Origin of the sequence: Burkholderia sp. AU45274 (assembly GCF_030482505.1) — a bacterium.
In the GTDB taxonomy this organism is placed as follows: domain Bacteria; phylum Pseudomonadota; class Gammaproteobacteria; order Burkholderiales; family Burkholderiaceae; genus Burkholderia.
This window is the reverse complement of record NZ_JAUJQE010000024.1, coordinates 1-51,652: the sequence shown is the minus strand read 5'-3', so window position 1 is coordinate 51,652 and position 51,652 is coordinate 1. Positions and strand designations below refer to the sequence as shown.

Genomic DNA, 51,652 nt, shown 5'->3' with positions numbered 1-51,652 from the left:
CTGAATCGGTTCCGCAACCTGGACGAACTGCAAACCGGCTTGGCAAGCTACATCCACTACTACAATCACGACCGCATCAAACTGAAACTAAAAGGGCTGAGTCCCGTGCAATACAGAACTCAGCCCTCTCAGCCCTAGCTGTCATAACCCGTCCAACTTTACGGGGTCAGTTCATTGAAGCGGGGCTTTTTGTTGGCGTCCAGGCTGCGTGTTCAGTGTGCGGCCGATGCCGCGGCACCTGCATCGCCACCACCCGAGCGCTCGGGCTTCGTGATCCAGATCAGCCCGATCAGCAGCACGAAGATCGCCGCGGAGATGTAGAACAGGTCGTTCACGCCGAGCTGCGCGGCCTGCTGCGTGGCCATGTTGTTGATCAGCCCGTGCGCCTGGTCCTGCGTCAGCCCGAGGTTGCCCATCTGCGTGACGGCCTGGTTGAACGTCGGGTTGTAGACGTTCGTCTGCTCGACCAGTTGCGCGTGATGGAAGTTGTTGCGATGGTCCCAGGCCGTCTGGAAGATCGACGTGCCGATGCCGCCGCACATGATCCGCACGAAGTTCGACAGGCCCGATGCCGCGGGAATGCGGTGGCCGGGCAGGCCGGACAGCGTGATCGACACCAGCGGGATGAAGAAGCCGGCCATCGCGATGCCCTGCACGAGCGTCGGCAGCGTCAGCGACCATTCGTCGACGCCCGTCGTGTAGCGCGAGCGCATCCAGAAGCACAGCGCAAACGTCAGGAACGACGCCGTCGAGATGAAGCGCGGATCGGTGCGCGGCAGATACTTCCCGGTGAGCGGAGACAGCAGGATCGCAAACAGCCCGACCGGCGCCATCACGAGACCGGCGTCGGTCGCGGTGTAGCCGATCTGCGTCTGCAGCCACAGCGGCAACAGTACGAGGTTGCCGAAGTACAGACCGTACCCGATCGACAGCGCAACCGTGCCGCCGGTGAAGTTCCGCATGCGGAACAGCGACAGGTCGACGACCGGATGCTCGGCAGTCAATTCCCAGATGACGAAGAACGCGAACGCAATGACGGCGGTCAGCGCGAGCACGATGATGGTCGTCGACGCGAACCAGTCGAGATCCTTGCCCTTGTCGAGCATGATCTGCAGCGAGCCGACCCAGACGACCAGCAGCGCGAGGCCTACGCCATCGATCGGCGCGCGGCGCACGGCCGACTCCCGGTTGCGATAGATCATCCACGTCGCGGCGGCGGCGGCGATGCCGACCGGGATGTTGACGTAGAAGATCCACGGCCACGAGTAGTTGTCCGAGATCCAGCCGCCGAGGATCGGGCCGGCGACGGGCGCGATCAGCGTCGTCATCGCCCATAGCGCGAGCGCCATCGGTGCCTTGGCGCGTGGATAGCTCGACAGCAGGAGCGCTTGCGACAGCGGAATCATCGGGCCTGCCACCGCGCCTTGCAGCACGCGCGACCCCAGCAGGAACGGCAGGTTGGGCGAGAGACCGCACATCCACGACGAAATCACGAACAGGATGATCGACGCGAGGAACAGGCGCACCTGCCCGAAGCGGTCGGTCAGCCAGCCGGTCAGCGGCACCGAGATCGCGTTCGCGACCGCGAACGACGTGATGACCCACGTGCCCTGGTCGGACGACACGCCGAGGTCGCCCGAGATGGTCGGGATCGCGACGTTCGCGATGGACGTGTCGAGCACGTTCATGAACACCGCGAGCGATACCGCGATCGTCCCGATCACGAGTTGCCCGCCCTGCAAGGGCGGGTGAGAGACAGGAGCCTGTGCCATGTCGGTTGATTTTCCGGAGTCGGAACGGTTACATCATCTTCGCGACGGCATTCGACTTCGACGCGGCCGGCGCCGATGCGTTGCCGCCTGCGTTCTCGGCGATGACGCGGGCGATTTCGGCATCGGCTTCGTCGCCGTACTTCGCGAACACGTTGGTCTCGTAGACGGTGTTCGGCGCGTTCACGAGCTGGTCGCCGCGTTCGTCCTTGATGTCCACGTCGACCTGCATCGACAGGCCGATGCGCAGCGGGTGCTTGTCGAGATCCTTCGGATCGAGTTCGATCCGCACCGGCAGGCGCTGCACGACCTTGATCCAGTTACCCGTCGCGTTCTGCGCCGGCAGCAGCGAGAACGCCGAGCCCGTACCGGCAGAGAAGCCGACCACCTTGCCGTGGTAGACCGCCGACGAGCCGTAGATGTCGGCCGTCAGTTCGACCGGCTGGCCGATGCGCATGTGCTTGAGCTGGACTTCCTTGAAGTTCGCGTCGACCCACACGGCATTGAGCGGCACCACCGACATCAGCGGGTTGCCGGGCGACACGCGCTGGCCGACCTGCACCGAGCGCTTCGCGACGTAACCAGTGACCGGCGCGGGCAGCACGTTACGCGCGTTCGCGAGGTACGCGTCGCGCACCTTCGCGGCGGCGGCCATCACGTTCGGGTGCGATGCGATCGTGGTGTTCGCGGTCAATGCGCGATTCGATGCGAGCTGCTGCTGCGCGGCGTCGACCGACGCCTGCGCGGCCTTCACCGCGTCGCGAGCATGCGAGATTTCTTCCTGCGACACGGCGCCCGTCTGCGCGACGGCGAGGCGGCGACGCAGGTCGTCCTGCGCCTTCGACAGGTCGGACTGGCGCAGCGCGACTTGCGCGCGGTACTGGTCGTCGTTGACGAACAGGCCGCGCACCTGGCGCACCGTTTGCGCGAGATTGGCTTCGGCCTGCTGCAGCGCGACTTGCGAGTCGGCCGGGTCGAGCACGACGAGCGGATCGCCGGCCTTGACGGTCTGCGTATCGTCGGCCTTCACCGCGATCACGGTACCGGTGACTTGCGGCGTGATCTGCACGACGTTGCCGTTCACGTACGCGTCGTCGGTCCCTTCATGGAAGCGGGCGACGAGGAAGTAATACAGGCCGTACGCGATGGCCGCGATCACGATGACCGCGACGAGCAGCGTCATCATTCGCTTGCGCTTGCCATTGTTCTGCGGCTGCGCGCTGGCGGCGTTTTGTTGGTCGCTCATGGCGATTTTCTCCGTCCGTTATTTCGAGTGTCTGCGTAGTGGTGGCGCCGGATCAGTTGGCGGCCTGTTTTGTCGGCTTGTCGGCATCGGGTGCGGCGAGCGGCGTGCCGGTCGCGTCGAACCCGCCGCCCAGCGCCTTGATCAGCGCGAGCTGCATGTCGCGGCGGCGCATCTTCAGGTTGGTCACCGTCTGCTCCGATGCGAGGCGGTTGCTGTCCGCGGTCAGCACCTGCAGCTGCGGCGACAGGCCGGCCTTGTAGCGGATGACCGCGAGGTCATAGGCGCGCGTCGATGCGTCGAGTGCGCGTTGCGCATCGCCCATCTGTCGATCGACCGCGCGGATCGATGCGACCTGCGTCGCGACGTCGTTCAGCGCACTGATCAGCGTCTGGTTGTAGTTCGCCACCGACAGGTCGAAGTCCGCGTAGCGGCCCTTGAGCTGCGCGCGCAGCGCGCCGGCGTCGAAAATCGGCAGGTGGATCGCCGGGCCGAACTGCGCCTGACGGCTCGCGAAGTTCAGGAATTTGCCCCAGCCGAATGCATCGAAGCCGAAGCCGGCCGCGAGGTTCACGTCGGGATAGAACTCGGCCTTCGCTTCCTTCACGTCGTGCATCGCGGCTTCGACCTGCCAGCGCGCGGCGACGATGTCGGGGCGGCGCGACACGAGATCGGCCGGCAGGTTGCCGGGCAGCGCGACTTCGCCGCTCGGGTTCACCACGGGCGCGGCGATCTGCAGCCCCCGATCCGGGCCCTTGCCGAGCAGCGCGGCGAGCTGGTAGCGCACCGTCGTGATCTGGCCGTCGAGATCGGACAGCGAAGCCTGGGTCGTTGCGATATTGCCGCGCGCCGTCTGGCGTTCGACGTTGGTGTCGAGACCGGCCGACACGCGGCCGTCGGTGATCTTGCCGACCGTCTCGCGGTTGGTGATCTCGCGCTGCGCGATATCACGCAGCGCATAGAGTTGCGCGAGCGAGTTGTACGTGCGTGCGACCGACGACGCGAGCGTGATGCGTGCCTGCTGCATGTCGGCTTCGGCCGCCTTTTCCTGCGATACCGCGGTGTGCAGGCGTTCGCGATTCTTGCCCCACAGGTCGAGCTCCCACGATGCGCTCGCGAGCGCGTTGTTCTCGCTGTACCACTGGCCGCCGTACGGGGGCGGGAACAGCGCGTTCGACGAATACAGCTCGCGCGTCCACGAATAGCTGGCTTCCGCCTTCGGCATCAGGTTCGAGCGCGACGATTCGATGTATGACGACGCCTTTGCGATGCGCGCCTGCGCCTGCGCGATCGACGGATTGCCCTGCAGGGCTTCGTCGATCAGCTTCGGCAGCTGCGGATCGCCGAACTGGCTGGCCCAGTCGAGCGCCGGCCACTGGCCGCCCTGGGCCGGCAGGCTCTGGGCGGATTCGAATTGCGACGCGGGGGCGATCTGCTTGTCGCTCTTGATGCCGATGTAGTTCGCGCAGCCCGCCAGCGCCAGTGCGGCGACCGCGGCGGCGACGGCGGCGCGGCACGACCCGGCGCGCACGGACAACGGGGAGGATTTCATCGCGCTGATCCCTGACTCGGAATGAATGATGGACACTGCAAGGATTTCCTTACATTAATCTGTCAAAAGTAATTGTTATGGCAACTATTACGTGATGCTGCCGCCGGCGGTCTCGCAGTAGTTGCTGAGAATGCGGCGCAGCATGCTCTTCAGGAACCCGACTTCTTCCGGCGTAAACCCGTCCAGCACCTGGTCGAGCACGCTGCGGAAAATCGGCGGCAGCCGTTCGGCGAGCGCACGGCCTTCGTCGGTCAGCTCGAGGCGCACGACACGCCGATCCTCGATGCTGCGCACGCGGGAGAGCAGGCCGCGTTTCTCGACCCGGTCGAGCAGGCGCGTGACCGCGCTCGCGTCGATCCCGTACTCGCGCGCGAGTTCGGCGGCCGTCGAGCATTTGCCGACCGCGATCATGAACAGCATGCTCGCCTGCGTACCCGTGATGCCGAGCTCTTCCTGCGTGCGTTGCGTGACGAGGTTGGTCATCACCGACTTCACGCGCGACATCAGATAGCCGACGCTGTCGTTCATCTGATATGAAGACAGCTGCGAGACGGGTGGTTGGGTAGAAGAATCCGGCATAAAACCCTGAAGCTGCAATAGTTGACTAGGCAGCAGTATAGGCACAGTTGCTTGCCGCGGCAAATGTTAATCGAACGGCAAAGGGCGCGCTTTGTGTCCCATAAATCCACTATCCCGATAAGGTTTTTTGGGCTTGCCGATGATGCGGGCTTCGGCCGACCGGCGGGTTCGAGGGGAGGGCGTGCCGGCCGTCTGGTGTCGCGTCGCAACGTGCCTGTCAGCTCGCGACATCCGCACGTGCTATAATTTGTGGCTTTCCAAGCTGCAATGCGCGCGCCCGTGAAAAACGAGCGGGCGCTTTTGCGCGTTCAAACGATTTCCAGGTTTCTATGACCCGCGCCCTTCGCAATATCGCCATCATCGCCCACGTCGACCACGGCAAGACCACGCTCGTCGACCAACTGCTTCGCCAGTCCGGCACCTTCCGCGAGAACCAGCAGATTGCCGAACGGGTGATGGACTCGAACGACATCGAAAAAGAGCGCGGGATCACGATTCTCGCGAAGAACTGCGCGGTCGAGTACGAAGGCACGCACATCAACATCGTCGACACGCCGGGGCACGCGGACTTCGGTGGCGAGGTGGAGCGCGTGCTGTCGATGGTCGACTCGGTGCTGCTGCTCGTCGACGCGGTCGAGGGCCCGATGCCGCAGACCCGCTTCGTCACGAAGAAGGCGCTCGCGCTCGGCCTGAAGCCGATCGTCATCGTCAACAAGATCGACCGTCCGGGTGCGCGGATCGACTGGGTCATCAACCAGACCTTCGACCTGTTCGACAAGCTGGGTGCAACCGAAGAGCAGCTCGACTTCCCGATCGTCTACGCATCGGGCCTGAACGGCTATGCGTCGCTCGACCCGGCCGCGCGCGAAGGCGACATGCGCCCGCTGTTCGAGGCAGTCCTCGAGCACGTGCCGGTTCGCCCGGCGGATCCGGACGCGCCGCTGCAGCTGCAGATCACGTCGCTCGACTATTCGACGTACGTCGGCCGGATCGGCGTCGGCCGCATCACGCGCGGTCGCATCAAGCCGGGCCAGCCGGTCGCGATGCGCTTCGGCCCGGAAGGCGACGTGCTGAACCGCAAGATCAACCAGGTGCTGTCGTTCACGGGTCTCGAGCGCGTGCAGGTCGAATCGGCCGAAGCGGGCGACATCGTGCTGATCAACGGTATTGAAGACGTCGGCATCGGCGCAACGATCTGCGCGGTGGATACGCCGGAAGCGCTGCCGATGATCACCGTCGACGAGCCGACGCTGACGATGAACTTCCTCGTCAACTCGTCGCCGCTCGCCGGCCGCGAAGGCAAGTTCGTCACGAGCCGCCAGATCCGCGACCGCCTGATGAAGGAACTGAACCACAACGTCGCGCTGCGCGTGAAGGACACCGGCGACGAAACGGTGTTCGAAGTGTCGGGCCGTGGCGAGCTGCACCTGACGATTCTCGTCGAGAACATGCGTCGTGAAGGCTACGAGCTGGCCGTGTCGCGTCCGCGCGTCGTGATGCAGGAAATCGACGGTGTGCGTCACGAGCCGTACGAACTGCTGACCGTCGACGTCGAGGACGAACATCAGGGTGGCGTGATGGAAGAGCTCGGCCGCCGCAAGGGCGAGATGCTCGACATGGCGTCGGACGGCCGCGGCCGCACGCGTCTGGAGTACAAGATCTCGGCACGTGGCCTGATCGGCTTCCAGAGCGAATTCCTGACGCTCACGCGCGGCACGGGCCTGATGAGCCACATCTTCGACTCGTACGCACCGGTCAAGGACGGCTCGGTATTCGAGCGCCGCAACGGCGTGCTGATCTCGCAGGACGACGGCGCTGCCGTGGCCTATGCACTGTGGAAGCTGCAGGATCGCGGCCGCATGTTCGTGAAGCCGGGTGACGCGCTCTATGAGGGCATGATCATCGGTATCCACAGCCGCGACAACGACCTCGTCGTGAACCCGATCAAGGGCAAGCAGCTGACCAACGTGCGCGCGTCGGGTACCGACGAAGCCGTGCGCCTGGTGCCGCCGGTCCAGATGTCGCTGGAATACGCGGTCGAATTCATCGACGACGACGAACTCGTCGAAGTGACGCCGCAATCGATCCGCCTGCGCAAGCGCTTCCTGAAGGAGCACGAGCGTCGCCGCGCGAGCCGCGAAGGCGCGGTCGACTAAGCGTTCCGGCCGTTTGCTGCATCACGGAAAAGGCTGCCTGCGGGCAGCCTTTTTTGCATCTGCGCGATGCGCAATCGGGCTGTCTGCAAAACACTGTTCCCGCGGGTCGTGGCAATCCGGCAAAACCCCGTCGCGCGGTGCTTTCGGGCACATTTCGCCGTGAACTCCGGTATCGGTTCTGTGATATGCTGCGCGCACGCAAGTTTTAGGTCCTTCCAAGCAAGACTTGATTCGCAATCCGCTAAACGGTCAGGCCGTGTCGCGGAAGGTTGAGTAACCCGCTATTTCTCGAGAAGCTCGAAGAAAGGTGAGCGTAAAATGTCAGATGTAATGAAGCAGTTTCAGCTGAACTCCTATCTGTTCGGCGGCAATGCTTCGTACGTTGAAGAACTGTACGATGCATACCTCAACAATCCGGCATCGGTGCCGGAGAACTGGCGAGAGTATTTCGACGCGCTGCAGAATGTGCCTGCAACGGACGGTTCGAATGCCAATGACGTCGCCCATTTTCCGATCGTCGAATCGTTCGCCGAGCGCGCGAAGGCCAATGCCTTCATCCCGCGCGAAAGCACGACCAACCTGGCTGCGGCACGCAAGCAGGTGCACGTCCAGTCCCTCATCAGCGCGTATCGCTTCCTTGGCTCGCAATGGGCCAATCTGGATCCCCTGAAGCGTCGCGAACGTCCCGCCATTCCCGAGCTCGAACCCGCGTTCTACGATTTCTCCGAAGGCGACCTCGACCAGACGTACAGCGCAAGCAACCTGTACTTCGGTTTCGACCAGGCTTCGCTGCGTGACATCGTCAAGGGTCTGCGCGACACGTACTGCGGCACGATCGGCGCCGAGTACATGTACATCAGCGACCCGGAACAGAAGCGCTGGTGGCAGGAGCGCCTGGAGTCGACCCGCGCGACGCCGAACTTCTCGGCAGACGAGAAGAAGCACATCCTGAATCGCCTGACGGCCGCTGAAGGCCTCGAGCGTTACCTGCATACCAAGTACGTCGGCCAGAAGCGCTTCTCGCTCGAAGGCGGCGAAAGCTTCATCGCGGCGATGGACGAAGTCGTCCAGCACGCGGGCAAGCGCGGCGTGCAGGAAATCATCATCGGCATGGCCCACCGTGGCCGTCTGAACGTGCTGGTCAACACGCTGGGCAAGATGCCGGCCGACCTGTTCGCCGAATTCGAAGGCAAGCACGTCGACGACCTGCCGGCCGGTGACGTGAAGTACCACAAGGGCTTCTCGTCGGACGTGTCGACGGAAGGCGGCCCGGTCCACCTGTCGCTCGCGTTCAACCCGTCGCACCTCGAAATCGTGAACCCGGTGGTCGAAGGATCCGCTAAGGCGCGGATGGACCGTCGCGGCGACGAAGACGGCCTGCAAGTGCTGCCGGTGCAGATCCACGGTGACGCGGCCTTCGCTGGCCAGGGCGTCGTGATGGAAACGCTGAACCTCGCGCAGACGCGCGGCTACGGCACGCACGGCACGCTGCACATCGTCATCAACAACCAGATCGGCTTCACGACGTCCGACCCGCGCGATGCGCGCTCGACGCTGTACTGTACCGACGTCGTCAAGATGATCGAAGCGCCGGTGCTGCACGTGAACGGCGACGATCCGGAAGCGGTCGTGCTCGCGATCCAGATCGCGATCGACTACCGGATGCAGTTCCACAAGGATGTCGTGATCGACATCGTCTGCTTCCGCAAGCTGGGCCACAACGAGCAGGACACGCCGGCGGTCACGCAGCCGCTGATGTACAAGAAGATCGCGCAGCACCCGGGCACCCGTGCGCTGTACGCCGAGAAGCTCGTGCAGCAAGGCGTGATCACCGCGGAAGACGCCGACAACTTCGTGAAGGCGTACCGCAAGGCGATGGACGACGGTCACCACACGGTCGACCCGGTCCTGTCGAACTACAAGAGCAAGTACGCGGTCGACTGGGTTCCGTTCCTGAACCGCAAGTGGACGGATGCAGCCGACACGGCCGTGCCGCTCGCGGAACTGAAGCGCCTCGGCGAACGCATCACGACGGTCCCGGAAAACTTCAAGGTCCACCCGCTCGTCGAGCGCGTGATCAACGACCGTCGCAACATGGCGCGTGGCGACCAGCCGCTCGACTGGGGCATGGGCGAACACCTCGCGTTCGCGTCGCTCGTCGCATCGGGTTACTCGGTGCGCCTGACCGGCCAGGACTCGGGTCGCGGCACGTTCACGCACCGTCACGCGGTGCTGCACGACCAGAACCGCGAGCGCTGGAACGACGGCACGTACGTGCCGCTGCAGAACATCGCCGAAGGCCAGGCGAAGTTCACGGTGATCGACTCGGTGCTGTCGGAAGAAGCGGTGCTGGGCTTCGAATACGGTTACTCGACCGCCGAGCCGAACACGCTCGTGCTGTGGGAAGCGCAGTTCGGCGACTTCGTCAACGGCGCACAGGTCGTGATCGACCAGTTCATCTCGTCGGGCGAAGTGAAGTGGGGCCGCGTGTCGGGTCTGACGATGCTGCTGCCGCACGGCTACGAAGGCCAGGGTCCGGAGCACTCGTCGACGCGTATCGAGCGTTTCCTGCAACTGTGCGCGGATCACAACATGCAGGTCGTTCAGCCGACGACGCCGGCGCAGATTTTCCACCTGCTGCGTCGCCAGATGATCCGCCTGTTCCGCAAGCCGCTGATCGTCGCGACGCCGAAGTCGCTGCTGCGTCACAAGGAAGCGGTGTCGGACCTGTCGGAACTCGCGAAGGGTTCGTTCCAGCCGGTGCTGGGCGAAACCGACGGCGGCATCGACGCGAAGAAGGTCAAGCGCGTGCTGGCATGCTCGGGCCGCGTGTATTGCGACCTCGTCGCGCATCGCCGCGAAGCGAAGGCGAACGACGTCGCGATCATCCGTATCGAGCAGCTGTATCCGTTCGCGCACAAGCAGTTCGAAGCCGAAATGAAGAAGTACGAGAACGCGACTGAAGTGGTCTGGGTGCAGGACGAGCCGCAGAACCAGGGCCCCTGGTTCTACGTCGAGCACCATCTGAAGGAAGGCATGAAGGAAGGGCAGAAGCTGGCATACAGCGGCCGTCCGGCTTCGGCCTCGCCGGCGGTTGGCTACTACGCGAAGCACTACGAGCAGCAGAAGGCCCTGATCGAAGGTGCTTTCGGCCGCCTGAAGAGTGCATCGATCGCGAAATAACCGACGGAAGCGAAACGGGAAGGCGCCATGCGCTTTCCCGTCTCTTTTGGCCCGCCGGGCGCGTTGCGCGCCGCACCGGCCGAAGGAATCGCACGAACCTCGTCATTACCCAGATTAAGCATCCAGGAAAATCACATGGCTATCGTAGAAGTCAAAGTCCCCCAGCTTTCGGAGTCGGTTTCGGAAGCCACCATGCTGCAGTGGAAGAAGAAGCCGGGCGAAGCAGTTGCTCAAGACGAAATCCTGATCGAACTCGAGACCGACAAGGTCGTGCTCGAAGTGCCGGCACCGGCCGCGGGCGTGCTCGCGCAAGTGCTGCAGAACGACGGTGACACCGTTGTTGCCGATCAGCTGATCGCAACGATCGACACCGAAGCGAAGGCAGGTGCAGCCGAAGCCGCGGCAGGCGCCGCCGAAGTCAAGCCGGCAGCAGCGCCTGTTGCAGCCGAACCGGCAGCACAGCCGGTCGCTGCAGCCGCAGCCGCATCGTCGACCACCGCATCGCCGGCCGCATCGAAGCTGCTGGCCGAGAAGGGTCTGTCGGCGGGCGACGTCGCAGGTTCGGGCCGCGACGGCCGCGTCACGAAGGGCGACGCGCTGGCCGCAGGCAGCGCACCGAAGGCCGCGCCGGCTGCCGCACCGGCGAAGACCGCCGCTGCGAAGCCGTCGCTGCCGGAAGTGAAGGTGCCGGCATCGGCCGCGACCTGGCTGAACGACCGTCCGGAACAGCGCGTGCCGATGTCGCGCCTGCGTGCGCGTATCGCCGAGCGTCTGCTCGAGTCTCAGCAGACCAACGCGATCTTGACGACGTTCAACGAAGTGAACATGGCTCCGGTCATGGAGCTGCGCAACAAGTACAAGGACAAGTTCGAGAAGGAACATGGCGTGAAGCTCGGCTTCATGTCGTTCTTCGTGAAGGCGGCCGTCCACGCGCTGAAGAAGTTCCCGCTCGTGAACGCGTCGATCGACGGTAATGACATCGTCTACCACGGCTACTTCGACATCGGTATCGCTGTCGGCTCGCCGCGCGGCCTCGTCGTGCCGATCCTGCGCAACGCGGATCAACTGAGCCTCGCCGAGATCGAGAAGAAGATCGCCGAGTTCGGCCAGAAGGCGAAGGACGGCAAGCTGTCGATCGAGGAAATGACGGGCGGTACGTTCTCGATCTCGAACGGCGGCGTGTTCGGCTCGATGCTGTCGACCCCGATCATCAACCCGCCGCAGTCGGCAATCCTCGGCGTGCACGCGACGAAGGAGCGTCCGGTCGTCGAAAACGGCCAGATCGTGATCCGTCCGATCAACTACCTCGCGCTGTCGTACGACCACCGCATCATCGACGGCCGCGAAGCCGTGCTGTCGCTCGTCGCGATGAAGGATGCGCTGGAAGATCCGGCCCGCCTGCTGCTCGACCTGTAAGCCGAGTTTCACCGCATTGACCCGCACCGCACGGGCGCGCGACACGCGCGGCCCGTGCGGCTGCACAAGAAGAAAGGATTGTCATGTCCAAGGAATTTGACGTCGTCGTGATCGGCGCCGGCCCCGGCGGCTACATCGCCGCGATCCGCGCCGCGCAGCTCGGCAAGACGGTTGCCTGTATCGAGAAGTGGAAGAACCCGGCCGGCGCGCTGAAGCTCGGCGGTACGTGCCTGAACGTCGGCTGCATCCCGTCGAAGGCGCTGCTCGCATCGTCGGAAGAGTTCGAGAACACGTCGCACCACCTGGCCGACCACGGCATCACGGTTGACGGCGTGAAGATCGACGTCGCGAAGATGCTCGGCCGCAAGGACGCGATCGTCGAGAAGATGACGAGCGGGATCGAGTTCCTGTTCAAGAAGAACAAGATCACCTGGCTGAAGGGCCATGGCAAGTTCACCGGCAAGACCGACGCCGGCGTGCAGATCGAAGTGAGCGGCGAAGGTGAAACCGAAGTCGTCACCGCAAAGAACGTGATCATCGCGACGGGCTCGAAGGCGCGTCACCTGCCGGGCATTCCGGTCGACAACAAGATCGTGTCGGACAACGAAGGTGCGCTGACGTTCGACTCGGTGCCGAAGAAGCTCGCCGTGATCGGCGCAGGCGTGATCGGCCTCGAGCTCGGCTCGGTGTGGCGCCGCCTCGGTGCCGAAGTGACGGTGCTCGAAGCGCTGCCGGCCTTCCTCGGCGCAGCTGACGAAGCGCTCGCGAAGGAAGCGGCCAAGCTGTTCAAGAAGCAGGGCCTCGACATCAACCTCGGCGTGAAGATCGGCGAAGTGAAGACGACCGCGAACGGCGTGTCGATCGCTTACACGGACAAGGACGGCAACGCGCAGACGCTCGACGCCGACCGCCTGATCGTGTCGGTCGGCCGCGTGCCGAACACCGACAACCTCGGCCTCGAGGCAATCGGCCTGAAGGCGAACGAGCGCGGCTTCATCGACGTGGACGACCACTGCCGCACGGCGGTGCCGAACGTGTACGCGATCGGCGACGTGGTGCGTGGCCCGATGCTCGCGCACAAGGCGGAAGACGAAGGCGTGCTGGTCGCGGAAGTGATCGACGGCCAGAAGCCGCACATCGACTACAACTGCATTCCGTGGGTGATCTACACGTACCCGGAAATCGCATGGGTCGGCAAGACGGAGCAGCAGCTGAAGGCGGAAGGCCGCGAGATCAAGTCGGGCAAGTTCCCGTTCTCGATCAACGGCCGCGCGCTCGGCATGAACGCGCCGGACGGCTTCGTGAAGATGATCGCGGACGCGAAGACCGACGAACTGCTCGGCGTGCACGTGATCGCGGCGAACGCGTCGGACCTGATCGCGGAGGCCGTGGTGGCGATGGAATTCAAGGCGGCGTCGGAAGACATCGCCCGCATCTGCCATCCGCACCCGTCGATGTCGGAAGTGATGCGCGAAGCGGCGCTCGCCGTCGACAAGCGCTCGCTGAACAGCTGAGCGCGGTATAGCGCCGGCCGGCCATCGGCCGGCGCAGCCGTCTCATGACGAAGGCGGGCGGGGATTCCCGCCCGCCTTCGTTTTTTCCGGTTTGCCCGATGAACGTCACCGAATACTACACGCGCGAACTGACCACGCGCGGCTATCAGTCCGATCCCGCACAGCGCGCGGCCGTCGATCGCCTGCAGCAATGTTTCGACGAGTGGGTCGAGTACAAGGCGCGCCGCTCGAACGCATTCAAGAAGCTCATCAACCATCCCGACCTCCCGCGCGGCGTCTACATGTGGGGCGGCGTCGGTCGCGGCAAGAGCTTCCTGATGGACAGCTTCTACGCGGTCGTGCCCGTGCAGCGCAAGACGCGCCTGCATTTCCACGAATTCATGCGCGAAGTGCACCGCGAGCTCGAGGAGCTGAAAGGGCAGGCCGATCCGCTCGACGAACTCGCACGGCGCATCGCGAAGCGCTACCGGTTGATCTGCTTCGACGAGTTCCACGTGTCGGACATTGCCGATGCGATGATCCTGTACCGTCTGCTCGACCGCCTGTTCAACAACGGCGTGCAGTTCGTGATGACGTCCAACTACGATCCCGACGACCTGTATCCGGACGGCCTGCATCGCGACCGCATGCTGCCGGCGATCGCGCTGATCAAGTCCAGGCTCGACGTGCTCAACGTCGACGCGGGCGTCGATTATCGCCAGCGCACGCTAGCGCAGGTGAAGATGTATCACACGCCGCTCGGCGCGGATGCCGATCGCGAATTGCGGCATGCGTTCCAGAAGCTCGCTGCCGTTCCCGACGAAAGCCCGCTCCTGCATATCGAGAAGCGCGAACTGAAGGCGCTGCGCAAGGCGGACGGCGTCGTATGGTTCGACTTCGCGACGCTGTGCGGTGGCCCCCGCTCGCAGAACGACTATCTCGAGCTGGCGAGCCGCTTCCACGCGATCGTGCTGTCCGAAGTGCCGCAGATGTCGCCGCGGATGGCGTCCGAGGCACGGCGCTTCACGTGGCTCATCGACGTGCTGTACGACCACAAGGTCAAGCTGCTGATGTCCGCGGCGGTGCCGGCGGAGCAGTTGTACATCGAAGGCCCGATGGCCAACGAGTTTGCGCGTACGGTCTCGCGAATCGTCGAGATGCAGTCGAAGGAATACATCGAAACGCCGCGCCGCATCGTCGATACGTCGCTGACCTGAGTGCGATTTCCGGCAATTGACGGGATTCAAACGTCAATTCCGGTCAAATTAAGGCAATCTCAGGGTAATTTCGGATTTGTCTTATATTCATTGTTGAGGTGAGCCGATATCGTTGTGTCATGGTTACTAAGGCTGGAGATATCCATGACACCGTATCGCGATCTGACCGATCAAGAGTGGCGCTGCGTTGCGTCGCTTCTGCCCGAAATGCAGCCGCGCACCGAGTTGCGCGGCCGCCCGTTGGCCAATACGCGTGCCGTCCTGAACGGCGTGCTCTGGGTGATCTACAGCGGCGCAACGTGGTCGGCCATGCCGCGTCGTTACCCTTCGTACCAAACTTGCCATCGTCGCTTCAAGGTCTGGCACGAGACGGGCACGTTGATGAGTGTCATGCGTGAACTCTATGGCGACGCAGGCGTGAATCTGTGCAACGAGTTGTCCACGCGGATGCGCAAGCACACGCAATCGAAGGCTGCGGAAGCACGCAGCAATGCGGCGCCCGCGTATCGCGCACCTGGCAGCTATGCGTCGGACGCGCTGAAGCATGCAGCGTGATGTTCATCAGCTCCCGCCGCGCATGCACCAAAACAAAATCGGCCTGACGACTTCGTCGCAGGCCGATTTTTTCATTGAGCTGCGCATTTAAGCGCGAACCGCATTACTGCTGGCGAACCCAGGTCTGCGAACGACCGAGCAACGACACGCCGATGTAACCGCGCACGACGAGTTTCTGGCCGCCGTCTTCAAGCGTCATCTTGCACTTGTAGACCTTGCCGTTCTCTGGGTCGAGAATGTTGCCGCCGTCCCAGTGGTCGCCTTCCTTCTTCATGGCCTTGATGATCGTCATGCCCTTGATGAGCTGATCCTTGCGTTCGTCCGTGCAGGCGGTGCAGCGGCGATCGGGCGTATCGTTCGCGCCGAGGCCCTTCACGACCTTGCCGGTCAGCGCACCGTCACCGTCCTCGGCGATCTGCACGAGTGCCTTCGGCTGATGCGTGTTGTCGTCGATCGTCTGCCACATGCCGATGGGGCTGTCTGCCTGTGCGAACGTGGGAGCGGCGCAAGCGAGCAATACGCCGGCGACGGCGATGGCACGAAACGGGCGGGTCAGTTGAATCATTGTCGTCCTCCTTGTTTTGCATGTCGTGTTCGATTTGCTCGCACGACCGTCTGCATGGGGCGGGCATGTTGCGAGCTTCGCCAGAATACGTGAAACCGCGTGCCACGTTTGATAGAGGGGACTCTAATCGAAACAGCCCGCGTGGCGCGGGCTGTTGGGTGACCGATCAGTTGAGCTGATATGAGAATGCGGCGTTGATGCGCGGGCTGCGTGACGCGCTTTCGACGGGGGCGTCACCCACCGGCTTCGCGACGTTCAGGTCGAGGCTGTAGAAGCGGCTGTCGGTGAAACGTACGCCGATACCGACCGACGACATGCGGTTCGGCGACGGTGTGCCTGCGTGCAGGTACACACGCGCCATGTCATAGGCGATGTACGGCGTAATGGATTTCATATACGTCCAGCCCGGCGTGAAGCCGCGGTTGACCTCCAGCGACATCCCCCATCCCGAGTCACCCGACGCTTCGCCCGGCTGATAGCCGAGCGCGTAACGCGTCGAGCCGAACGAGATCTGCTCGGACGTCGGCAGCGAGTCGGGGCTGTATTGCCCGGTCAGCGAAACCGACGTGCCGATCCGGAACGGCCACTCGTTGGTTTGCGTGAAGGTCGCGCCGGTACGGACGAAGGTCAGTGAGGTCGGGTCGGCGTACGTGATCGTCGAGCCGTTAACCAGGCCGGTCTGCGATTTCGATGCGCCGAGGATGTCGAACGCCTTTGCGACGTTGACGCTCAGTTTTCGCACCTGCTTCGGTTGTACGCTCGTGTAGTCGAGCTGCAATTGCAGCACGCGTACCTGCGACCTGTTGTCGAGGGTATTGCCGTTGATTTTGTTCTGATAGTTGTCGTCGTTATGCGCTGCATAGCCCGACACCGTGCCGAGCAGGCTGCGCTGGTTGTTGAGAAGTATTGGATAGGATGCCGAAAGGCCTAGCTTCTCGTTCTTTACGGTTCGCTGGACGCTCGACGGCAGCCCCGGATTGTCAGTCGGCTTGCCGCGATAGGTACTCGCGTCGAGGCGCGTGATCAGGCCGCTGCTGCCCACGGGTACCGCGCCGCTGAATGCGAAATAAGTTTGCTTGTCGCGCCCCGGCGGCGCCAGCGCGGAAATGCTCAGTTGCTCGCCGAACGACGTAAGGCCGTTTTCGGTCGCGGTGATGAGTCCCTGGACGCCCGGGTGGTTGAAGTCGATACCGGTGCTGACGTTGAACGGCTTGCGGTCGACCGCGAGTTCGAGCGTCGTGGCACCGTCGGTGGTTTGCGGCGGCGGTACGTTCGCCTTGACCGTGAGGCCGGGCAACAGGCCGAAGGTGTTCACGTAGCGTTCGAACGTCGCGCGGCGCAGCGGGCGATCGGCAGTGATATGCGCGGCGATTGCACGAATCTTCGATTCCATCGCACCGGGCTTGCCGGTGACCTTGACGTCCGACACGTAGCCTTCGACAACCGTGATGCGCACGACGCCGTTCTCGAACGTCTGCGCCGGGACGAACGCGAACGACAGCGCGAAGCCGCGATCCTGGTACAGCTTCGTCACGCCGTTGGCGGTTTCGATCAGTTCGCCGATCGTGATGTCCTTGCCGACGAGCGGGGTGAAGCGACGCGAGATCTCGTCGAACGGAACGGACTTCACGCCTTCGACCTGAAATGTGGTCGGCGTCAGGTGGCGCGACAGCAACTCCTGCAATTGCGGCGCTTGCGGTGCGACCTGCACGGTCACGTTCGGGCCGGTTTTCGGCGCGTTGATCTGGGGCAGGGAGTCGAGCGGGTTACCGCCGACGCGCGTTTGTGCATGTGCCGTGCCTGCTGCCGCGATGGCGAGCAGCATCATCCATCTGTCGAGTCTGGATTTCATTGTTCTTCCTCGTTGGCCTTGCTCTTCGTCTTCTTTGTAATGCCGGCGCGCGACACCAGGGTGCCGCGCGCCGCGTGCCGCAATGCCGGTTGTGTTTGTACGGCCGCGCCATCCGCTCCGGCTGCGAAGGTGCGACCGTCCTCCTTACTTGCCAACGCTACCCAGCGTACCCAGCAACCCCGTTACCGGTGCCAGCAGCCCCGTCGAGCCGCCGCCCGCCGTTGCCGTACCCGTGACGCCGCCAACCAGCGACGTGACCGGTGCGAGCGGGCTCGATCCCCCGGATCCTGCTGCGCCGCCCACTGCTCCGGTGACAGTATTCAGCAAACCGGTGACAGGCGCGAGAGGGTTTGCACTGCCTGCGCCACCCGTTGCGCCACCGAGCGTGCCCGTGACCGTCGACACGAGATTCGTGACGGGGGCGAGCGGGCCGCCGCTGCCGCCCGCCGCACCGCTCAGTGCGCCGGTGACGGTGGAGACGAGGCCGGTGACGGGGGCGAGCGGGCTGCTGCCCGAACCGCCGGTCGCGCCGCCGAGTGCGCCCGTGAGCGAGCCGAGCGGCGTCGAGCCGAGACCCGACAGCAGGCCGCCGAGCGGATTCGTCGAGCCGGAGCCTGACGACGTGCCGTTTTGTACGGTCGCCGTCGAGCCGCCAACGAGGCTCGTGATCAGGCCGGGGATCGGTGCCGCGCCGTTCGGGCCGTTCGGGTTGACGAGGCCACCCGCGTTGGTCACGGTGTTGCCGACCGCCGTGACGAGCTGACCGACGTCGCCGACGAGCGGCTGGCTCGACGTGCCGCCCACCTGCTTGCCGGCCGAGCTGATCGCGCCGCCGACCTGGCCGAGCAGGCCCGAGACGGGTTGGCCGAGGCCGGTCGTCGTGCCGACCTGTTGCGTGACCTGGCCGGCGGTGATCACGAGCGGCGTGATTGCCGAGCTGAGCGGTTGTGTGACCTGCTGCACGGCGCCCGACGACAGCGTCGAGCCGATCGTCGTGCCGGCAGCCGTCAAGCCGTTGGCCACCGTGTCGAGCACGGTGCCGACCGGCGTCGTGACGGGCGCGAGCGGTGCGAGCTGGCCGGTGCCGAGCGCCTTGACCGTCGAGCTCAGGCCGGACACCGTGTTGCTCGTCGCGCCGACCACGTTGCCGAGGCCCGCGACGGTCGTGCCGACCGGATCCTTGGTCGTGCCGATCTGTCCCAGCCCGTTGCTCACCGCATCGGCGGCTGCGCCGACGATCGTGCCGGTGCTGGAGAGCGTGCTGCCGACACCCTTCGTCACGCCGTCGCCGAGGCCCGGCACGCTGATGTTGCCGACCGTGCTGCCGAGGTCGGTGGCCGTCTGGCCGACCGTGCTGACCACGCCCTTGGTGCCGGTGGACGTACCGCTGGTGCCGCTCGTGCCTGGCGTACCGCTCGTGCTCGGATTGTTATTGTCGTTGCTGCTGGTCGGCGGCGAGCTGACGCCACCGCCGCCGCAGGCGGCCAGCAGGCAGGCGGCGGCGAAGGCCGTGAGGGGCGCGCGCCACTGGCGCAGGGCGACTGTCGTGAGAGAACGTTGCTGGGACATGATGGACTCCTCGCTGTCTTGTCGATTGATGGATGTTGGTTTACTTGCCGTGCGTGCCGCCGAGCAGGCCGCCGATCAGCGACGTGACGGGCGCGAGCGGATTCGACGACGAACCCGAGTTCGTGACGGCGCCCGTACCGCCGGTCAATGCCGGTGCGCCGACCGTGCTGGTCACCGTGGACACGACGTTCGTCACCGGAGCGAGCGGGCTGCTGCCGCCTGCACCGCCCGTCGCGCCGCCGAGTGCGCCCGTGACCGCGCCGAGGAGACCCGTGACCGGGGCGAGCGGGCCACCGCTCGTGCCGCCCGTGGCGCCGCCGAGTGCGCCCGTGACCGTCGAGACGAGGCCGGTGACCGGGGCGAGCGGGCCGCCGCTGCCGCCTGCTGCGCCGCCGAGTGCGCCCGTGACCGTGGAGACAAGGCCGGTGACCGGGGCGAGCGGGCCGCCGCTCGTGCCGCCTGCTGCGCCGCCGAGCGCACCCGTGACCGTCGAGACGAGGCCGGTAACCGGGGCGAGCGGGCCGCTGCCGCCGCCTGCTGCGCCGCCGAGCGCACCCGTGACCGTCGAGACGAGGCCGGTAACCGGGGCGAGCGGGCCGCTGCCGCCGCCTGCTGCGCCGCCAAGTGCACCCGTGACCGTCGAGACGAGGCCGGTAACCGGGGCGAGCGGGCTGCTGGCGCCACCCGTTGCGCCGCCGAGCGTACCCGTGACCGTCGTGAGGAGCCCCGTGAGCGGGGCGAGCGGGTTGGTCACGCCGCCGCTGCCGCCCGTGAGCAGGCCGCCGACGGCCTTCACGGTGTTGCCCGTCGACGAGACCGTGTTGCCAAGGCCGGTCGTGACAGGGTTGCCGCCGGCCGACGCGAGCAGGGCGCCGGCCTGGTTCAGGCCGTTGCCGACCGTGCCGAGCAGCGTGTTGACGGGCGCGCCGAGGCCGGTGGCGGTGCCGATCGTCTGGGTCGTCTGGCCGACCATCGTCGTGATCGGCGTGATGGCCGAGCTGACCGTCTGCGTGACTTGCTGGATCGGGCCGGTCGACAGTGCGTTGGTGAGGGTGGTGCCGCCGTTCGATACGGCGCCGCCGAGCGTCGACACGAGGCCGCCGACGGCGCCCGTGACCGGTGCGAGCGGCGTCAGCGGACCGCTGCCGAGGCTCGAGACCAGGTTGCCCGTCTGCGTGACCGCGCCGCCGAGCTGGTTGACCACGCCGCCCGTGCTGGCGAGCGTGGTGCCGAGCGGATCCTTCGTCGCGCCAAGCTGGCCGAGACCGTTGCCAAGGCCGTTGCCGAGTGCGGTCACGGCGCCGCCAACGCTCTGCACGATGCCGCCCGCGGCTTGCGTGGTGGCCGGGTTGACACCTGGCAGCGACTGGTTGGCGATGACGGAGCCGAGGCCCGAGACGGTCCCACCGGCGCTCGTGATGATGTTGCTGCTGCTTGCGAGGACAGTTCCCACTGCGTTCGACGACACCCCCGAGGTGCCGCTCGTGCCCGACGTACCGCTGGTTCCGGAGGTGCCGCTCGTGCCCGAGGTGCCGCTGGTGCCGGAGGTACCGCTCGTACCGGACGTACCGCTGGTGCCCGAGGTGCCGCTCGTGCCCGAGGTACCGCTCGTGCCCGAAGTGCCGCTCGTGCCGGAGGTGGAGATCGTATCGCCGCCGCCCGAGCTCGAGCCGCCGCCGAGACCCTGGCTGATGGAGCCGGAACCGCCGCACGCGGAGAGGGAAAGCATGGCTGAAACGGTGGCCGCGATCAGAGTCGTCCGGAACACGCCATGAGGGATAACCTTAATGTCCATTTCGTCCTCGCATTAAAAATGTGTTGTGAACTTCGTTGTGTTGAGTGGTGCGCGGACTACTCTGCAACTGTCGTGCCATTTTGATGCTCGACGGTTCGACAACAGGTTTTAAACGGGGCAATTCCTTGTCGGAAAAGGAGGTTATGGAAATTGAAAGATTGTTGAATCTGTTTAAGGACAGGCGAATGAGAACGGTTTCGCGCGTTTCGTAACGTAACGTCACAACATTGGCGTTACGCGTGCGGCGTAACGTGGAGGCCGCGCAGGCTTGGTGGACGAGGCAATTGTTTTACTGGTGGATTAGGTGTGCACATCTAACCTATCGTAAATCCTATGTGTAAGTCGTACCGAAACGCCGTACAAATACGTTGTGCTCCTGGTCATTTTTTTCTATCCAAGCCGTTAAAAGAGGTTGGAAGTTAAATAGGATCGGAGATAGAATCCGGAGCAGATGTAAGGAAATGTACGGTTCGGTACACAACGTTCGAGGAGGGTCACTATCGCGAATGTTAACTTGCATCAAATGTTGAGCCATGCCCCTCGGGGCAATCTATAAAGAAAGCGCACCCGGTTGTCGTTACAGCAGATGTGGCGAACAGCGCGGGGCAAGGGCCAGATATGCGGGGACGTATACGTATAAAAGGCCAAAGAACGTAAATACAGGCACGAGGAATAAAATGAAAGCAATCATCAAGCGCTTCCTTAAGGAAAGCAACGGGGTTACCGCGATCGAGTACGGGCTGATTGCGGGTCTTATCGCTGTCGCGATCCTGGCTGGTGCTTCAACGATCGGCACTAATCTTGGCAATATGTTCACGAACCTCGGGACATGTCTGACCACCCCGAGCGGCACGAACTGTACGGCTGCCAGTATCTTTAAGTAACCCACCTGGCGTTAATTGGTACGACCTCGAAACATTGAGTCGTCGTCTTGATGTTGTGGCGGGCGGATTGCCGTTGGCAGTCCGTCCTCCGCGACATTTGTCGCAGGTTGCGGTGCGATGGCACATTTCATTTTCAGCGGGGTGTTCCTGGTCTGGGCTGCGTTCGTCGCAACCAGCGACATCCGTTATCGGCGCGTTTCGAATTCGCTCGTTCTGGCGGGGTTGACCTTTGGCCTGGGCGGAGCGTATTTCAACGCCGGTCCATTCGGCATTCTCCCGGCGCAGGCGATGATCGGCCTGCTGGCCGGGTTGGTCGCCTTTATTCCGCTTTTTTTGCTGCGCGTCATGGGCGCGGCGGACGTCAAGATCTTTGCCGCGATCGGCGTGTGGTGCGGCGCACATGCGCTGCTGTGGATCTGGATTGCCGCCAGTCTTGTCGCCGGTATTCATGCTCTGGCCCTGATGTTGCTGTCGCGCACGTCGATCGGCGCGTTGTGGCAACGGGGCCAGCCGGCAATGGTGCTTGGCAAATACCGGGCAACGCCTTACGCGGCATGTCTCATGGCACCAGCTGCCGCATGGGTTGTCTTTCTTGTCGCAAGGGGGGGCGTGCGATGAAACGACAGATGCGTCCGCGTGGACGCCGTCGGCAGCGTGGCGCGACGGCGGTCGAGTTTGCGATCGTGTTCCCGTTGTTGTTCGTGATTTTCTACGGCGTCGTCAGTTTCGGGATGATCTTCACGATTCAGCAGAGCCTGACATTTGCCGCCAGCGAAGGCGCACGGGCCGGGTTGGTTTACGCCCCCACTCTTGCGGCGCGCATAACGAACGCCACAACGACTGCGCAGAGTGTCGTGGCCTGGCTGAATGTCGGTACGCCGCAAGTCGTGGCACCGCCGTGCAGTTACGACACGTCGGTTCCGCCGTCGTTGTACTGCCTGTCGGTTACGGTGAATTACACCCCCAAGGATTGGATAACGACCATGCCGTTTCTGGGAAGCATACTGAATCGACCGTTGACGAGTACGGCGGTCGTGCAGATTCCGCAGTCGATCCTTTGAAGTACGTATCGTGACGCGAAGGGCCAGCTGACGCGCGAATCACGCAGAAACCCATCGGACTTTCATCCCGGCATCCACACAACAACATGGCCAACAATTTAACGAAGATCATCGCGGGACTGCTGATTGCAATCGCCGTATTGCTCGGAATCTACGCGTGGATGCTCGGGCGCAGCACGCAGAATGCGACGCCAGTTCAGCAAACCGTGGCGGCCAGCCCGTTTCCTGTCGTGATCGCGACACGGGTGTTGCCCGCCGGCCAGCCGATCACGGCCGACGCACTGAAGATCAAGCAGACGGCACCGGTACCGACGGGTGCGTTTGCCGATCCGTCCGTGCTCGTTGGCCGGGTGCCGGCAGCGGATATTCCGGCTTCGTCGCCGGTTGTCGCGGGAGCGCTGGTGTCGGGGCTTGCCGAGGACGTACAACCGGGCGAGCGTGCGGTCGCAGTGCGGGTCGACGAAACCAATGCGGTCGGTAACCGGTTGCGGCCCGGAAATTTCGTCGACGTATTTCTGAATTTGAAGCGCGAAGGCGGGGGCACGATGCTTGACGGCGAAGTTTCGCAGACGCAGGCGCGGTTGCTGTTGTCGAAGGTGCGGGTGTTGTCGTTCGGAGACGCGACACCGGATCGAGATAGCGGCAACACTGCCAACGGCAACAACGGTCAACCGTCCGGTGTCCGCATCGCGGTGCTTGCGGTGCCGACCGCGCAAGTCGATGCGCTGACGCTCGGCGAGGCGAGTGGGCGCCTGACGTTCGCGTTGCGCAACCCGCGCGACGACGAGCTTGCGATACAAACGGTCGCGGTGCGGACGGACAACAAGCTGTCGCCGTCGGCGCTCGCCGCCGCTGGCGTCTCGCTGCAGCAACTATCCGGCACACAGAGAACCGCGGTGGCCAATGTGAACGTGCCGCCGTTGCCATCGCGTCTGCCGCCGGCGGTGCGGACGGGAGGGGGCGGCGGAGGCGGAAGCGGCATCGAAGTGATCCGCGGCGGCCGGTCGGAAACGGTTGCCTATTGAACGACATCGACGGCCATCGATATCAGCGACGACAAGTAAAGGGCCGCGTGACGGTCTACCAAACAATGAAAAACACACTGATTGGATTCGCGATTGCTATCTGCACCATGACTTTGGCGTCGTTTGCGAGCGCGAACGGCACGATCGAGCTGGCGGTCGGCGCGCAGCGGCAGCTTTCGGCGGGCCGTGCGCTGCAGCGTGTCGCGGTTGGCGATCCGACAATCGCCGACGTACTGATCATGAAGGGCAGCCGCTCAGGTACCGTGCTGCTGACGGCGAAGGCACCCGGCGCGACGAATGTGATGCTGTGGGAGCGCGGTCACGACGAACCGACGATCTGGAACGTCGAGGTTGTCGACGCGGCGGCACAAGCGGTGCTCGACGGCTCCACGCCGCGCGTGAATGCATACGGTGGCACTGCCGTGCTGCAGGGGTCGTCGGCGTCGCTCGATGCGCATGCGCGCGCGGCCGCAGTCGGCAAGAACATGAGCGGGAAGGGCGCCGTGATCGATCGCTCGACGATCGCGGGCAAGAGCGTCGTGCAGGTCGACGTGCGGGTCGTTGAATTCAGCCGCTCGGTCCTCAAGCAAGTCGGGTTCAATTTCTTCAAGCAGAGCAACGGCTTTTCGTTCGGATCGTTTTCGCCCGGCGGCGTGCAATCGTACAACGGTGGGTCCCCCGGCGGGGCGGGGTACATTCCGACGCTCGGCTCGCCTGTCTCGTCCGCGTTCAACCTGGTCGTGAACGCTGCGGGCCGCGGGATCTTCGCCGACCTGTCGCTGCTCGAGGCGAACAATCTCGCCCGCGTGCTTGCGGAGCCGACGCTCGTTGCGTTGTCCGGCCAGAGCGCGAGCTTCCTCGCCGGTGGCGAGATTCCGGTACCGTCACCGCAAGGGCTTGGCTCGACCGCGATCCAGTGGAAGCAGTACGGTGTCGGACTGTCGCTGACGCCCACAGTGCTGAGCCCGCAGCGGATCGCGTTGAAGGTTGCGCCTGAATCGAGCCAACTCGATTACGTGAACAGCGTGACGATCAGCGGTGTTGCGGTGCCGGGGATCACAACGCGTCGTGCCGACACGACGGTCGAGCTCGGCGACGGCGAGAGCTTCGTGATTGGCGGCCTGATCGATCGCCAGACCATGTCGAACGTCAACAAGGTGCCGCTGCTCGGTGATTTGCCGATCATCGGTACGTTCTTCAAGAATCTGAACTATCAGCAGAACGACAAGGAATTGCTGTTCATCGTGACGCCGCATCTCATCGCACCGATCGCTAAGGGAGCGGTATTGCCCGCGACGCCTGGTGAGCTGTCTGAGCAGCGGGACGGGCCGGTCTGGAAATCGTATTTGGGCGGAGCAGCATCGCCGGATGCAGCTCCGGGTTTTTCGAAATGAGTGCGATGCATCGCGAGTCGCGACGTATTGCCACGCCTTGCGTAATCGGGGGTGTTCAACATGAACGCGCGAAACCAATCATTGTGTGAACCCGCCGTGACAGACTATTTCGTTTGCGCATCGCAACAGGAGGCGCACGTCCGCTGGTTGGCCGATACGCTTGTATCGGCCGGTGCGGTCGAGCCTGCGTCACTTGAGCCTGGCGTGCTCGCGCAGCGCATTACGGGTCTCAACCCTGCTCTCGTATTCATTGATTTTTCCGGTGGCAGCACAGCGGCGAGCGTGGCGGCCGCAGCGGTACGCGCATCGCATCCGGGCCTGCCGATTGTTGCGCTAGGCTCGCTCGCACAGCCGGAGAGCACGCTGGCTGCATTGCGTGCAGGCGTGCGCGATTTCATCGACGTGTCGGCTCCGCCAGAGGAGGCATTGCGCACGACTCGCGGACTGCTTGCCAACGTCGGCGAGCCGGCGAGCCGCCATGGCAAGGTCGTCGCATTGCTTGGCGCGCGCGCCGGCATGGGTGTGAGCACGCTCGCTGCGAATCTCGCCGTATGGCTGCAGAAGCGCGCGGTGAGTCCGGGGGGGAGCGGCGAGTCGAATGGCGGCACACCGGCCGGTCGCCAGACTGCGCTCGTCGACCTGGGACTGCCGGCAGGCGACGGCGCGCTGTTCCTGAATACCCGCTGCGAATTCCATTTCATCGATGCGGTTCACAACCTGCGCCGCATCGACCGAACCTTCGTGAATACCGCACTGACCCGGCATGAGAGCGGTGTTGCATTGACGACGCTTCCTGCCGATCTCGGCGGGCTGCGCGATGTCTCGTATGCATCGTGTGCCGGATTGCTGAACCGGTTTCGAGCCTTCTTCGATCAGCAGATCGTCGATCTCGGTGGTTTTTCGAATCGCGAGTTCGTTGCCCAGATGACGACGTCGGCCGATGAGGCGTGGCTCGTCTGCGATCAGGGCGTCGCGTCGATCGTGTCCGCAGCCGATCTGCTCACCGGGCTGCGCGACGCGGGTGTCGACACCGATCGCGTCCGGCTCGTCGTCAACCAGTACGATCCCGCACTCGACCTGACACCTGCGCAGATTGCCGAGCGTCTCGGCCTGGCGCTGGTGGGTACGTTGCCGTCGCGACGCGTCGCGATCGGCCATGCGGCAAACCAGGGCCGGCTCATCGTCGACATGACGGAGCGCGACCCGTACGTTCGCGCGCTCGAGTCGCTTGCCGCGCGGCTGCCGGGCGTGTCGGTCAGATCGACCGCCACGCGACCGGCATCCGGCCTGTCTGCGCTGAAGCGCTTCATTCAACCCTCGTCCAAGCGGTCGTAAGTGATGGCACACGACATTCAATTCGCCGACGGCGCAGCGCCGTTCTCTCAGACGCAGCAATTCCACGATATCAAGAATGCCGCGCATGAACATCTGCTGACGCGCATCGAAGAACTGGGCGCCGAGTTCGGCCGATGGTCCCGACAGGCGATCAACCAGTTCGTCGATCTCGAGATCGACAGCTTCGTGCGCCTGCGCCGCATTCCGCTCAACGAGAACGAGGTGCGTGCGATCGCCGAAGCGCTGACCAAGGAGCTTGCGGGCTTCGGGCCGATCGAGGACCTGCTCGCGGACCCGGCCGTCGAGGACATCCTGATCAACGGTTACAACGACGTGTACGTGTCGCGTCACGGGATCCTCGCGAGGCTGCCGGTGCGCTTTACCGACAACGCGCACCTGCTGCGGATCGTGCGCCGGATTCTCGCGCCGATCGGTCGTCGTCTCGACGAGTCTAACCCGATGGTCGACGCACGACTGCCCGACGGTGGCCGCGTGAACGTCGTGATCGAGCCGCTGTCGATCGACGGCCCGGTCGTATCGATCCGGAAATTCCGCAAGGATCCACTGAAGCCGTCCGATCTGCTCGGCAATGGCACGTTCAACGAAGAGATCAACACGCTGCTCCAGGCAGCGGTCGAGGCACGCTGCAACATCCTCGTGTCGGGCGGCACGAGTTCCGGCAAGACGTCGCTGCTCAACGCGCTCGCATTCCACATTCCGGAAATCGAGCGTGTCGTGACGATCGAGGATACGGCGGAGCTGTCGCTGAACCACCCGCACGTCGTGCGGCTCGAAAGCCGTCCGGGCGGGTTCGACGGCACCGGTGTCGTGTCGATTCGCGACCTGTTGCGCAATACACTGCGGATGCGCCCTGACCGGATCATCGTCGGCGAAGTGCGCGGCGGCGAAGTGCTGGAAATGCTGCAGGCGATGAATACCGGTCACGACGGCTCGATGGGCACCGTGCATGCGAGCTCGCCGCGTGAGTGTCTGTACCGTCTCGAGATGCTTGCCGGCTTTGCTGGCTTCCAGGGCACCGAATCGAGCCTGCGCCGGCAAATCGCGAACGCGATCGACTTCATCGTGCAGATCGGGCGTCTGTCGAACGGACGGCGGCGGATCTTGTCGATCACCGAAGTGACCGGATTGTCCGACAACATCATCGCGACGCAGGAGCTTTACCGCTATGAAGCGCGCGTGACGCCGGAGGGCGAGGAAGTCGACAACTGGGAAACGCTGGGCATTCATCCGCATTCGCCGAAGCTCGCACGCTTCCGTCAGACGCTGACGAGCGGCGGGTTTGGCGGTGGCTTCGGGGGGGGCGGGTTCGGCCGCGGCGGCGGGGGCTTCAATGTATAGCGCGATGGCATGGGTGCTGGCTTTCGCGATGCTGTGCGTCGCGGCGGCGGTGATGCTGTGGCGTCACGCGGAGAACCTGCGCGTACGGACCGACGCGAAGCGCTTTATCGACAGCCGGCTCGAACCGGGCGCACGTGCCGGGGTTGCCGCACAGGCGGCGCGGTCGTCGACGGCAGGCGCCGCGCGTGCAGTGCCGCCGCAACCTGGCACCGCACGGAGCGCATTGTCCGATACGTTCTGGAAGCATCAATATGCGATCGCATCCGAGTATCTGACGAACCTGGCGAGTCGCGCGGGGATCGAGGATGCGCGCGGCAAAGCGCTTGTCGCGCTCGCCGCGCTGGTTGCGATCGCGGTGTTCGCGGGCAACCGCGGTGGCGCGCTCGCGTGCTTTGCCGCGCTTGCGTGCGGATGCTCGATTTTCGGCGTCTGGCTCGCGTCGCGAATCCAGCGGCGCAGGCTGAAGATTGTCCGGCAGATTCCGTCGTTCCTCGACGGCATCGTGCGTCTTGTGACGCTTGGCAATAGCGTGCCGGCGGCATTCCAGTCCGCGCTGCTGACGACCGAGGAGCCGCTTCGCGGCTGTCTCGACCACGTGTCGAGGATGCTGCGAGGCGGTGTCGAAATCGATCGCGCAATGGTGCACATCGCGAAAATCTACCGGACCGAGGAGTTCGAACTCGTCGGTTCCGTGTTGCGACTGTCGGTCAAGTACGGCGGCCGCGCGGACGTGATGCTCGAGCGCATGGCCGTGTTCATGCGCGACCTCGAACAGGCGGAGCGCGAGTTGACAGCAATGTCGGCAGAAACGCGGTTGTCGGCGTTCGTGCTCGTGATGTTGCCGATCGGGATCGGCAGCTTTATCGTCGTAACCAATCCGAAGTATCTGCACGGGATGTGGAACGACCCGGGCGGGCGGACGCTCCTGATGTTCGCGTTCCTGTTGCAATTGGCCGGCAGTGTTTGGCTGTATCGAATGGCTCGGCTCAGGTGATGCTATGACAGCGACTCAGATCGGAGCGATTGCCTTGGCGAGCGGCGCACTCGGCGTGCTGCTGTTCGGCGTGATCGCATTGTTACGCGCAAGTGCCGCGACGCGCGCCGAGCGCGCGCTTGTCGATGCGCTCGACCGGCGCATGGCCACGCTCGAAGCAGCGAAAGCGCGGACCGCGCCGGACGGCGGCGAGGCGCCAGCCAAGCCTGACGTCCGGCGGGGACAGCGCGTCGAACGTATTCTCGATCGTCTGTCGGCGGCCGGTGTGCGCTGGCTCGATACCGGACTCGGCAAATACGCTGTCGCGGAAGAGGATCGCCGCCTGCTCGAGCAATGCGGTTACGTCGACACGCGCACGCGCGGGCTGTTCCTGAGCGCGCGGGTCGCGTGTGGGATCGGGCTGCCGCTGCTGTTCGCGATTTTCGCGAGCGGCCATATGAAGGGCAGCATGTGGATGGTCGGCATGTTTGCCGCTTTCGGGCTCGGCTTCATGTTGCCGAAGCTATACGTGCAGCGCCGCGCGGCGGCGCGGCGTCAAAGCGTGATCGACGAACTGCCGTTGCTCGTCGACATGCTGCGTCTGCTGCAAGGCGTCGGATTGTCGCTCGATCAGAGCCTGCAGGTCGTGACGAACGATTTTCGCGGAATGATGCCGGTACTATCGTCGGAAATGGGGATCGCACAGCGTCAGTTCGCGGCAGGCCGGACGCGCGAGCAGTCGTTGCAGCGTCTGTCCAGCGGATTCGACAACGAGGATCTGCGCGCGATCGTGCGATTGATGGTGCAGGTCGACAAACATGGCGGTGCGGTGCAGGAGCCGCTCAAGCAGTTCGGCGACCGGTTGCGTGAGACGCGCCGCGCGATGTTGCGTGAACGGATTGGCCGACTGACCGTGAAGATGACGGGCGTGATGGTGTTGACGTTGCTGCCCGCCTTGCTGATCGTGACAGCCGGGCCGGGTTTGCTGGCGGTGACACACGCACTGTCGTCGCGCCATTGACGGTGGAAGGAAAGACGATGAAGCGGATCAGCGGGATGGCATCGCAAATAGGTGCGGCTGCGGCAGTAGTGCTGCTGCTCGGGGCGTGCGCAACCAAGGAAAACGGGTACGGCGTCAGCTCGCAGACCGAGCGTGCGGCGCTGATGCAGGCGGCCGATCAGAAGCAGTCCGTGCCGGATACGCCCGGGATGTACCTCGGTCTGATCCAGCGGATGCAGGGGCAGGGGCTCTACTTTGCATCGCTCGCGCATATCGATGCATACGACAAGACCTATGGCGCGATTCCGGAGTCGATCCTGTTGCGCGCGGATGCACTGCGGATGACCGAACAGCCGGCCGCAAGCGCAGCCGTCTATACGCAACTGCTGAAAACGCCGCTTGCCGCGCGAGGCTATCGCGGGCTCGGGTTGATCGCGGGCGCGGCAGGCGATTTCGATCGTGCGGCGCAGGTGCTCGCGCAGGCGTCGGACCTTGCGCCGACCGATGCGTCGCTGCTGTCCGATCTCGCATACGCGAAGTTGCGCAGCGGCGACGTCGTCGGTGCGCGGGTGCCGTTGATGAAGGCGGCCGAACTGGATCAGCGCAATCCCAAGATCGTCAGCAATCTTGCGCTTTACCTGATCGCCGCGGGGCGTACACAGGATGCTCAGAGGTTGATGAATCAGCAACATCTGTCGGCGGATATCCGCAAGGACATCGTCGGCGACGCGGCGAAGATCGTCGCGGCGGCACGGGCGCAGCAGCGTGCGGTCGCGACACCATCGGTGGTGTCGCGTCGCGCTGCCGCAGCGCCGATTACACCGATGGCGAATAATTTCGGCTATGACCAGACCGTGCCACTGTTGCAGCGTTTTGCACAATGAATAGACATCGGGGGAACGACATGAACAATAAACATCATCGAAACGTGCGCGTGGGCCGGATCGCAGCACTCGGAGCGATCGTGTGGATCGTGGTCGGATCGGCTGTCGCCCATGCACAGGATGCAGGTGCGCCGCGCGCGTCCGACGTCGAGCGCTCCGCGAAGGAATGGCTCGCCATGCAGCGCGACAATCGCGCTGCGGCGCCGGCGCAACCGGTGCTCGGCGACGTTGCGTCGCTTGTCTATCAACGCTATCTCGACTCGTTCAAGAACAAGATTCCCGACACGATGAATTCGCAGCTCGGCTCTGCCAGCGGCATGTCGGGTGGCGGTCAAAGCGCGCAGTAAGCGAGACGTTGATGCGCACAGATCAATCACACGTGGCTCGGCGGCGTCGCGTCGGCTGCCCGGGGGGGCGTCGCCAGCGTGGTGGTGCGGCGATCATGGCGACGATATTCTTGGCGATCGCGGTCATCGTGTTGGGCGCGACCGATATAGGCCGCTTCTATGCCGAACGACGCCATATGCAGGCGGCCGCCGATACGGCCGCGCTGTCTGCCGTGACGCAGGTCGCCAGCGATGCCACTTGTGCGGCCGCAACGACTGCGGTCAATCAAGTCACGAACGTGCCGGCAAGCCTGCTGTCGGGAAAGGCCACGGCAGTCGTGACGTGCGGGATCTGGAGCCCGCCGGCAACCAGCGGCGCGAGCGCCCAGTTCACACGCACCTCGGGAGCAGCGCTGCCGGCCAATAACCAGTGCGCCGGCTTGTCAGGCGGCGCGGTCGGTGCCGGGCAATCGGTCAACGCCGTGTGCGTGACCGTTTCGGAGCCGGTGAGCGGGATCTTTATCAACGGCGTAACGATCAGTGCGTCGGCTATCGCCAAGAGCGTGCCGACCGACAGCTTTACGCTGACCACGTCGCTGGCAGCGTTGAACGGCGGGTTGGCCAACAAGTTGCTGCAAGTGCTGACGGGGTCGCCGAATGCGCTGAGTCTGAAGGTCCTTGACTACCAGGGTCTGGCGCAAGTCAACCTGAAACTGGCCGGTATTCTCGCCAATCTGCCGGTCGGCACGACCACGGGCGTATTGAACGGTACCGTGACGCTTGGCCAATTGGCGAACGCGACAGTACAAGCGGCGACGCAGCAGAATCTGGTCGGGGCGAATCTGAACGTCCTGAACGCGATTGTCGCCGCGCTTTGTTCCGGCAGCGTCTGCGGCGGTCCGCAGATCGCGCTCGGCCAACTGGTTGCTGTCGCAACCGCTACCGGAACCTCTGCCACCAATGCCAGCGTCAATGCACTTGGATTGCTGTCGACAGCTTTGCAGATCGCGAACGGCACGAGTTCGGTCAATATTCCCAGCGTCACAGTTCAGACGCCTACCTTGCTCTCGCCGCTACTGAACGTAACCGTGTCGGGTTCGGTCAAGCTCGGGGCGAATCCGCCGGCCACCGCGAGCGGTCCGCCCGGGCCATCGACCTGCGGGACATCCAATTGCACGACCAATACGTCGACTGCGCAGGGGAACGTATTCCTCAACACGTCGATATCGCTGCTGTCGACTTGTCCTACAGGCGGGCTGGTGTATCCGGGAGGCACTTGTCCGTCCGGCAGTCCCACGCCGCTTGCCGCAGTGCAACTGCCGATCACCGCCTACGTGGCACCGGCGACAGCCGGCCTGGCGTCGGTCACCTGCTCCGCGAACGGCACGAAAAGCGCGACCGTGAATGTTCAGACCGGATTGCTCGCCGTTTATATCGGCGGCGCGGCGAATACGCCGATCAACCTCAACGCATCGTCCGGGTATTCGCCGGACGGCAGTGCGGCCCCGATTCAGCTGGTGTCCGTCAACCTGTCGAGCCTGCTTGGCCTGTTGAACCTGGGTGGCTTGACGTCCACGCTGGCTTCGTTGATCAATGTCCTGACGTTGGGTATCGTCAATTTGAATGCCATTACGGTCAACATCAGCCTGTTGCCCGGGCAGATGACGGTTGTTCCTGTTGCCAATCAAAGTCCGACGCCGCTGGTATTCACGTATCCCGGACCCGGATCGTCCGCTTCGCCATCCCCGGCATCGCCGTACACGCTGGGAACGGGCACGGATCAGTTTCTGTCACCTGCGGTCACGGGAGTCGCGAATAACGGCCTGAAGGTGTCGTTGTCGCTGGGGAACAGCGGCCTGCTCGGAGCGCTGGCGGCTGTGGGGGTCGATCTGAGCGGGGTACTGAGTCAGTTGTTGAACACCTTGCTCGGACCGCTGCTGAACGCACTGGCCAATACGCTCGTTCCGCTGCTCCTGCAACCGGTCGATTCTCTCCTGACCTCCGTCACGGGCCTGCTCGGTCTGAGCTTGGGGAACGCCTATGTCACGAACACACCGGACTCGATCAAATGCGGCAACCCCATGCTGGTTCAATAAATGCCTGAACGTTCGGGCATCAACGCGGGCAGCGTCGCTGTTGCCTGCAACAGTTCACTGATCTGCAATGCAAAGCAACTCGTCAATCACTGAAGCCGCACCCGAATCATGAGAACCACGCCCGCAATCGAAGAGCTCGACCTGTACGTCTGGGAAGGCAAGGCGGACATTGTCGACCGCGTCGCCCGGTGCATGGCGAGCTTCGACGTCGAAGTGATCCGCGCCGACAACGCGGAGATCTCGCCCGAGCGCGCCGCCTTGCGGCCGTCGCTGGCGATCATCAGCGTGACGATGATCGAAATCGGCGCCGCGTTCCTGCGCGACTGGCAGGCCAACATCGGCATGCCGGTCGTCTGGGTCGGTGCGGCGCGCGATCACGACGCGTCGCAGTATCCGCCCGAGTATTCGCACATCCTGCCGCTCGACTTCACGTGTGCCGAACTGCGCGGCATGATCGGCAAGCTCGTCACGCAGCTACGGGCGCATACGGCCGAAACGTCGCATCCGACCGAACTCGTCGCGCACTCGGAATCGATGCAGGCCCTGCTGCACGAAGTCGATACGTTCGCTGATTGCGACACCAACGTGTTGCTGCACGGCGAAACCGGCGTCGGGAAGGAGCGCATCGCGCAACTGCTGCACGAAAAACATTCGCGCTACCGGCATGGCGAATTCGTGCCCGTGAACTGCGGCGCGATTCCCGACGGCCTGTTCGAATCGCTGTTCTTCGGTCATGCGAAAGGATCGTTCACGGGCGCGGTTGTTGCGCATAAAGGCTATTTCGAGCAGGCGGGCGGCGGCACGCTGTTCCTCGACGAAGTCGGGGATCTGCCGCTGTACCAGCAGGTCAAGCTGCTGCGCGTGCTCGAGGATGGCGCGGTGCTGCGCGTCGGCGCGACGTCGCCGGTCAAGGTCGATTTCCGCCTGGTCGCGGCGAGCAACAAGAAGCTGCCGCAGCTCGTGAAGGATGGCCTGTTCCGCGCCGATCTCTACTACCGGCTCGCGGTGATCGAGCTGAGCATTCCGTCGCTGGAGGAGCGCGGCGCCGTCGACAAGATCGCGCTGTTCAAGTCGTTCGTCGCGCAGGTCGTCGGCGAGGAGCGGCTCGCTCAGTTGTCCGATCTGCCGTACTGGCTGACGGATTCCGTCGCGGACAGCTATTTCCCCGGCAACGTGCGTGAACTGCGCAACCTCGCCGAGCGTGTCGGCGTGACGGTGCGGCAGACGGGCGGGTGGGATGCCGCGCGGCTGCAGCGGCTGATCGCGCACGCGCGCAGTTCGGCCCAGCCGGTCCCGGCGGAGAGTGCGGCCGAGGTGTTCGTCGATCGCAGCAAGTGGGACATGAACGAGCGCAACCGCGTCATTGCGGCGCTCGACGCAAACGGCTGGCGGCGTCAGGATACGGCGCAGCAACTCGGCATCAGCCGCAAGGTCCTGTGGGAAAAAATGCGCAAATACCAGATCTTCGACGAGGAGCCCGAGACCCGCGAAAGTGAGTAATTAATGAGATAAAATCGCGCTGAATTACAACGACTCGGGCGGGAATAGAACTTCATGAGCCATATGACGGGGTTGGGAAGGGCGTGCGTATTGTTCGTCCTGGCGGGAGGCATGCAGGGCGCATACGCGCAAAGTCTGGCGGACAGCGGTTCGCCCGTCGTACAGCAGGCATCGGCGCCGGTGGCGGCGATTCCGGTGATCGATTCGCAGACGTCGCTGCAGCCGCAGGCTGGCGAGTCGACGGGGCCGAGCACGGTCGACGACTTGCAGCGCCAGATTCAGGGGCACTCGCTGACGGAAATGCGCACGAGCTACAACGGCAGCTACGGCGCGAGCCTGCTGTTCAACGTGAAGGACGGTGCGTACTTCGTCGCGCTGTTCCAGCAGAAGGCGTTCTGGCGCGTCATCAAGACTTACGACGAAACGCGTGCGGAAGCGATCTATCGCGATTTCTCGCGCCAGGCGGAGCGGCTGGCCGTGAACGAACTGCGGGCGGCGAAGCTGGAATCGCAGAAGGCGCAAATGGACAAGCAGATCGAGGTCACGCAGGATCGCGCGCGGCGTCTGCAGGCGGATATTTCGATCGCCCGCCAGCAGCAGGCGGCGGTCGCGGATCGCCAGAAGAGCGTACGCAACGAGACGGCCGCCTTGCAGGCGCAGCAGGCCGAGCTTCAGTCGCAACTGCGTGCGTTGCAGCAGCAGGTGCGTTCGTTGCAGCGTGAGGCCGATGCAGGCCTGCCGACGACGGCACGCTGAACCCGGCGGCGGTGCGGCGACATGCCGCGCCGGCCGCACCAGTAAAAAGGGCAAGCCGGTTGGCTTGCCCTTTTGCTTTACTGGCCGTCCGGCACGATTCGCCGGCGGCGCGTCACGATGACCGGCCCGCTGCCGCCGCGGGAATCCGACGACGAGGCGTTGCCGGATGCGTCGCCGGTGTCGCGCGGTGCGCCGTAGCTTTCGCGCGGTTCACGGGGTTCGCGCGGCGCACCGTAGCCTTCGCGCGGCTCACGCGAGCCGTAACCCTCGCGCGGTTCGCGCGAGCCATAGCTTTCACGGGGTTCGCGGGAGCCGTAGCCGCCGTCGCCGCGCGATTCACGCGGGCCGCCGTGCGAGCCGTACGGGCTGTGACCGCCGCCTTCACGGCCGCCGGGGCGACCGCCGGTGCGCGGCCCGCGGGGGCCGCTGCCGCCCGGGCGCGAGCCGCCCGTGTCGAGCTGGATCGTGGAAATCGCGCGCTTGTAGATGCCTTGCAGACCCACGGGGGTGCGCAGCATCACCAGATACTGGTCGAACGACTCGATGCACCCCGTCAGACGAATGCCGTTGACGAGATAGATTTCAACGCGCTTACGTTCCTTGCGCGCCGAATTGATGAAGTCGTTTTGCGGATGGGATTCTGCGGGATTGGCCATTGAGGTGCGGCAGGAGCCTGCGTCAGAGAATATGTTGTGCGTGTGTGTGGCGTGTTCGTCCACAAGGTGTTTGGCGGGATTCTACCCTGTTCAATCGGGGAGCGCGAAGTCGTGATTGTGTCGAACCGTAACCCACTATAGACGTTCCAGCGCATTTTCGCGATTCGGCCAAACGGCTAATGCCATTTCGTTACGTTGCGTTACGACTCTCGCAAGGCCGTATCACCTGGGTTCGCGCGCGACGTCTACTTTAGTCGCGCGAGCCGGGCGGGCCGGCATATCAGGGATTCAGAACATGAACAAGAGACGATGGGCAGGGTGGGTCGGGAGCGTGGCGTTGCTGGCTTCGGGCAGTGCGATGGCGGGGCATGTCGACCTGTCCGTCGGCATCGGCGTACCGGTCGCACCGGTCTATGTCGAGCCGGCCCCGGTCTATGTGGCGCCGCAACCTGCCGTGGTCGCCTATCCAGGCTACGGATACGGCTACTACGGCGATGACGACGACGACCGCTATCGCAAGTGGCGCAAGCACTATTACAAGCATTGGCGCCGGCACCACGGCGACGACGATGACGATTGAGCCCGAGGCCAGCCCCGCCGGCGCGCATCAGAACGCGTAGTCGGGGTTTTTCGGGTCGAATGCGGTGTCGTCGAGCGTCGCCGGGGCAATTTTCTCGATGACGATCCGCTCGAAGATCTTGCCGTCGTTGTCATACGACTCGACGGTCCGGAAATAGGGCGCGTGCAGGTCGAGCCCCAAAACTTCCTTCTTCGCATAGAACTGCGGCCGGCCGGTCGGTGTTTCGTAGGTGAGCGTAACGACGCGCACGCCGTTGATCGTTCTGGCTTCCACATTGGTCGGCCGCTGCACGCCGGCTTCCAGATATTTCTTCCCTTCGGTCAGGTACAGGTTCGTGATGAATTCGGTGCCGAGATCCTTCACCTGGTGATTCGACTGGGCGCGCGCGAGTGCGCCGTCGATGGCCGTCCACAGCGGAATCTTGCCGAGCAGGCCGCCGAGGTGGCCGTACATCTCGTCCTTGCGCTGCGTCGTGTCGTAGATGGTCTCCTGTCCGGCGTGCGCGCCGCCCGGCAGCCATTTCGCATAGACGCGCAGCGGCTCGCGGGTGGTCTTCACGAGCATGCGGTCGGGCGTATCGGACCATTTTCCGCTGATGCGTTCCTGGCGCACCATCGTGAACTGGTAGGACGGATAGCCGTTGGGACCGTTACGGATATAGAGCGGCACGGCGAGCGGATCGAGCGCCTTGAAGAGCGTGGTGAGCGTCGCGTCATCGAGTTGCGCGAGCGTGCCGCGCTGCGCGGCCGTGCGCAGCCAGCGTGCCTGCTGCGCGACCGGCTCGCGGGTGATTTTCGCGAGATCGGCCGGCAGGGCGACCTCCTGCGTCGCGCCCGCGGCGCTGGCCGCTTCCTGCGCATGCAGGCCAGTCTGGGCGAGCGACAGCATGCACGCGACTGCCACGGCGGCGGCATGCCGCGCGTGGCGCTTCTTTCCTTCGTTCATCGACGGCGTCTCCCGGGGCGATGGATCGTTCAGCCTTGCTTCGTGGCCTTGATTTTGGCGAGTTCCTCGTCGCGCAATGCACGGCGCAGGATCTTGCCGACGTTCGTCTGCGGCAGCGCGTCGCGGAACTCGACGAATTTCGGCATCTTGTAGCCGGTCAGGTTCTTGCGGCAGTGCGCGAGCACGTCATCGACCGTCAGCGACGGGTCGCGGCGCACGACGAACACCTTGATCCGTTCACCCTGCACCTCGTCGGGAATGCCGATGGCCGCGGCTTCGCTGATGCCTGGATGCATCACCAGCACTTCCTCGATCTCGTTCGGATACACGTTGAAGCCCGACACGAGGATCATGTCCTTCTTGCGGTCGATCAGGCGGATGAAGCCGCGTTCGTCCATCACGCCGATGTCGCCGGTGCCGAGCCAGCCGTCGGCGTCGATTACCTTGGCCGTCTCGTCGGGGCGCTGCCAGTAGCCGCGCATCACCTGCGGGCCACGCACGCACAGCTCGCCGGGTTCGCCGACGGGCGCCCAGGTGCCGTCCTCGCGACGAAAGCGCACGACGGTGGACGGCGCGGGCAGGCCGATCGAACCGCTGAACGCGGCCATGTCGTTCAGGTCGACGGGGTTCATCGTGACGATCGGCGAGCACTCGGTCAGGCCGTAGCCCTCGACGACCGGCCGGCCCGTCACCTGCTGGAAGCGCTCCGCGACCGCGCGCTGCATCGCCATCCCGCCGGCCATCGCGAGCTTCAGCTTCGAGAAATCGCGCTTGCGGAATTCCTCGTTGTCGAGGAACGCGTTGTACAGCGTGTTGATGCCGGTGATCCCGGTGAACGTCTCGTTGCGGATGATCTTCATCACCATCGTCATGTCGCGCGGGTTCGCGATCAGGATGTTGCGCCCGCCGAGCCCCATGAAGATGAAGGCGTTCACCGTCAACGAATAGATGTGATACAGCGGCAGCGGCGTGAGCACGGTTTCGACGTCGCCCGAGACCTGGTCGGCGATCCAGGCCTTCGCCTGCAGCAGGTTCGCGATCAGGTTGCCGTGCGTGAGCATCGCGCCTTTCGCGACGCCGGTCGTGCCGCCCGTGTATTGCAGGAACGCGAGGTCGTCGCGCGTGATCGGCACCGGCTGCGGCTTGCCGCGGGCTCCGAGCGCAAGCGCCGAGCGCAACCGGATGGCCTGCGGCAGGTGGTAGGTCGGCACGAGCTTCTTCACGTGCTTCAGCACGAAATTGATCAGGCGTCCTTTCGCGTTCAAGCCGTCGGCGAGCAGGTCGCCGAGCGCGGTGACGACGATGTTCTTCACCTGCGTTTCCGGCAGCGCGTCTTGCAGCGTGCGCGCGAAGTTCTCGAATACGACGATCGTCTGCGCGCCGCTGTCCTTCAGCTGGTGCGCGAGTTCGCGCACGGTATAGAGCGGATTGACGTTGACGACGATCGCGCCGGCCTTCAGCGTGCCGAACAGTGCGACCGGGTACTGGAACGTGTTCGGCAGCATGATCGCGACGCGGTCGCCGGGCTTGATGCCGATGCCTTGCAGGTAAGACGCGAACGCGTCGACCTTCTGCGCGAGCGTGCGATAGGTCATCGATGCGCCTGCGCTCACGTAGGCGACGCGCTCGGCGAAGCGGCTCGTGCATTCGTCGAAGAACTGCACGAGCGATGCGTACTGCGTGACGTCGATCTCGTGCGGGACGCCGGGCGGGTATGACGCGTACCAGATGCCGTCGGTGTTCGGCGGAACCTGGGCCGCTGCGGTTGCTGCGGAAGATGACATGACGAGTCTCCGGTCTTTGCTCTCGGCGAAGGCGGGCGCTTCGGCGCCGGCCCGTGCCCCGTGCCGCACGGTCGATCGACGGGGCGCCTCGACGCCCCGCGCGACCGCGCGTTTCAATCAAATCGTGAACAGGAAGCGGCGCGTGGCCTCGCGCGCTCAGTTCGTGGAATGCAGCGTCGCCGTATCGACGGCGGGCGCAGCCGACTGCGGCAGCCCGAACGCTTCGCTGGCCCCCGCATCGTCGAGCACGGCCGCGAAGATCGACAGTTGCGCGCTGTCGGGCATCGGCGCTTTCAGCGCGGCGACGATCAGCGACGACAGTCGCGCGATCATCTGCACGTCGTTCATCGTGCGGCCTTGCGAGAACTCGTCGATCAGGCTTTCCGTTTCGGCGCCCGCGAGCGCGCCGGACAGCGCGCCGATCGCGAAGTGCAGCCGCCAGCCGAGCTCCGTGCGCGGCAGGTGCGGCAACGCGCGCTGGAACGCGTCGAAGAAGCGGCCCGCGACGCTCGCGTAGTGCGCGGTCAGGAAGTTGCGCACGAACGGCGACGGATCGGTGTACGCACGGCCGATCAGGCGCAGGAAGCCGGGCCCGCCGCGTTCGGGATTGCGCGAGGCCTTCAGCGCGGGAATGAACATCGCGCCGAGCACGTGCTCGCAGGTGATGTGCGTGCCGAGTTGCGCATCGAAGCGGTCGAGGATGCCCAGGCGCTCCTGGTTGAGCTGGTCGAGCCGACGCGACAGCATCGCGTGGATCAGCGCTTCCTTGCTGCCGAAGTGGTAGTTGACCGCGGCGAGGTTGACCGCCGCGCGCGAGGTGATCTGGCGCATCGACATCGCCTCGAAGCCATGCTCGATGAACAGGTCCTCGGCCGCATCGAGGATGCGCGCCTTCGTCCCGCCGGTCTGCCGCGTGCCGGATGACCGTGCCCCGGACGGCCGTCCCGCGGATGGCCGCCCCTCCTGACTTACTGCCATGTCCCGCCTCCCATGCCGGTCGCCCGGCCGCGAACTGGTGATTTGTTTGTCTGATTCAAACAGCCGTTTTTATTAAGATAAAAAATCGCGCACCGAGCGGGCAAGCGGGGAATCTGGACCAATTCCTCTAGTTCGATGTGCGAATGCGGAAAGTATTGCGCGTGCCCTCGGCGGGACGGGGCACGCGCGATGATGCGATGCGGCAATGTGCGGGTTCAGCCGACCGTGCTACGCGTATTGACCGATTGCGTCATGTCGATGCCGCGCCGCTCGCGGCTGAACAGGATCAGCACGGCGATCACGACGGCGACGGTGCCGGCCACGAGCGCGAGCGCGAAGCTGTAATTGTTGTTGTGCGAAACGGCGAGCGACGCCTGCATCGTCGCGTTGCCCGACGCGAGCAGGTTGCCGAGCTGGTAGACGACGCCGGGGAAGGTCGCGCGGATCTCGTCGGGCGAGATCTCGTTCAGGTGAACCGGGATCACGCCCCACGCACCCTGCACCGAGATCTGCATCAGGAACGCCCCCGCGGCGAGGGCAACCGGGCCGCTCGAGAACGCCCACAGCGGCAGCACGGGCAGGGCGATCAACGCGGCGATGAAGATGGCGCGACGCCGCCCGATCCGCTCCGAGATCGCGCCGAACGACAGGCCGCCGACGATGGCGCCGATGTTCAGCACGATCGTGATCCACGACACGGTATGCGGATCGAAGTGATGCTGTTCGCGCAGGAACGTCGGATAGAGATCCTGCGTGCCGTGCGAGAAGAAATTGAACGCGGTCATCAGCACGATTGCGTAGATCGTGAGCTTCCAGTTCTGCTTCAGTGTGGAGCCCAGGCTTGGGCGCGGGCGCTTTTCCATCTGCTTCCATGCCGGCGATTCGGGTACGTGTGCACGCACGTACAGCACGAGCAGCGCGGGCAGCACGCCGACCATGAACATGCCGCGCCAGCCGATGTACTGGTAGAACAGGCCGAACACGACGGACGCGAGCAGGTAGCCGCTCGGATAGCCGGCCTGCAGCAGCCCCGACACGAAGCCACGCGCATGGGTCGGCACGGTTTCCATCGTCAGTGCCGAGCCGACCCCCCATTCGCCGCCCATCGCGACGCCGAACAACGCGCGCAGCACGAGCAGCGCGGTCAGGCTCGGCGCGAAACCCGATGCGAGCTCGAGCAGCGAGTAGCACGCGATGTTGACCATCAGCGTCGGGCGGCGACCGAAGCGATCGGCGAGCCGGCCGAAGATCAGTGCGCCGAGCGGGCGCATCGCGAGCGTCAGGGTGAGCGCGAACGCGACGGCGGGAATCGTCGACCCGAATTCGGCGGCGATGTCCTTCAGCACGAACACCATCAGGAAGAAATCGAACGCATCGAGTGTCCAGCCGAGGTAGGCGGCGATCGTGACGTTGCGTTGTTCGCGGGTCCAGCTCATGTCCGAGGTCTCCTCGTTGGCTTGCGCGCTCACGTTGTGGATGCGGATGCCGGCCCGGCCTGCGCGCGGTGCGGGGGCATGGATCGAGTGTAGGCGGCGGCGCCGGACGATGTGGGGCGCGATAACGTCGAATCGGGAATAATCCCTAGGAAATGAACTGTTTCGGAAATGGCAATGCCGTCGCACCAGACCGGCGACAGGCCTCTGTATCATTCCGGAAGGCTGTTTGTAGCTGTTTTGTAATGCGCCCGGTGCGCATCGTCACCGAATCAGGAGTCCCGATGACCGAACGTTCCGCCGCCACGCTGCCCGTGCTCGAGACTGCGCGGCTGTGGCTGCGTCCGCGTGTGCTGGCCGATCTCGACGCATGCCTCGCGATGGATCGCGATCCCGAGGTCACGCGGCACATCGCGGGCCCGTGGCACGATCCCGTCGAGCATCGGCGCTTCGTCACGCACCGGATCACGTGCGACTATCCGCCGGGCCTCGGCTACTGGTCGATCTTCGAGAAGGCCGCCCCCGATGCGTTCGTCGGCTGGATCCTGCTGATTCCCGACTATGCGGACGGCGCGCGCGACGTCGAGATCGGCTGGCGGCTGGTGCGTGCGACATGGGGGCGCGGCATCGCGAGCGAAGCCGCGGCAGCCGTCGTGCGTCACGCGTTCGACACCGTGCGGCTGCCGCGCGTGATCGCCGATATCGCCGAGGCGAACAGCGGTTCGCTGAATGTCGCGCGCAAGCTCGGGATGCGCCGTGTGAGCGTCGTGCACGATGGCATTCCTTACATTCGGCATCGTCTCGAACGCAACGATCTGCGCGCGTAGCGCGGCGTCGTGCGTGGGCGTCGGTCGGTTGTCAGAGATCGTCAACCGCAGGCGTATCGAGGTCATGACGTATTAACGGCTCGCGTGTTCAGGAGTATCGTTGCCGGAATTTCGCAACATGGGGTACGACCATGGCTCTCGGCAACGATGTTCACCTGATTCCCGTCAAGCTTGAAGAACTGCGTCCCACGCAGATGACGGTCGGCTATCGCGAAGTCAAGGCGAAGCGCAAGCACTGGAAGGCGCTCAACAAGCGGGCACGCAAGGCCGCGATCGAATCGCACTGGTTTCCGGCCGTGCTCGGCCCGGGCGGGCTGCACTACATCACCGATCACCACCACCTCGGCCTCGCGCTGATCGAGGAAGGCGAGGCTCGCGTGAACGCGATGCTGCTGAAGGACCTGTCGTGGCTCGACGACACGATCTTCTGGCGGATGATGGAACACAACCAGTGGGTGCATCCGTTCGGCGCGGACGGCACGCGTCGCGACTACGCGAATCTGCCGAAGGCGCTGACCGGGCTCGTGGACGATCCGTACCGCAGCCTCGCCGGCGAGCTGCGCACGGCGGGCGGCTATGCGAAGGATGCGACGCCATTCAGCGAATTCCTGTGGGCCGACTACCTGCGCCAGCACGTGTCGCTCGACCAGATCCGCAAGAACTTCGCGAAGGCGCTCGACATCGCACTGCATCGCGCGCACGACCAGGATGCACGCTATCTGCCCGGCTGGTCGGGCGTCATCGCCGTCAAGCCCTGATCGCCTCATGACGACCGCCCCGATCCGCCCCGATGCCGGCCCGCAGCATGCCGACCATTTCGCCGCGCTCGACACGGCTTCGCCGCCGCCCACGCGACGCATCGGCCTCGATGCGCTGGCCGGCCTGTCGATCGCGGGCCTGCTGATCCCCGAGGCGGTCGCGTACGCGGGGCTGGCGAACCTGCCGCCGCAGGCCGGTCTCATCGCGTTGCTGTCGGGGCTCGTCGTCTATGCGCTCACCGGCAGCAGCCGCTTCGCGATCGTGTCGTCGACGTCGTCGTCGGCCGCCGTGCTTGCGGCGACCGTGTTCGCGGAGTCGGGGATGGCGCTCGCCGCGCAGCTCGCGCTCGCGGCGGCGCTCGTCGCGATGACGGGCGTGCTGTTCATCCTGGCCGGTGCCGCGCGGCTCGGCGGCATGTCGGACTTCGTCGCACGGCCGGTGCTGCGCGGCTTCACGTTCGGCCTCGCGCTGACGATCGTCATCAAGCAGTTGCCGAAGATCCTCGCGATTTCGGTGCAGCACAGCGATGCGCCGCATGTCGCGCTCGACCTGATCACCGGCGCGCCGCACGCGAATCTCGCGAGCGTCGTGCTCGGCGCCATTGCCCTGGCGTTGCTGTTCACGCTCGGGCGCAGCTCGCGCGTGCCCGCGACGCTCGTCGTGATCGTGCTGTCGATCGCGGCCGGCTACGCGATCGACTGGCAGCGATACGGGATCGCGATCGTCGGCCATATCGATTTCAAGCATATCGAGTTCGGCCTGCCGACCCTCGACCGCAACGCGTGGATGCAGACCGTCGAACTTGCGTTCGCGCTGATGCTGATCCTGTATGCGGAATCGTACGGGTCGATCCGCAACTTCGCGCTGAAGCATGGCGACAGCGTGTCGCCGAACCGCGACCTCGTCGCGCTCGGCTGCGCGAACCTCGTGTCGGGCCTGCTGCACGGGATGCCGGTCGGCGCCGGCTATTCGGCGACCTCGGCGAACGAAGCGGCCGGCGCGCAGTCGCGCTTTGCCGGCCTGTGGGCGGCGGGCGTGGTCGCGCTGATCGTCTGGCTGCTGCTGCCGCAGCTCGCGCGCACGCCGGAGCCCGTGCTCGCGGCGATCGTGATCTTCGCGGTCAGCCACTCGCTGCATCCGTCGGTATTCCGGCCGTACTGGGCCTGGCATCGCGATCGCCTCGTGGTGATCGCCGCGCTGCTCGCGGTGCTCGTGCTCGGCGTGCTGCACGGGCTGCTCGCGGCCATCGGCGTGAGCCTGCTGTTGACGCTGCGCAAGCTGTCCGAGCCGAACGTCAGCGTGCTCGGCAGGCTGCGCGACAGTCACGATTTCGTCGACGTGGCGAGCCATGCCGACGCGAAGCCGGTGCCGGGTGTGCTGATCGTGCGGCCCGAGGCGCAACTGTTCTTCGCGAATGCGGACCGGATGCTGAACCGCGTGCGTGCGCTGATGAAGGCCGCGCCGGACGCGCATACCGTGATGCTGAGCCTCGAGGAAACGCCGGATGTCGACAGCACGACGATCGAATCGTTGCGCACGTTCGCGGCCGAATGCACGGCGCGCGGGTTGCGGCTCGCGATCGTGCGGCTCAAGGTGCACGCGCTGCATGCGTTGCGCCGCGCGGCCGACGATACGCTGCACGACGATGCGATGTCCGAACTGAGCGTCGACGAGAGCCTGCAATTGCTGCAGGCCCGGATGCCGCCGGACGGCAGCGACGGCACGACCGCCGCGTGACGGCGTGGCGCGGGGGCGCCGCGCCGGTGAGTGCTATGGCGAAACCGCGGCGTCGGCCGAGCGATCGATCATGTCGGTCACTTCGTCCGCCGTCGGCGCATAGGCGCCTGCATGCGCACAGGCGACCGCCGCACAGGCGGCTGCGTAGCGCAGATGCTCGGCGGCGGATGCATCGGGACGCGCGAGCTGGCTCGCGAGCCAGCCGCCGATGCTGGCATCGCCGCAACCGACGGTGTCGGCCACTTCGGTCGGGAACGCGGGCTGGAACAGCACGATGTCGCGATGCAGGAGCTGCATGCCGGATGCGCCGCGCGTGACGAGCATCGCGGCGTCCGGTGCCCACGCGCGCAATTGCGCGAGCGCGGCGGCTTCGTCGAGTTCGGGAAACAGCCCACGCAGATCCTCGTCGGATACCTTGATCCAGTCGGCGAGCCCGGCCAGCCGGCGCAGCGTGTCGCGATACGACGGCGCGGCCATCGGTGCACGGAAGTTCGGGTCGAACGAGATCCGCTTGCCGGCCGCGCGCGCTGCTTGCGCCACGTCGATCAGGCGCGACGCCAGCGGCTCGCGCACGACGCCGAGCGAGCCGACGTGCACGATCTCGGCCGCGTCGAGTGCGCCGGCGGGCAGGTTCGCCGGATCGAATGCGAGATCGGCGCTGTTCTCGCCGATGAAGAAGTAGTGGGGCGGCTGCTTCGACACGACCATCGCGAGCAGCGGCGCGCGATCGACCTGCCGGATGAAGCGCAGGTCGAGCCCCGCGTCGGCGCTCTTGCGCATCAGCTCGTCACCGAAGGTGTCGCGGCTGACCGTGCCGGCGAAGGCCGTCGGCACGCCGAGTCGCGCACCGACGCGCGCGACGTTCCAGCATGAGCCGCCGGCGACGCTATGCCAGTGCTGCGCGTCGTCGCGGATGAAATCGGTCAATGCTTCGCCGAATACGATCAGGCGAGGAAACGTCGTCGTCATGTCGAAACCTTGTGCCGCGCCGCTGTGCGCGGCGATGCAGCGATTGATCTGAAAAGGCGGGCAGCGCGGGCCGTCGCATGCAGCGACGCGGCCCGGCACTCCCCGGTTGCTCGGGCGGACGGGGGCGCGATCAGCGCGGGGCGCTCCAGCCCTTGTAGCTCTTCACGTTGTCGCGCGTGATGAGCGTCGGCTCGATCAGGATCATCGGGTTGGCCGGCTTCTGGCCGTTCATGATCCCGTAGCCGACGTTGACGGCCTGCTGCGCCATCGCCCAAGGGTCCTGGCTCGACGACGCCTGCACGAGCGTATTCGACTTGAGCGCGACCTCGATATCGGGCGCGCCGTCGACCGACGTGATCACGATGTTCGGGCGGTTCAGCTGCTTCGCGGCGAGATCGCTGCCGATCGCCTGCGGGTCGTTGATCGTGAACACCGCGTCGAGCTTCGGAAAGCGCGTCAGGTAGCCCTGCATCGCATTCATCCCGCCTTCACGCGAGCCCTTGCCGTCCTGGTCGCTCGACAGCACCTTGATGCCGGCGCTTTTCGCGAGCACGGTCTTGCAGCCGTTGACGCGATCGATCACGGCCGACACCTGCGGGCCGTTCTCGATGATCACGTTGCCCTTGCCGTTGAGTTTCTTCGCGATGTAGTCGCAGGCCAGCTCGCCGGCCTTCACGTTGTTGGTCTGCACGGTCGCGTTCGCGCCGGCTGCCGCGACGTCGACCGCGACGACGGTGATGCCGGCCGCCTGCGCCTTCTTCACCGCCGGCTCGATCGCCTTCGGATCGGTTGCGTTGAGCAGGATCATGTCGACGTGCGCGGAGATGAAGTTGTCGATCTGCGTGAACTGCTTGTTCAGGTCGTAGTCGGCCGACACGGCCGTGATCTTCGCATTCGGGTTGAGCTGCTTGGCGCGCGCCTCGGCGCCCTTGACGATCGTGACGAAGTACGGGTTGCCGAGCGACCCGACCGTGACGCCGATCGATTTGAGCGGCTTGTCGGCCGCGTGCGCGGCGGAAGCGCCGAAGGCGAGTGCGCAGGCGACGGCGGTCAGGGCGGCTTTGTGCTTGAACATGTCGTGGTGTCTCCGTGAAGTGGCTTGGCGGGCGGGCGCAGGGATCGGCCTGCGCCGCCAGGTTGAATGGGCGGGCAGGGGCTCAGGTACGGGCCGAATCGCGTTGGCGGTAGCGGTCGAGCGCGACGGCGCCGATGATCACGAGCCCCTTGATGATGTACTGCCAGATGTCGGACACGCCGAGCAGCACGAGCCCGTTGGTCAGCACCGCGATGATCAGCGCACCGATCAGCGTGCCGACGATCGAGCCGACGCCGCCGACGAAGCTCGTGCCGCCGAGGATCACCGCGGCGATCGCGTCGAGTTCGTACGACTGGCCGAGCTGCAGGCCGTTGGCCGCATAGAGCCGCGCGGCCGACATCACCGCGCCGAGGCCGGCGAGCAGCCCCGACGCCGCGTACACGAACAGCTGGATCGCCCGCACGTTGATGCCCGACAGGCGCGCGGCTTCCGGATTGCCGCCGACCGAATAGATGCGCATCCCGAGCACCGTGCGGCGCAGGATGAACCACGAGATCGCGATCACCGCGCATGCGATCACGACGAGCCACGGCACGCCGAGGATCGTGCCGTTGCCGATGAACGCGAACGGCAGTTGCGGATTGAACACGGTCGTGTCGTTGCCGATCAGGCGCGCGACGCCGCGCACGGCGGTCATCGCGCCGAGCGTGACGATGAACGGCGGCAGGCGCAGGAACGAGATCAGCCCGCCGTTGATCGCGCCGAACACGAGGCCGACGAGGAGCGCGAAAGGCACGCCGAGCCAGCCCCAGCCCGGGATGGTCGACGCGAGCAGTGCCGCGACGGCCGCGGCGGCGAGCACCGAGCCGACCGACAGGTCGATGCCGCCCGTCAGGATCACGAAGGTCATGCCGGCGGCGAGCACGATGTTGATCGACGCCTGCTGGGTGACGATCGACAGGTTCTGCAGCGTGAAGAAGCCGTCGGTCAGGAAGCCGAAGCCGATGCACAGGACCAGCAGCACCGGCAGCATGCCGGCCGTGCGGATCAGCGACTGCATGCGGGCGCGTTGATCGGCGCCGCGCAACAGCGGCGTACGGGTGGCCACCGGCTGGGCCGTCGCGGAAGCGAGGTTCCGCTGCTTGGTCGGGTTGATCATTTCGGTAACCTGGATGTAAGAAGGAAATGAAAAGGGCGAGGCTCAGTGCGCGTCGGCGAGTTCGGCCTGCGAGCCGGTGGCGAGCGCGATGATGGCTTCCTGCGTGATGGGCGTCTGCGTGTAGCCGCCGAGTTCGCCGGCGATCTCGCCTTCGCGCATCACGAGCACGCGGTCGGCGACACCGATGATCTCCGGCAGTTCGCTCGAGATCACGATCACGCCCACGCCGGCCCGGGCCAGTTCGTTGATGATCCGGTAGATCTCGGATTTCGCGCCGATGTCGACGCCGCGTGTCGGTTCGTCGAGGATCAGCACGCGCGGCTTCGTTTCGAGCAGGCGCGACAGCAACACTTTCTGCTGGTTGCCGCCCGACAGCGCGCCGACGTTGACGTTCGCGTTCGGCACGCGGATCGACAGCGACGCAATGGCGTCCCGCGCGCGTTCGGCGCCGCGCGCGAGATCGAGTGCACCGAGCCGCGCATCGCGGTTGCAGACCGAGATGTTGATGTTGTCGCGCACGCTCATGTCGAGGAACAGGCCCTGGCGCTTGCGGTCTTCGGTCAGGTAGACGAGACCCGCGTCGATCGCGTCGCGCGGCGAGTGCGCGCCGAACGTGCGTTCGCCCACCTTCACGTCGCCGCGCACGCGCGGTTCGGCGCCGAAGATCAGCCGCGCGAGTTCGGTGCGGCCTGCGCCGACCAGCCCCGCGATGCCGAGCACTTCGCCGGCGTGCAGGTCGAGACTGCAGCCGCGCACGCGTGCGCCGTCGGCGATGTCGCGGACCGACAGCAGCAGGTGGCCGGGGTCGTACGGCGCGTGTTCCTTCTTGTAGAAGCCGGAGATGTCGCGGCCGACCATCATCGCGACGAGGCGCTCGGCCGACAGCGATGCGCGCTCCAGCGTGCCGACGTACGCGCCGTCGCGCAACACCGACACGCGGTCGGACAGCTCGTAGATCTCCGCCATCCGGTGGCTGATGTAGATGATCGCGAGACCTTCCTCGCGCAACTGGCGGATCAGGCGGAACAGGTGCTCGGTTTCGCGCGACGACAGCGGCGTGGTCGGCTCGTCCATCACGAGGATGCGTGCGCGGGTGTGCACGGCGCGTGCGATCTCGACGAGTTGCTGCTCCGCGATCGACAGCGTGTCGACGAGCGTGTCGGGCCCGAACGATGCGCCCAGGCGCGCGAGCACGTCCTCGCAGCCGCGCGCCATCGCCGCGCGGTCGATCGTGCCCCAGCGCCGGTTGCCGCGCCGCAGTTCGCGGCCGATGTAGATGTTTTCCGCGACGCTCAGGTTCGGCGACAGGCACAGTTCCTGGTAGATCACCGCGACGCCTGCATCGCGCGCGGCAAGCGGGCCGTCGATGTCGATGCGGGCGCCGTCGATCAGGATCTCGCCGCCGGCGTCGGCGCGGTAGGCGCCCGACAGGATCTTCATCAGCGTCGATTTGCCCGCGCCGTTTTCGCCCATCAGCGAATGGATCTCGCCGGGATAGACGGTCAGGCTGACGTTGTCGAGCGCGCGCACGGCCGGGAACGTCTTGCTGATCCCGCGCATCTCGAGCAACGGGCGGGGCGACTCAGATCGCGACATGGTTGACCTCCTGCGAGTCGGTGCGGGCGCCCTTGAGGATGCCGGCCCGCGGGGAGAAGTTGAAGAACATCGGCAGCGTGGCCGCGCCGATCGCACCGGCGTCGGCGCCGAACGTGCCGCGTACGAGCACCGGCGTGCCGCGGGCTTCGGGCGCGGTGGCCACGAGCGCGGCGCGCAGGCGCGTCGTGACCGCGTCGAGCAGGCCCGCGTCGGTATCGGCGTCGAGCACGACCACCGGCGCGTCGACCACGCACAGCACCGCGCGCAATGCCGGCGCAAGCGCGTCGACGCAATCATCGATCCATTCGTCGACGGCGGGCAGGCCGCGGGCGATGCACGCTTCGAGATCGGCCCGGTTGTCGACCGTTTCACCGTGATGGCGCAGATGGCGCACCAGCGCATGCAGCGATGCACGCGCGAGCAGGATGTCCCACGGGCCGCGTGGGGGCGGCGCGGAAGCCAGCCGGCTCGGCGGCACGGGAATCACGGCGATGTCGCCTGCATTGCCGGTCACGCCGCGCAGGCAGTCGCCGTCGATCGCGATGCCGCCGCCGATGGCCGGCCCGATGAACAGGTAGACGAAGTCGTCGCACTGCCGGCCGTATCCGTAGAACAGCTCGGCGATGGCGGCTGCGTTGCCGTCGTTTTCGCCGAACACCGGAAGCGACAACATGCGACCGAGGTCGGCCGCGAAATCGACGTCTTCCCACGCGCGGAACGTGTCCGGTGCGAGGCCGAGTTCGCGCATCCACGCGCCGAGGTTGTAGGGCTGGGCGACGCCGATACCGGTCAGGCGGGCGCGCTCGTGGTCGGGGAGCAGCGCCTGCATCGCGTCGATGTCGTGGCGGACGATCTCGAGCACATCGGCGGGCGGTGGCAGCAGCGTGTCGTGCGAGCGGCGGCCGAGCACGTCGCCGGCGAAGTTGACGAGCGCCGTTTCGATGCGCATGCGGTCGAGATGGACGCCGATGCCGAACGCGCCGCGCGGGTCGAGGCGGATCAGCGAGGCCGGCTGGCCGCGCTGGCCTTCGGTGCGGCCAGCGAATTCGATCAGCTTCGCATCGGCGAGCGACGCGATGATGCTGCCGACTGCCGTACCCGTCATGCTCGCGAGGCGGGCGAGGTCGGCCTTCGACGCGCTGCCTGCGCGGCGCAGCGTCTTCAGCAGCAGGCGCTCGTTGTAACGGCGCACGTTGGCCGAGTTGCTTCCCTGGCCGAAGTGCGGGCTTCTCATGGCGTCTCCTTCCATGGTGCGCCGTCTGGCAGCGCATTAAATAAATCACGTTGATTTATTTAACCGCGCGCACGTCGGCGTGTCAGCCTAGGGAAATCCCGGTTTCGGTGGAAGCGGGACGTTGGTGCGAGGTGTTTGGAATCGGGGATGGATCGCGGAGATCGAGAAAATCGGATGCAGGTGGCTTGAGGGGAGTACGACCGTGTGGCGCCGGGTTGTTGCCGGATTTGCCGCATGCCGGGGCGCGCAAACCAAAGTGATTGGTTTGCCCTCGGTGATGGGGGAGGTGCGTTTCCGGCGCCGGAAATGAAAAAAGGCCGGCTAGAAGCCGACCTTTTTATAAAACAGATGGTGCCCAGGAGAGGACTCGAACCTCCACGATGTTGCCACCGCTAGGACCTGAACCTAGTGCGTCTACCAAT

General features: G+C 65.0%; 43 protein-coding genes. 25 read left to right on the top strand and 18 right to left on the bottom strand.

The window, feature by feature from the left end; all coding sequences use genetic code 11:
- On the top strand, positions 1 to 138 hold a 138-nt coding region (locus tag QZM35_RS37660), incomplete at its 5' end, for an IS3 family transposase (protein ID WP_144025310.1).
- Positions 139 to 212: 74 nt separating this feature from the next.
- Here the strand turns inward: QZM35_RS37660 and QZM35_RS37655 are convergent.
- From QZM35_RS37655 to QZM35_RS37640, 4 genes are all read right to left on the bottom strand, one after another.
- The gene (locus QZM35_RS37655; RefSeq protein WP_089425214.1) at positions 213 to 1,772 is read right to left on the bottom strand and encodes a DHA2 family efflux MFS transporter permease subunit; all 1,560 of its coding nucleotides are present in this window, start codon (positions 1,770 to 1,772) and stop codon (positions 213 to 215) included.
- A gap of 28 nt (positions 1,773 to 1,800) precedes the next feature.
- On the bottom strand, positions 1,801 to 3,015 hold the full coding sequence (locus QZM35_RS37650; RefSeq protein ID WP_089425215.1) for an HlyD family secretion protein: 1,215 nt from the start codon (positions 3,013 to 3,015) through the stop codon (positions 1,801 to 1,803).
- Positions 3,016 to 3,067: 52 nt separating this feature from the next.
- A complete protein-coding gene (locus tag QZM35_RS37645; protein ID WP_089425216.1) occupies positions 3,068 to 4,564 on the bottom strand; it encodes an efflux transporter outer membrane subunit in 1,497 nt (498 codons plus the stop codon).
- Between the two features lie 87 nt (positions 4,565 to 4,651).
- The gene (locus QZM35_RS37640) at positions 4,652 to 5,143 is read right to left on the bottom strand and encodes a MarR family winged helix-turn-helix transcriptional regulator (protein WP_089425217.1); all 492 of its coding nucleotides are present in this window, start codon (positions 5,141 to 5,143) and stop codon (positions 4,652 to 4,654) included.
- A gap of 329 nt (positions 5,144 to 5,472) precedes the next feature.
- Here QZM35_RS37640 and typA point away from each other — a divergent pair, with 329 nt between their 5' ends.
- From typA to QZM35_RS37610, 6 genes are all read left to right on the top strand, one after another.
- Positions 5,473 to 7,299, top strand: a complete 1,827-nt coding sequence (gene typA, locus QZM35_RS37635; RefSeq protein WP_039358989.1) for a translational GTPase TypA — start codon at positions 5,473 to 5,475, stop codon at positions 7,297 to 7,299.
- 318 nt (positions 7,300 to 7,617) lie between these two features.
- Positions 7,618 to 10,482, top strand: coding sequence for a 2-oxoglutarate dehydrogenase E1 component (locus QZM35_RS37630; protein ID WP_301777770.1), 2,865 nt, complete (start codon positions 7,618 to 7,620; stop codon positions 10,480 to 10,482).
- A gap of 135 nt (positions 10,483 to 10,617) precedes the next feature.
- The gene (gene odhB, locus QZM35_RS37625; RefSeq protein WP_089425218.1) at positions 10,618 to 11,898 is read left to right on the top strand and encodes a 2-oxoglutarate dehydrogenase complex dihydrolipoyllysine-residue succinyltransferase; all 1,281 of its coding nucleotides are present in this window, start codon (positions 10,618 to 10,620) and stop codon (positions 11,896 to 11,898) included.
- A gap of 83 nt (positions 11,899 to 11,981) precedes the next feature.
- Entirely contained in the window at positions 11,982 to 13,412 is a 1,431-nt protein-coding gene (lpdA, locus tag QZM35_RS37620; protein WP_089425219.1) for a dihydrolipoyl dehydrogenase, read from the top strand.
- Between the two features lie 98 nt (positions 13,413 to 13,510).
- Positions 13,511 to 14,608 carry a cell division protein ZapE gene (zapE, locus tag QZM35_RS37615; protein ID WP_089425220.1) on the top strand — a complete coding sequence of 366 codons (1,098 nt, stop codon included), beginning with the start codon at positions 13,511 to 13,513 and terminating at the stop codon, positions 14,606 to 14,608.
- A gap of 114 nt (positions 14,609 to 14,722) precedes the next feature.
- Positions 14,723 to 15,163, top strand: coding sequence for a transposase (locus tag QZM35_RS37610; protein ID WP_143329825.1), 441 nt, complete (start codon positions 14,723 to 14,725; stop codon positions 15,161 to 15,163).
- A 103-nt stretch (positions 15,164 to 15,266) separates the two neighbouring features.
- Here QZM35_RS37610 and QZM35_RS37605 read toward each other — a convergent pair whose 3' ends face one another.
- The 4 genes from QZM35_RS37605 to QZM35_RS37590 form a co-directional block, all read right to left on the bottom strand.
- Positions 15,267 to 15,728: a DUF2147 domain-containing protein gene (locus QZM35_RS37605; RefSeq protein ID WP_046545504.1), complete on the bottom strand. Its 462-nt coding sequence runs from the start codon at positions 15,726 to 15,728 to the stop codon at positions 15,267 to 15,269.
- 166 nt (positions 15,729 to 15,894) lie between these two features.
- A complete protein-coding gene (locus QZM35_RS37600; protein ID WP_089425222.1) occupies positions 15,895 to 17,580 on the bottom strand; it encodes a ShlB/FhaC/HecB family hemolysin secretion/activation protein in 1,686 nt (561 codons plus the stop codon).
- 144 nt (positions 17,581 to 17,724) lie between these two features.
- Entirely contained in the window at positions 17,725 to 19,149 is a 1,425-nt protein-coding gene (locus QZM35_RS37595; protein ID WP_089425223.1) for a collagen-like triple helix repeat-containing protein, read from the bottom strand.
- Between the two features lie 40 nt (positions 19,150 to 19,189).
- A complete protein-coding gene (locus QZM35_RS37590; protein WP_089425224.1) occupies positions 19,190 to 20,944 on the bottom strand; it encodes a collagen-like triple helix repeat-containing protein in 1,755 nt (584 codons plus the stop codon).
- Between the two features lie 677 nt (positions 20,945 to 21,621).
- Here QZM35_RS37590 and QZM35_RS37585 point away from each other — a divergent pair.
- The 14 genes from QZM35_RS37585 (at position 21,622) to QZM35_RS37520 (ending at position 35,537) form a co-directional block, all read left to right on the top strand.
- Positions 21,622 to 21,828 carry a Flp family type IVb pilin gene (locus tag QZM35_RS37585; RefSeq protein ID WP_089425226.1) on the top strand — a complete coding sequence of 69 codons (207 nt, stop codon included), beginning with the start codon at positions 21,622 to 21,624 and terminating at the stop codon, positions 21,826 to 21,828.
- Positions 21,829 to 21,945: 117 nt separating this feature from the next.
- On the top strand, positions 21,946 to 22,446 hold the full coding sequence (locus QZM35_RS37580) for a prepilin peptidase (protein WP_089425227.1): 501 nt from the start codon (positions 21,946 to 21,948) through the stop codon (positions 22,444 to 22,446).
- The gene (locus tag QZM35_RS37575) at positions 22,443 to 22,889 is read left to right on the top strand and encodes a TadE/TadG family type IV pilus assembly protein (RefSeq protein ID WP_089425228.1); all 447 of its coding nucleotides are present in this window, start codon (positions 22,443 to 22,445) and stop codon (positions 22,887 to 22,889) included. The genes QZM35_RS37580 and QZM35_RS37575 overlap by 4 nt, the downstream gene beginning before the upstream one ends.
- A gap of 86 nt (positions 22,890 to 22,975) precedes the next feature.
- Positions 22,976 to 23,914, top strand: a complete 939-nt coding sequence (gene cpaB, locus QZM35_RS37570; RefSeq protein WP_089425229.1) for a Flp pilus assembly protein CpaB — start codon at positions 22,976 to 22,978, stop codon at positions 23,912 to 23,914.
- 65 nt (positions 23,915 to 23,979) lie between these two features.
- Positions 23,980 to 25,308, top strand: a complete 1,329-nt coding sequence (locus QZM35_RS37565; RefSeq protein ID WP_301777771.1) for a type II and III secretion system protein family protein — start codon at positions 23,980 to 23,982, stop codon at positions 25,306 to 25,308.
- A gap of 60 nt (positions 25,309 to 25,368) precedes the next feature.
- A complete protein-coding gene (locus QZM35_RS37560) occupies positions 25,369 to 26,643 on the top strand; it encodes a fimbrial protein (RefSeq protein WP_089425900.1) in 1,275 nt (424 codons plus the stop codon).
- 3 nt (positions 26,644 to 26,646) lie between these two features.
- Positions 26,647 to 28,002, top strand: coding sequence for a CpaF family protein (locus tag QZM35_RS37555; RefSeq protein WP_089425230.1), 1,356 nt, complete (start codon positions 26,647 to 26,649; stop codon positions 28,000 to 28,002).
- Positions 27,995 to 28,996, top strand: a complete 1,002-nt coding sequence (locus QZM35_RS37550; RefSeq protein WP_089425231.1) for a type II secretion system F family protein — start codon at positions 27,995 to 27,997, stop codon at positions 28,994 to 28,996. The genes QZM35_RS37555 and QZM35_RS37550 overlap by 8 nt, the downstream gene beginning before the upstream one ends.
- A 4-nt stretch (positions 28,997 to 29,000) precedes the next feature.
- Positions 29,001 to 29,996 carry a type II secretion system F family protein gene (locus tag QZM35_RS37545; RefSeq protein WP_089425232.1) on the top strand — a complete coding sequence of 332 codons (996 nt, stop codon included), beginning with the start codon at positions 29,001 to 29,003 and terminating at the stop codon, positions 29,994 to 29,996.
- Between the two features lie 17 nt (positions 29,997 to 30,013).
- Complete coding sequence (locus QZM35_RS37540; protein WP_174974647.1) at positions 30,014 to 30,859, top strand: tetratricopeptide repeat protein; 846 nt, start codon at positions 30,014 to 30,016, stop codon at positions 30,857 to 30,859.
- Between the two features lie 20 nt (positions 30,860 to 30,879).
- On the top strand, positions 30,880 to 31,206 hold the full coding sequence (locus tag QZM35_RS37535) for a DUF3613 domain-containing protein (RefSeq protein WP_089425233.1): 327 nt from the start codon (positions 30,880 to 30,882) through the stop codon (positions 31,204 to 31,206).
- Between the two features lie 11 nt (positions 31,207 to 31,217).
- Positions 31,218 to 33,281, top strand: a complete 2,064-nt coding sequence (locus QZM35_RS37530; protein WP_301777769.1) for a pilus assembly protein TadG-related protein — start codon at positions 31,218 to 31,220, stop codon at positions 33,279 to 33,281.
- A gap of 108 nt (positions 33,282 to 33,389) precedes the next feature.
- On the top strand, positions 33,390 to 34,781 hold the full coding sequence (locus QZM35_RS37525) for a sigma 54-interacting transcriptional regulator (protein WP_089425235.1): 1,392 nt from the start codon (positions 33,390 to 33,392) through the stop codon (positions 34,779 to 34,781).
- Between the two features lie 54 nt (positions 34,782 to 34,835).
- Entirely contained in the window at positions 34,836 to 35,537 is a 702-nt protein-coding gene (locus tag QZM35_RS37520; RefSeq protein ID WP_301777768.1) for a DUF2968 domain-containing protein, read from the top strand.
- A gap of 77 nt (positions 35,538 to 35,614) precedes the next feature.
- On the opposite strand, the gene hfq is transcribed toward QZM35_RS37520, so the two are convergent.
- On the bottom strand, positions 35,615 to 36,193 hold the full coding sequence (gene hfq / locus QZM35_RS37515; RefSeq protein WP_174974642.1) for an RNA chaperone Hfq: 579 nt from the start codon (positions 36,191 to 36,193) through the stop codon (positions 35,615 to 35,617).
- 295 nt (positions 36,194 to 36,488) lie between these two features.
- On the opposite strand from hfq, the gene QZM35_RS37510 reads away from it, so the two are divergent.
- Complete coding sequence (locus QZM35_RS37510) at positions 36,489 to 36,773, top strand: hypothetical protein (protein ID WP_089425237.1); 285 nt, start codon at positions 36,489 to 36,491, stop codon at positions 36,771 to 36,773.
- Between the two features lie 27 nt (positions 36,774 to 36,800).
- On the opposite strand, the gene QZM35_RS37505 is transcribed toward QZM35_RS37510, so the two are convergent.
- The 4 genes from QZM35_RS37505 to QZM35_RS37490 form a co-directional block, all read right to left on the bottom strand.
- Complete coding sequence (locus QZM35_RS37505) at positions 36,801 to 37,718, bottom strand: DUF1571 domain-containing protein (RefSeq protein WP_089431002.1); 918 nt, start codon at positions 37,716 to 37,718, stop codon at positions 36,801 to 36,803.
- Between the two features lie 29 nt (positions 37,719 to 37,747).
- A complete protein-coding gene (locus tag QZM35_RS37500; protein WP_301777767.1) occupies positions 37,748 to 39,502 on the bottom strand; it encodes an AMP-binding protein in 1,755 nt (584 codons plus the stop codon).
- 156 nt (positions 39,503 to 39,658) lie between these two features.
- Positions 39,659 to 40,480 (bottom strand): TetR/AcrR family transcriptional regulator, encoded by an 822-nt coding sequence (locus QZM35_RS37495; RefSeq protein ID WP_089425240.1) that lies wholly within the window; start codon positions 40,478 to 40,480, stop codon positions 39,659 to 39,661.
- Between the two features lie 215 nt (positions 40,481 to 40,695).
- The gene (locus tag QZM35_RS37490; protein ID WP_089425902.1) at positions 40,696 to 41,916 is read right to left on the bottom strand and encodes an MFS transporter; all 1,221 of its coding nucleotides are present in this window, start codon (positions 41,914 to 41,916) and stop codon (positions 40,696 to 40,698) included.
- Positions 41,917 to 42,197: 281 nt separating this feature from the next.
- Between QZM35_RS37490 and QZM35_RS37485 the strand changes: the two genes are divergently transcribed.
- The 3 genes from QZM35_RS37485 (at position 42,198) to QZM35_RS37475 (ending at position 45,236) form a co-directional block, all read left to right on the top strand.
- Positions 42,198 to 42,740: a GNAT family N-acetyltransferase gene (locus tag QZM35_RS37485; protein WP_089425903.1), complete on the top strand. Its 543-nt coding sequence runs from the start codon at positions 42,198 to 42,200 to the stop codon at positions 42,738 to 42,740.
- Between the two features lie 131 nt (positions 42,741 to 42,871).
- Positions 42,872 to 43,498 carry a ParB-like protein gene (locus QZM35_RS37480; RefSeq protein ID WP_089425241.1) on the top strand — a complete coding sequence of 209 codons (627 nt, stop codon included), beginning with the start codon at positions 42,872 to 42,874 and terminating at the stop codon, positions 43,496 to 43,498.
- A gap of 7 nt (positions 43,499 to 43,505) precedes the next feature.
- Positions 43,506 to 45,236, top strand: coding sequence for a SulP family inorganic anion transporter (locus QZM35_RS37475; protein ID WP_301777766.1), 1,731 nt, complete (start codon positions 43,506 to 43,508; stop codon positions 45,234 to 45,236).
- Between the two features lie 33 nt (positions 45,237 to 45,269).
- Here the strand turns inward: QZM35_RS37475 and QZM35_RS37470 are convergent, their stop codons facing one another.
- From QZM35_RS37470 to QZM35_RS37450, 5 genes are all read right to left on the bottom strand, one after another.
- On the bottom strand, positions 45,270 to 46,205 hold the full coding sequence (locus QZM35_RS37470) for a carbohydrate kinase (RefSeq protein WP_174974629.1): 936 nt from the start codon (positions 46,203 to 46,205) through the stop codon (positions 45,270 to 45,272).
- Positions 46,206 to 46,335: 130 nt separating this feature from the next.
- Positions 46,336 to 47,280, bottom strand: coding sequence for an ABC transporter substrate-binding protein (locus QZM35_RS37465; protein WP_301777765.1), 945 nt, complete (start codon positions 47,278 to 47,280; stop codon positions 46,336 to 46,338).
- Positions 47,281 to 47,362: 82 nt separating this feature from the next.
- Complete coding sequence (locus tag QZM35_RS37460) at positions 47,363 to 48,400, bottom strand: ribose ABC transporter permease (protein ID WP_039358899.1); 1,038 nt, start codon at positions 48,398 to 48,400, stop codon at positions 47,363 to 47,365.
- Between the two features lie 42 nt (positions 48,401 to 48,442).
- Positions 48,443 to 49,996: a sugar ABC transporter ATP-binding protein gene (locus QZM35_RS37455; protein WP_089425244.1), complete on the bottom strand. Its 1,554-nt coding sequence runs from the start codon at positions 49,994 to 49,996 to the stop codon at positions 48,443 to 48,445.
- Positions 49,983 to 51,230 carry an ROK family protein gene (locus QZM35_RS37450; protein WP_089425905.1) on the bottom strand — a complete coding sequence of 416 codons (1,248 nt, stop codon included), beginning with the start codon at positions 51,228 to 51,230 and terminating at the stop codon, positions 49,983 to 49,985. The genes QZM35_RS37455 and QZM35_RS37450 overlap by 14 nt, the downstream gene beginning before the upstream one ends.
- Between the last annotated feature and the right edge of the window lie 422 nt (positions 51,231 to 51,652).

Coding starts and splice junctions, on each gene's coding strand:
- QZM35_RS37545 (WP_089425232.1), top strand. CDS start 29,001: ATGACAGCGACTCAGATCGGAGCGATTGCCTTGGCGAGCGGCGCACTC.
- QZM35_RS37590 (WP_089425224.1), bottom strand. CDS start 20,944: ATGGACATTAAGGTTATCCCTCATGGCGTGTTCCGGACGACTCTGATC.
- QZM35_RS37640 (WP_089425217.1), bottom strand. CDS start 5,143: ATGCCGGATTCTTCTACCCAACCACCCGTCTCGCAGCTGTCTTCATAT.
- QZM35_RS37450 (WP_089425905.1), bottom strand. CDS start 51,230: ATGAGAAGCCCGCACTTCGGCCAGGGAAGCAACTCGGCCAACGTGCGC.
- QZM35_RS37555 (WP_089425230.1), top strand. CDS start 26,647: ATGGCACACGACATTCAATTCGCCGACGGCGCAGCGCCGTTCTCTCAG.
- QZM35_RS37655 (WP_089425214.1), bottom strand. CDS start 1,772: ATGGCACAGGCTCCTGTCTCTCACCCGCCCTTGCAGGGCGGGCAACTC.
- QZM35_RS37520 (WP_301777768.1), top strand. CDS start 34,836: ATGAGCCATATGACGGGGTTGGGAAGGGCGTGCGTATTGTTCGTCCTG.
- QZM35_RS37605 (WP_046545504.1), bottom strand. CDS start 15,728: ATGATTCAACTGACCCGCCCGTTTCGTGCCATCGCCGTCGCCGGCGTA.
- QZM35_RS37460 (WP_039358899.1), bottom strand. CDS start 48,400: ATGATCAACCCGACCAAGCAGCGGAACCTCGCTTCCGCGACGGCCCAG.
- zapE (WP_089425220.1), top strand. CDS start 13,511: ATGAACGTCACCGAATACTACACGCGCGAACTGACCACGCGCGGCTAT.
- lpdA (WP_089425219.1), top strand. CDS start 11,982: ATGTCCAAGGAATTTGACGTCGTCGTGATCGGCGCCGGCCCCGGCGGC.
- QZM35_RS37560 (WP_089425900.1), top strand. CDS start 25,369: ATGAACGCGCGAAACCAATCATTGTGTGAACCCGCCGTGACAGACTAT.
- QZM35_RS37650 (WP_089425215.1), bottom strand. CDS start 3,015: ATGAGCGACCAACAAAACGCCGCCAGCGCGCAGCCGCAGAACAATGGC.
- QZM35_RS37580 (WP_089425227.1), top strand. CDS start 21,946: ATGGCACATTTCATTTTCAGCGGGGTGTTCCTGGTCTGGGCTGCGTTC.
- QZM35_RS37500 (WP_301777767.1), bottom strand. CDS start 39,502: ATGTCATCTTCCGCAGCAACCGCAGCGGCCCAGGTTCCGCCGAACACC.
- QZM35_RS37470 (WP_174974629.1), bottom strand. CDS start 46,205: ATGACGACGACGTTTCCTCGCCTGATCGTATTCGGCGAAGCATTGACC.
- QZM35_RS37540 (WP_174974647.1), top strand. CDS start 30,014: ATGAAGCGGATCAGCGGGATGGCATCGCAAATAGGTGCGGCTGCGGCA.
- QZM35_RS37465 (WP_301777765.1), bottom strand. CDS start 47,280: ATGTTCAAGCACAAAGCCGCCCTGACCGCCGTCGCCTGCGCACTCGCC.
- QZM35_RS37485 (WP_089425903.1), top strand. CDS start 42,198: ATGACCGAACGTTCCGCCGCCACGCTGCCCGTGCTCGAGACTGCGCGG.
- QZM35_RS37475 (WP_301777766.1), top strand. CDS start 43,506: ATGACGACCGCCCCGATCCGCCCCGATGCCGGCCCGCAGCATGCCGAC.
- QZM35_RS37600 (WP_089425222.1), bottom strand. CDS start 17,580: ATGAAATCCAGACTCGACAGATGGATGATGCTGCTCGCCATCGCGGCA.
- QZM35_RS37575 (WP_089425228.1), top strand. CDS start 22,443: ATGAAACGACAGATGCGTCCGCGTGGACGCCGTCGGCAGCGTGGCGCG.
- typA (WP_039358989.1), top strand. CDS start 5,473: ATGACCCGCGCCCTTCGCAATATCGCCATCATCGCCCACGTCGACCAC.
- QZM35_RS37595 (WP_089425223.1), bottom strand. CDS start 19,149: ATGTCCCAGCAACGTTCTCTCACGACAGTCGCCCTGCGCCAGTGGCGC.
- QZM35_RS37525 (WP_089425235.1), top strand. CDS start 33,390: ATGAGAACCACGCCCGCAATCGAAGAGCTCGACCTGTACGTCTGGGAA.
- QZM35_RS37490 (WP_089425902.1), bottom strand. CDS start 41,916: ATGAGCTGGACCCGCGAACAACGCAACGTCACGATCGCCGCCTACCTC.
- QZM35_RS37455 (WP_089425244.1), bottom strand. CDS start 49,996: ATGTCGCGATCTGAGTCGCCCCGCCCGTTGCTCGAGATGCGCGGGATC.
- QZM35_RS37630 (WP_301777770.1), top strand. CDS start 7,618: ATGTCAGATGTAATGAAGCAGTTTCAGCTGAACTCCTATCTGTTCGGC.
- QZM35_RS37505 (WP_089431002.1), bottom strand. CDS start 37,718: ATGAACGAAGGAAAGAAGCGCCACGCGCGGCATGCCGCCGCCGTGGCA.
- cpaB (WP_089425229.1), top strand. CDS start 22,976: ATGGCCAACAATTTAACGAAGATCATCGCGGGACTGCTGATTGCAATC.
- QZM35_RS37510 (WP_089425237.1), top strand. CDS start 36,489: ATGAACAAGAGACGATGGGCAGGGTGGGTCGGGAGCGTGGCGTTGCTG.
- QZM35_RS37645 (WP_089425216.1), bottom strand. CDS start 4,564: ATGAAATCCTCCCCGTTGTCCGTGCGCGCCGGGTCGTGCCGCGCCGCC.
- QZM35_RS37535 (WP_089425233.1), top strand. CDS start 30,880: ATGAACAATAAACATCATCGAAACGTGCGCGTGGGCCGGATCGCAGCA.
- QZM35_RS37585 (WP_089425226.1), top strand. CDS start 21,622: ATGAAAGCAATCATCAAGCGCTTCCTTAAGGAAAGCAACGGGGTTACC.
- QZM35_RS37495 (WP_089425240.1), bottom strand. CDS start 40,480: ATGGCAGTAAGTCAGGAGGGGCGGCCATCCGCGGGACGGCCGTCCGGG.
- hfq (WP_174974642.1), bottom strand. CDS start 36,193: ATGGCCAATCCCGCAGAATCCCATCCGCAAAACGACTTCATCAATTCG.
- QZM35_RS37480 (WP_089425241.1), top strand. CDS start 42,872: ATGGCTCTCGGCAACGATGTTCACCTGATTCCCGTCAAGCTTGAAGAA.
- odhB (WP_089425218.1), top strand. CDS start 10,618: ATGGCTATCGTAGAAGTCAAAGTCCCCCAGCTTTCGGAGTCGGTTTCG.
- QZM35_RS37530 (WP_301777769.1), top strand. CDS start 31,218: ATGCGCACAGATCAATCACACGTGGCTCGGCGGCGTCGCGTCGGCTGC.
- QZM35_RS37550 (WP_089425231.1), top strand. CDS start 27,995: ATGTATAGCGCGATGGCATGGGTGCTGGCTTTCGCGATGCTGTGCGTC.
- QZM35_RS37565 (WP_301777771.1), top strand. CDS start 23,980: ATGAAAAACACACTGATTGGATTCGCGATTGCTATCTGCACCATGACT.